This window comes from Neptuniibacter caesariensis (genome assembly GCF_000153345.1).
GTDB lineage: Bacteria > Pseudomonadota > Gammaproteobacteria > Pseudomonadales > Balneatricaceae > Neptuniibacter > Neptuniibacter caesariensis.
The window spans coordinates 17,854-73,694 of record NZ_CH724126.1 but is presented as its reverse complement, the minus strand read 5'-3'; the positions used below and the strand labels follow the sequence as shown (position 1 = coordinate 73,694).

At 47.9% G+C, this 55,841-nt stretch carries 57 protein-coding genes, 1 other RNA gene and 1 riboswitch (1 of these 59 running past the window's edge); of the genes, 37 read left to right on the top strand and 21 right to left on the bottom strand.

Annotation, left to right across the window (positions count from 1 at the left end):
- Both MED92_RS18545 and MED92_RS10100 read left to right on the top strand, forming a co-directional pair.
- Positions 1 to 771 carry the 3' portion of an EAL domain-containing protein gene (locus tag MED92_RS18545; RefSeq protein ID WP_083774928.1) on the top strand. Its footprint begins 2,349 nt before the window's first position, so the window shows 771 of its 3,120 coding nt (coding positions 2,350–3,120); its start codon lies off the left edge, out of view; it ends in the stop codon at positions 769 to 771.
- A gap of 83 nt (positions 772 to 854) precedes the next feature.
- Positions 855 to 929: riboswitch (cyclic di-GMP riboswitch) on the top strand.
- 63 nt (positions 930 to 992) lie between these two features.
- Positions 993 to 1,265, top strand: coding sequence for a hypothetical protein (locus tag MED92_RS10100; RefSeq protein ID WP_007021435.1), 273 nt, complete (start codon positions 993 to 995; stop codon positions 1,263 to 1,265).
- A gap of 46 nt (positions 1,266 to 1,311) precedes the next feature.
- On the opposite strand, the gene MED92_RS10095 is transcribed toward MED92_RS10100, so the two are convergent.
- A complete protein-coding gene (locus MED92_RS10095) occupies positions 1,312 to 3,771 on the bottom strand; it encodes an ABC transporter permease (protein WP_007021434.1) in 2,460 nt (819 codons plus the stop codon).
- On the bottom strand, positions 3,768 to 4,457 hold the full coding sequence (locus tag MED92_RS10090; protein ID WP_007021433.1) for an ABC transporter ATP-binding protein: 690 nt from the start codon (positions 4,455 to 4,457) through the stop codon (positions 3,768 to 3,770). Before MED92_RS10090 ends, MED92_RS10095 begins: the two co-directional genes overlap by 4 nt.
- A gap of 11 nt (positions 4,458 to 4,468) precedes the next feature.
- Here MED92_RS10090 and MED92_RS10085 point away from each other — a divergent pair, with 11 nt between their 5' ends.
- On the top strand, positions 4,469 to 5,071 hold the full coding sequence (locus tag MED92_RS10085; protein WP_007021432.1) for an arylesterase: 603 nt from the start codon (positions 4,469 to 4,471) through the stop codon (positions 5,069 to 5,071).
- Between the two features lie 48 nt (positions 5,072 to 5,119).
- Here the strand turns inward: MED92_RS10085 and MED92_RS10080 are convergent, their stop codons facing one another.
- Positions 5,120 to 5,701 carry a superoxide dismutase gene (locus MED92_RS10080; protein ID WP_007021431.1) on the bottom strand — a complete coding sequence of 194 codons (582 nt, stop codon included), beginning with the start codon at positions 5,699 to 5,701 and terminating at the stop codon, positions 5,120 to 5,122.
- Between the two features lie 292 nt (positions 5,702 to 5,993).
- On the opposite strand from MED92_RS10080, the gene MED92_RS10075 reads away from it, so the two are divergent.
- Complete coding sequence (locus tag MED92_RS10075; RefSeq protein WP_007021430.1) at positions 5,994 to 6,272, top strand: hypothetical protein; 279 nt, start codon at positions 5,994 to 5,996, stop codon at positions 6,270 to 6,272.
- A 38-nt stretch (positions 6,273 to 6,310) separates the two neighbouring features.
- Here the strand turns inward: MED92_RS10075 and cysQ are convergent, their stop codons facing one another.
- Complete coding sequence (gene cysQ / locus MED92_RS10070; protein WP_007021429.1) at positions 6,311 to 7,123, bottom strand: 3'(2'),5'-bisphosphate nucleotidase CysQ; 813 nt, start codon at positions 7,121 to 7,123, stop codon at positions 6,311 to 6,313.
- 59 nt (positions 7,124 to 7,182) lie between these two features.
- Entirely contained in the window at positions 7,183 to 7,725 is a 543-nt protein-coding gene (nudE, locus tag MED92_RS10065) for an ADP compounds hydrolase NudE (protein ID WP_007021428.1), read from the bottom strand.
- A gap of 32 nt (positions 7,726 to 7,757) precedes the next feature.
- On the opposite strand from nudE, the gene yrfG reads away from it, so the two are divergent.
- Together yrfG and hslR are read left to right on the top strand one after the other, a co-directional pair.
- Entirely contained in the window at positions 7,758 to 8,414 is a 657-nt protein-coding gene (yrfG, locus tag MED92_RS10060; RefSeq protein WP_007021427.1) for a GMP/IMP nucleotidase, read from the top strand.
- On the top strand, positions 8,414 to 8,833 hold the full coding sequence (gene hslR, locus MED92_RS10055; protein WP_007021426.1) for a ribosome-associated heat shock protein Hsp15: 420 nt from the start codon (positions 8,414 to 8,416) through the stop codon (positions 8,831 to 8,833). Before yrfG ends, hslR begins: the two co-directional genes overlap by 1 nt.
- A 19-nt stretch (positions 8,834 to 8,852) precedes the next feature.
- Here the strand turns inward: hslR and MED92_RS10050 are convergent, their stop codons facing one another.
- Positions 8,853 to 9,644 carry a phosphatase PAP2 family protein gene (locus MED92_RS10050; protein ID WP_007021425.1) on the bottom strand — a complete coding sequence of 264 codons (792 nt, stop codon included), beginning with the start codon at positions 9,642 to 9,644 and terminating at the stop codon, positions 8,853 to 8,855.
- 108 nt (positions 9,645 to 9,752) lie between these two features.
- Here MED92_RS10050 and hslO point away from each other — a divergent pair, with 108 nt between their 5' ends.
- Entirely contained in the window at positions 9,753 to 10,625 is an 873-nt protein-coding gene (gene hslO / locus MED92_RS10045) for an Hsp33 family molecular chaperone HslO (RefSeq protein WP_007021424.1), read from the top strand.
- A 165-nt stretch (positions 10,626 to 10,790) separates the two neighbouring features.
- Positions 10,791 to 12,338 (top strand): phosphoenolpyruvate carboxykinase, encoded by a 1,548-nt coding sequence (locus MED92_RS10040; RefSeq protein WP_007021423.1) that lies wholly within the window; start codon positions 10,791 to 10,793, stop codon positions 12,336 to 12,338.
- Positions 12,339 to 12,390: 52 nt separating this feature from the next.
- Here MED92_RS10040 and MED92_RS18540 read toward each other — a convergent pair whose 3' ends face one another.
- Positions 12,391 to 15,435 carry an EAL domain-containing protein gene (locus MED92_RS18540; RefSeq protein WP_007021422.1) on the bottom strand — a complete coding sequence of 1,015 codons (3,045 nt, stop codon included), beginning with the start codon at positions 15,433 to 15,435 and terminating at the stop codon, positions 12,391 to 12,393.
- A complete protein-coding gene (locus MED92_RS10030; protein WP_007021421.1) occupies positions 15,432 to 16,556 on the bottom strand; it encodes a substrate-binding domain-containing protein in 1,125 nt (374 codons plus the stop codon). The genes MED92_RS18540 and MED92_RS10030 overlap by 4 nt, the downstream gene beginning before the upstream one ends.
- 384 nt (positions 16,557 to 16,940) lie before the next feature.
- Here MED92_RS10030 and MED92_RS10025 point away from each other — a divergent pair, with 384 nt between their 5' ends.
- From MED92_RS10025 to MED92_RS10005, 5 genes are all read left to right on the top strand, one after another.
- Positions 16,941 to 17,516 (top strand): sigma-70 family RNA polymerase sigma factor, encoded by a 576-nt coding sequence (locus MED92_RS10025; protein WP_007021420.1) that lies wholly within the window; start codon positions 16,941 to 16,943, stop codon positions 17,514 to 17,516.
- Positions 17,498 to 18,175, top strand: a complete 678-nt coding sequence (locus tag MED92_RS10020; RefSeq protein ID WP_007021419.1) for an anti-sigma factor — start codon at positions 17,498 to 17,500, stop codon at positions 18,173 to 18,175. Before MED92_RS10025 ends, MED92_RS10020 begins: the two co-directional genes overlap by 19 nt.
- Before the next feature lie 203 nt (positions 18,176 to 18,378).
- On the top strand, positions 18,379 to 18,666 hold the full coding sequence (bufA2, locus tag MED92_RS10015) for a BufA2 family periplasmic bufferin-type metallophore (RefSeq protein ID WP_007021418.1): 288 nt from the start codon (positions 18,379 to 18,381) through the stop codon (positions 18,664 to 18,666).
- Positions 18,667 to 18,699: 33 nt separating this feature from the next.
- The gene (gene bufB, locus MED92_RS10010) at positions 18,700 to 19,527 is read left to right on the top strand and encodes an MNIO family bufferin maturase (protein WP_007021417.1); all 828 of its coding nucleotides are present in this window, start codon (positions 18,700 to 18,702) and stop codon (positions 19,525 to 19,527) included.
- Entirely contained in the window at positions 19,524 to 20,297 is a 774-nt protein-coding gene (locus tag MED92_RS10005) for an HvfC/BufC N-terminal domain-containing protein (protein ID WP_007021416.1), read from the top strand. Before bufB ends, MED92_RS10005 begins: the two co-directional genes overlap by 4 nt.
- A gap of 77 nt (positions 20,298 to 20,374) precedes the next feature.
- Here MED92_RS10005 and ppx read toward each other — a convergent pair whose 3' ends face one another.
- Positions 20,375 to 21,889, bottom strand: a complete 1,515-nt coding sequence (gene ppx, locus MED92_RS10000; RefSeq protein WP_007021415.1) for an exopolyphosphatase — start codon at positions 21,887 to 21,889, stop codon at positions 20,375 to 20,377.
- 266 nt (positions 21,890 to 22,155) lie between these two features.
- Between ppx and trxA the strand changes: the two genes are divergently transcribed.
- The 5 genes from trxA to MED92_RS09975 all read left to right on the top strand — a co-directional run bounded on the left by trxA (position 22,156) and on the right by MED92_RS09975 (position 27,891).
- On the top strand, positions 22,156 to 22,482 hold the full coding sequence (gene trxA, locus MED92_RS09995) for a thioredoxin TrxA (protein ID WP_007021414.1): 327 nt from the start codon (positions 22,156 to 22,158) through the stop codon (positions 22,480 to 22,482).
- A 233-nt stretch (positions 22,483 to 22,715) separates the two neighbouring features.
- A complete protein-coding gene (gene rho, locus MED92_RS09990) occupies positions 22,716 to 23,975 on the top strand; it encodes a transcription termination factor Rho (protein WP_007021413.1) in 1,260 nt (419 codons plus the stop codon).
- A 64-nt stretch (positions 23,976 to 24,039) separates the two neighbouring features.
- Positions 24,040 to 25,518, top strand: a complete 1,479-nt coding sequence (ubiD, locus tag MED92_RS09985) for a 4-hydroxy-3-polyprenylbenzoate decarboxylase (protein WP_007021412.1) — start codon at positions 24,040 to 24,042, stop codon at positions 25,516 to 25,518.
- Entirely contained in the window at positions 25,518 to 26,555 is a 1,038-nt protein-coding gene (locus tag MED92_RS09980) for a 2Fe-2S iron-sulfur cluster-binding protein (RefSeq protein ID WP_007021411.1), read from the top strand. The genes ubiD and MED92_RS09980 overlap by 1 nt, the downstream gene beginning before the upstream one ends.
- 112 nt (positions 26,556 to 26,667) lie before the next feature.
- The gene (locus tag MED92_RS09975; RefSeq protein WP_007021410.1) at positions 26,668 to 27,891 is read left to right on the top strand and encodes an EAL and HDOD domain-containing protein; all 1,224 of its coding nucleotides are present in this window, start codon (positions 26,668 to 26,670) and stop codon (positions 27,889 to 27,891) included.
- A 58-nt stretch (positions 27,892 to 27,949) separates the two neighbouring features.
- Here the strand turns inward: MED92_RS09975 and MED92_RS09970 are convergent, their stop codons facing one another.
- Genes MED92_RS09970 through hemC form a run of 4 tightly spaced genes read right to left on the bottom strand, consistent with a single transcriptional unit; the run spans position 27,950 to position 32,215 of the window.
- On the bottom strand, positions 27,950 to 29,203 hold the full coding sequence (locus tag MED92_RS09970) for a heme biosynthesis protein HemY (RefSeq protein WP_007021409.1): 1,254 nt from the start codon (positions 29,201 to 29,203) through the stop codon (positions 27,950 to 27,952).
- Positions 29,203 to 30,477 (bottom strand): uroporphyrinogen-III C-methyltransferase, encoded by a 1,275-nt coding sequence (locus MED92_RS09965; RefSeq protein WP_007021408.1) that lies wholly within the window; start codon positions 30,475 to 30,477, stop codon positions 29,203 to 29,205. The genes MED92_RS09970 and MED92_RS09965 overlap by 1 nt, the downstream gene beginning before the upstream one ends.
- 21 nt (positions 30,478 to 30,498) lie before the next feature.
- Positions 30,499 to 31,281 (bottom strand): uroporphyrinogen-III synthase, encoded by a 783-nt coding sequence (locus tag MED92_RS09960; protein WP_007021407.1) that lies wholly within the window; start codon positions 31,279 to 31,281, stop codon positions 30,499 to 30,501.
- The gene (gene hemC, locus MED92_RS09955; protein WP_007021406.1) at positions 31,274 to 32,215 is read right to left on the bottom strand and encodes a hydroxymethylbilane synthase; all 942 of its coding nucleotides are present in this window, start codon (positions 32,213 to 32,215) and stop codon (positions 31,274 to 31,276) included. Before hemC ends, MED92_RS09960 begins: the two co-directional genes overlap by 8 nt.
- 161 nt (positions 32,216 to 32,376) lie before the next feature.
- On the opposite strand from hemC, the gene argH reads away from it, so the two are divergent.
- On the top strand, positions 32,377 to 33,771 hold the full coding sequence (gene argH, locus MED92_RS09950) for an argininosuccinate lyase (RefSeq protein ID WP_007021405.1): 1,395 nt from the start codon (positions 32,377 to 32,379) through the stop codon (positions 33,769 to 33,771).
- A 73-nt stretch (positions 33,772 to 33,844) separates the two neighbouring features.
- Here argH and MED92_RS09945 read toward each other — a convergent pair whose 3' ends face one another.
- Positions 33,845 to 34,363, bottom strand: coding sequence for a glycine cleavage system transcriptional repressor (locus MED92_RS09945; RefSeq protein WP_007021404.1), 519 nt, complete (start codon positions 34,361 to 34,363; stop codon positions 33,845 to 33,847).
- A 149-nt stretch (positions 34,364 to 34,512) separates the two neighbouring features.
- On the opposite strand from MED92_RS09945, the gene MED92_RS09940 reads away from it, so the two are divergent.
- On the top strand, positions 34,513 to 35,442 hold the full coding sequence (locus MED92_RS09940) for an AEC family transporter (RefSeq protein ID WP_007021403.1): 930 nt from the start codon (positions 34,513 to 34,515) through the stop codon (positions 35,440 to 35,442).
- A 182-nt stretch (positions 35,443 to 35,624) separates the two neighbouring features.
- Positions 35,625 to 35,750, top strand: coding sequence for a hypothetical protein (locus MED92_RS19330; RefSeq protein WP_007021402.1), 126 nt, complete (start codon positions 35,625 to 35,627; stop codon positions 35,748 to 35,750).
- Positions 35,751 to 35,758: 8 nt separating this feature from the next.
- On the opposite strand, the gene MED92_RS09935 is transcribed toward MED92_RS19330, so the two are convergent.
- From MED92_RS09935 to MED92_RS09925, 4 genes are all read right to left on the bottom strand, one after another.
- The gene (locus MED92_RS09935) at positions 35,759 to 36,343 is read right to left on the bottom strand and encodes a 5-formyltetrahydrofolate cyclo-ligase (protein WP_007021401.1); all 585 of its coding nucleotides are present in this window, start codon (positions 36,341 to 36,343) and stop codon (positions 35,759 to 35,761) included.
- Positions 36,344 to 36,350: 7 nt separating this feature from the next.
- Positions 36,351 to 36,531: non-coding RNA, 6S RNA (ssrS, locus tag MED92_RS18835), on the bottom strand.
- Positions 36,532 to 36,661: 130 nt separating this feature from the next.
- Positions 36,662 to 36,964: a cell division protein ZapA gene (locus MED92_RS09930; protein ID WP_007021400.1), complete on the bottom strand. Its 303-nt coding sequence runs from the start codon at positions 36,962 to 36,964 to the stop codon at positions 36,662 to 36,664.
- Positions 36,961 to 37,170 carry a TIGR02449 family protein gene (locus MED92_RS09925; RefSeq protein WP_007021399.1) on the bottom strand — a complete coding sequence of 70 codons (210 nt, stop codon included), beginning with the start codon at positions 37,168 to 37,170 and terminating at the stop codon, positions 36,961 to 36,963. The genes MED92_RS09930 and MED92_RS09925 overlap by 4 nt, the downstream gene beginning before the upstream one ends.
- A 133-nt stretch (positions 37,171 to 37,303) precedes the next feature.
- On the opposite strand from MED92_RS09925, the gene MED92_RS09920 reads away from it, so the two are divergent.
- The 9 genes from MED92_RS09920 (at position 37,304) to MED92_RS09880 (ending at position 46,407) form a co-directional block, all read left to right on the top strand.
- Complete coding sequence (locus MED92_RS09920) at positions 37,304 to 37,915, top strand: UPF0149 family protein (protein ID WP_007021398.1); 612 nt, start codon at positions 37,304 to 37,306, stop codon at positions 37,913 to 37,915.
- A complete protein-coding gene (pepP, locus tag MED92_RS09915; protein ID WP_007021397.1) occupies positions 37,915 to 39,231 on the top strand; it encodes a Xaa-Pro aminopeptidase in 1,317 nt (438 codons plus the stop codon). The genes MED92_RS09920 and pepP overlap by 1 nt, the downstream gene beginning before the upstream one ends.
- Positions 39,228 to 40,472 (top strand): 2-octaprenyl-6-methoxyphenyl hydroxylase, encoded by a 1,245-nt coding sequence (gene ubiH / locus MED92_RS09910; protein ID WP_007021396.1) that lies wholly within the window; start codon positions 39,228 to 39,230, stop codon positions 40,470 to 40,472. The genes pepP and ubiH overlap by 4 nt, the downstream gene beginning before the upstream one ends.
- 8 nt (positions 40,473 to 40,480) lie before the next feature.
- Positions 40,481 to 41,749, top strand: coding sequence for an FAD-dependent monooxygenase (locus tag MED92_RS09905; protein ID WP_007021395.1), 1,269 nt, complete (start codon positions 40,481 to 40,483; stop codon positions 41,747 to 41,749).
- A 196-nt stretch (positions 41,750 to 41,945) separates the two neighbouring features.
- Positions 41,946 to 43,052, top strand: a complete 1,107-nt coding sequence (gene gcvT, locus MED92_RS09900; protein ID WP_007021394.1) for a glycine cleavage system aminomethyltransferase GcvT — start codon at positions 41,946 to 41,948, stop codon at positions 43,050 to 43,052.
- A 39-nt stretch (positions 43,053 to 43,091) separates the two neighbouring features.
- Entirely contained in the window at positions 43,092 to 43,484 is a 393-nt protein-coding gene (gene gcvH, locus MED92_RS09895) for a glycine cleavage system protein GcvH (protein WP_007021393.1), read from the top strand.
- Positions 43,485 to 43,563: 79 nt separating this feature from the next.
- Positions 43,564 to 44,760 (top strand): class I SAM-dependent rRNA methyltransferase, encoded by a 1,197-nt coding sequence (locus MED92_RS09890; protein ID WP_007021392.1) that lies wholly within the window; start codon positions 43,564 to 43,566, stop codon positions 44,758 to 44,760.
- A 24-nt stretch (positions 44,761 to 44,784) separates the two neighbouring features.
- The gene (locus MED92_RS09885) at positions 44,785 to 45,822 is read left to right on the top strand and encodes an NADP(H)-dependent aldo-keto reductase (RefSeq protein ID WP_007021391.1); all 1,038 of its coding nucleotides are present in this window, start codon (positions 44,785 to 44,787) and stop codon (positions 45,820 to 45,822) included.
- A gap of 177 nt (positions 45,823 to 45,999) precedes the next feature.
- Positions 46,000 to 46,407, top strand: coding sequence for a CBS domain-containing protein (locus tag MED92_RS09880; protein WP_007021390.1), 408 nt, complete (start codon positions 46,000 to 46,002; stop codon positions 46,405 to 46,407).
- 70 nt (positions 46,408 to 46,477) lie between these two features.
- Here MED92_RS09880 and MED92_RS09875 read toward each other — a convergent pair whose 3' ends face one another.
- Positions 46,478 to 47,131 carry a histidinol-phosphatase gene (locus MED92_RS09875; RefSeq protein ID WP_007021389.1) on the bottom strand — a complete coding sequence of 218 codons (654 nt, stop codon included), beginning with the start codon at positions 47,129 to 47,131 and terminating at the stop codon, positions 46,478 to 46,480.
- A gap of 133 nt (positions 47,132 to 47,264) precedes the next feature.
- Here MED92_RS09875 and MED92_RS09870 point away from each other — a divergent pair, with 133 nt between their 5' ends.
- A complete protein-coding gene (locus MED92_RS09870; RefSeq protein WP_007021388.1) occupies positions 47,265 to 47,756 on the top strand; it encodes an RNA pyrophosphohydrolase in 492 nt (163 codons plus the stop codon).
- Positions 47,757 to 47,769: 13 nt separating this feature from the next.
- Positions 47,770 to 50,043, top strand: a complete 2,274-nt coding sequence (ptsP, locus tag MED92_RS09865; RefSeq protein ID WP_007021387.1) for a phosphoenolpyruvate--protein phosphotransferase — start codon at positions 47,770 to 47,772, stop codon at positions 50,041 to 50,043.
- Here ptsP and MED92_RS09860 read toward each other — a convergent pair.
- On the bottom strand, positions 50,036 to 50,812 hold the full coding sequence (locus MED92_RS09860; protein WP_007021386.1) for an NRDE family protein: 777 nt from the start codon (positions 50,810 to 50,812) through the stop codon (positions 50,036 to 50,038). The two genes, ptsP and MED92_RS09860, sit on opposite strands and share 8 nt — an antisense overlap.
- A gap of 87 nt (positions 50,813 to 50,899) precedes the next feature.
- On the opposite strand from MED92_RS09860, the gene MED92_RS09855 reads away from it, so the two are divergent.
- Both MED92_RS09855 and lgt read left to right on the top strand, forming a co-directional pair.
- Positions 50,900 to 51,700 (top strand): sulfite exporter TauE/SafE family protein, encoded by an 801-nt coding sequence (locus MED92_RS09855; protein WP_007021385.1) that lies wholly within the window; start codon positions 50,900 to 50,902, stop codon positions 51,698 to 51,700.
- 24 nt (positions 51,701 to 51,724) lie between these two features.
- On the top strand, positions 51,725 to 52,516 hold the full coding sequence (gene lgt, locus MED92_RS09850; protein WP_007021384.1) for a prolipoprotein diacylglyceryl transferase: 792 nt from the start codon (positions 51,725 to 51,727) through the stop codon (positions 52,514 to 52,516).
- A gap of 49 nt (positions 52,517 to 52,565) precedes the next feature.
- Here the strand turns inward: lgt and MED92_RS09845 are convergent, their stop codons facing one another.
- Positions 52,566 to 53,417 carry a thymidylate synthase gene (locus MED92_RS09845; protein WP_007021383.1) on the bottom strand — a complete coding sequence of 284 codons (852 nt, stop codon included), beginning with the start codon at positions 53,415 to 53,417 and terminating at the stop codon, positions 52,566 to 52,568.
- 127 nt (positions 53,418 to 53,544) lie between these two features.
- On the opposite strand from MED92_RS09845, the gene folA reads away from it, so the two are divergent.
- The 3 genes from folA to MED92_RS09830 are packed head-to-tail and all read left to right on the top strand — an operon-like array spanning position 53,545 to position 55,738.
- Positions 53,545 to 54,048, top strand: a complete 504-nt coding sequence (gene folA / locus MED92_RS09840; protein WP_007021382.1) for a type 3 dihydrofolate reductase — start codon at positions 53,545 to 53,547, stop codon at positions 54,046 to 54,048.
- 14 nt (positions 54,049 to 54,062) lie between these two features.
- Positions 54,063 to 55,037, top strand: a complete 975-nt coding sequence (gene birA / locus MED92_RS09835; protein WP_007021381.1) for a bifunctional biotin--[acetyl-CoA-carboxylase] ligase/biotin operon repressor BirA — start codon at positions 54,063 to 54,065, stop codon at positions 55,035 to 55,037.
- Positions 55,034 to 55,738, top strand: coding sequence for a type III pantothenate kinase (locus MED92_RS09830; RefSeq protein ID WP_007021380.1), 705 nt, complete (start codon positions 55,034 to 55,036; stop codon positions 55,736 to 55,738). The genes birA and MED92_RS09830 overlap by 4 nt, the downstream gene beginning before the upstream one ends.
- Positions 55,739 to 55,841 lie beyond the last annotated feature (103 nt).

Genomic DNA, 55,841 nt, shown 5'->3' with positions numbered 1-55,841 from the left:
GGGGATCTTGAACTTGAAGTGCTTGAAACCAGCGCACTAAACGACATTAATCGAGTATCAACCATTATTAACGAGTGTAGAGATATCGGGATCAGCTTCGCCCTGGATGATTTTGGTACCGGTTACTCTTCGTTGACCTATCTGAAACAACTGCCCGCACATCTATTGAAGATCGACCGTAGCTTTGTCTGCGATATGCTCGATGATTTAGAAGACCTATCTATTCTGGAGGGAGTTTTAGGTTTAGCGAATGCGTTCCGTTGCCAAACGATTGCCGAGGGTGTGGAATCGGTAGCGCAAGGTGAAATGCTTCTCATGATGGGCTGTGAACTGGCCCAGGGTTATGTGATTGCGAAGCCGATGCAAGCACATTGTATCGCTGATTTTATTGCGTCCTGGAGGCCGGATCCTTCATGGGTAAATCGGGATGTCATTGGTCGGGATAACTTGCCATTTCTGTTTGCGATTGTAGAGCAACGAACCTGGTCTAGAGAGTTGCATAACTTTCTGAAAGCGGGTGGAACGGAGTTGCCCGAGGTAATCAAACAACGTTGCCAATTTGAAGAGTGGTTAAAAACGGCGGACGAAACTCGTTTTGAAGCTTGCTCGGAGCTCCAGCAGATCCGAAGTATGCATGAGGAGATTCACCAGCAGGCTGACCAATTTATAGCTGAATGTTTAGCAGGTGAGCAGGTCGATTCGCAAAAACTTAGCCATTTTGAAAAGAGAGGTAGTGACTTACTCAAGCGGTTAAGAGGCTTGCTGAATTGATCAGTATTGACTGGTTATTCTTTGTACAGGTATGTGCTATGCTGGTTAAACAAGCGTTTGTTTGGCTTGTTTAATGAGATCCTCTCTCGAAAAGGCAAAACCCGAGTAATCGGGTGACGCAAAGTCACGGGTCCCAATGGGACAGCCGGACCGCCACAGGAGAGTTACCCCAAGGAATTTCGTTTTTGAGGGTCTCGCACGTTTAGAGTGAGGAGGTCTTTATGAAAACGATTAACGTCCGTCTTAACGCTAGGCACATCCCTATAGTGCTGATGTTCTTTCTTGTGTCACCTGTAACAACGGCAAGTGATTTTTCCCTATCGACGTTTCAGGCGTCATCACAATTATTGGCTCAGGTATCTGTTGGCAAGGCTATCAATAAAGATCCAGATATCGAATTGGTATATCGAGAGAAAGCGGTTGAGTCACTCAGGATTAAAGAGAAGAAGAGTAAATTTTACCTGGCGCTATTAATGGCACTAAAAAATCGATAAGAAAATAGACCGGCTTTAGCACGGATATGCCAAAGCCGGTTAGCATTTATCTGCTGGTTAGTGTGTTGTAGCTTTGCGGCATGCTCTGCTGTCGATGACTAACAAGGCTGATCAGGAAAAATAGCCCGAAGCCGGTCAGTGGCAAAGTAATCCAAAGCTCCGGATGGAGCGAAGGTTCCAGGTTGATCAGCAATTTATGAATGGGCCATAAGCTCAGTTCGATAATGAGTACGGCAAGTAATCCGCTCAACCCGCCTACCAAAGCCATCTCCAGGCGATCAAGTTGCATACATTGGCGCTTACTTGCGCCGAGCGTTTGCAGAAGCGCATTTTCGTACTTCCTTTGTTCTAACTCCTGAGTCAGGGTGACGTAAAGCAAAATAACACCCGAAGCGGTCGTCAGAAGCATCAGTAAGCCTGATAATAGCGATAACTTACTGAGGAGTTGTTGAAGTTGGTCGAGGATCTGACGCACGTCGATCAGGGTAATGGTTGGGAATTGCTGAATAAGCTCTCGTCCGACTTCAGCACTGTTAGCTCCCAGATGAAAGCTGGTCATATAGCTTGCGGTAAGGTCCTTGACCGTATCGGGTGAGAAAATGAAGTAAAAGTTGGGTTGGAAAGTGTCCCATTTTACTGCCCGAATACTGGTGATCTTAGCGCTTACTTCCTGGCCACCTACATCAAAGCTGACTTTATCACCAAGCTCCAGGCCGAGTTCTTCCGCTTCCTCTTGTTCGATAGAGACTGAATTCTCAGTTGCCCAGTTGCCAGAGAGTAGCTTGTTATGGGAGGGCATACTGATGGAACTGGTCAGATTGAGTTCGCGGCGTAGCGAGGGTTGCGCCAGTTGCTCAGGGGTCATCGTATCGGCTAGCGGAAGATCGTTTACTTTTACCAAGCGGCCGCGATAGATAGGCCATAAATGATCATCTACTTGATGCTTTTCCAATAATGTTTCGACATCATCTTTCTCCCAATCCTGAATGTTGATCAGAAAATGGTCGGGGGTATCTGTTGGTAATTGGGCCTGCCACCGATTCAACAAGTCGTTGAGGGCGATCGTATTGATGCTCAGCAATGAAAAAAGCAGGCAGATAACCGGTATCTGTATACGATACCAGCGCTGCTGCTGATTAACCCGGCTCATCAATAGGTTACCTAACGGGTGTATGCTGGCAAAACGCTGACAAAGGAAGCGCGCGATGTGGGCTCCAAGCACCCCCAGAGTGCTGCCGATAATCAATAAAATCACACTCAGGCTTAGGGTTAATAGCAGGCTATTCAGATACCAACTGGTCAGTAACAGCAGGCATAGGAATGCCAGAATATAAGGTAGATTTCCTCCCCAGGTTAATTTAGCTGGGCGTGCCTGCAAAAGCTGCATAGGGTTGCTTCGTTGTAAGCGGAACAACGTAGGCAGGCCAAGGCAGACCAGTATAGCCAAGCCCAGCAAAGGCCCAGAGAAGTATGCTCCCAGGCTGGCTTCAGGCACAGGTTGAGGTATTAATCCACTGAGTAGCGCAAGCCCGCCTTGTTCTAACGCCAGAGCTAATAAAACACCTGACAGGGTGCAGAAGCACCAGGCATAGGCCAACTGCAGTAAATAGAGCCTAAGCAGTTGTTGGTTGTTCATACCTAAGGTTTTTAAAAGGGCCGCACGTTTGTTCTGGCTTTGGGTGAAACGGCGCAGGCTCAAAAAGATCGTCATGGCTGCTATGAATATGGAAAACAGAGCGCCTAGCCGCAGATATGATGATGCTTTGGTTAATGCGCTATTTTGCTGGCCCTCATCGCTTCTAAGCGTGGTAATGCGCTCGCCAGTTGCAGTATTAGTTTGAAGCTGTTGTTCTAACCGCTTGATAGCCTCTTCTGAGCCTGCATATAGCTGGCGATATTGCATACGCGCACCAGGACCAATTAACCCGGTGTTTTGTAGCTCGTTGGCATTAATGATGAGCTGGGGGTTAAAACTGATAAATCCACGCCCTCTGTCAGGTGCCGATTCAATTTTATGGCTTAACACAAAGGCTGTATTGCCTAGGGTCAGGCGGTCGCCTACCTGTAAGTTCATGCGCTCGAAAACACCCGCTTCAGCCCAGGCCTCACCGGGCTTAGGTAATGGGAGCGCGTAGGGTTGCTCCAGGGCGATATTGCCGCGAGGGTATGGTGCGCTTAGCGCACGAATAGTAACCAGTAGAAAATTTTCATCACTATTGGCCATGGTCGCCAATTGGGTGACTTCGTTTACCTTGAGATCAAAGCGTGTTGCTAACTCGGCAGCATTTACGGATAGGGGGCGGCTGTTACTCAGTACCAGATCGCCACCAAGAATTGCGCTGCCCTGACGCATCAGGGTGCGTTCAATTCGATCCCCTAATACCGCCATTAGGCTTGCCACCATAATCGCCAGCATGAGGGCGATAATTAAAGCACGCCATTCACTGAGCTTTAAGTTGCTTAGCCCCTGCTGGGCTGCCAGCTTGAAAATAGGGGAGTGAGTCATGCTTCAATCTCCGTCAGCTGACCGTTATGCAAACGCAGAGAGCGGTCGCAGCGTTTGGCCAGAGAGGGATCATGGGTAATCAGAATGAGGGTGGTGTTCTGATCCTTGTTGATATTAAACAGCTGCTCGATGATCTGGTTGCCGGTTTGCTCATCCAGATTACCTGTTGGCTCATCGGCAAAAAGCAGGGTTGGATTTGTTGCAAAGCTGCGAGCGATTGCTACCCGCTGTTGCTCTCCCCCTGAAAGCTCCGCCGGCTTATGGCCAATTCGTGGGCCCAGTCCTACACGCTCCAGCCACTCTTTGGCCTCTTGTCGAGCCTCGCTGTGATTGCGAATCTGCAACGGGAGCATGACATTTTCCAGCGCTGTCAGATCCGGCAGTAGGTGAAATGCCTGAAAAACAAAACTGATATGTTGGTTACGGAACTCTGCCTGATGTTTATCGTCCAATTCAGACAGATCAGTATTGTTCAGTAGAATCTTCCCTGAACTCGGGTGATCCAGACCTGCTAAAATTGAGAGTAGTGTGGATTTCCCTGTACCCGATGGGCCAATAATGGCGACACTTTCGCCACGTTGAATCTGTAAGTTGATGTTTTGAAAAAGCTCGACCTGGCCAGCTTGAGTACTGAAGCGTTTTGCGAGATCCTGAGCATTGATTACTGTATCCATATTAACTGTCATAAGGTTTTCCCGTGCGTACCGCTATTACCTTCCTATTATTCGTATTTCTGACACTTCCGGTTCAAGCGCGTTCCCTTATTGTTTTGGGTGACAGTCTGTCGGCCGCTTATCAGATGGCCCCTGAAGAGGGGTGGGTGGCCCTATTGGAAGAGAAAATGGCCACAGAAGGCTATGCCTACGATGTTATTAACGCGAGTGTCAGTGGTGATACTACTCAAAATGGCATAGCGCGTCTCAAAACTTTGTTGAAACAGGTTGATGCAGAAATCGTAATTATTGAACTGGGTGGTAATGATGGCTTACGGGGTACTCCGCCATTTGCGATCAAAAGAAACCTGAGCCGGTTGGTGAATATGGCAAAGGATAGCGGTGCGCAAGTGCTGCTGCTCGGCATTCAGCTCCCCTCTAATTATGGTGCGGCTTATAACAAACAGTTTAGTGAGATCTATCCTGTAATCGCCGAAGATGAGAATGTAGCGCTTGTGCCCTTTTTTATGGAGCAAGTGGCGTTGGTGCCAGAACGGATGCAGGATGATGGCATACATCCCAGCGCAGAAGGTCAGCCTTACTTGCTCAATACAGTGTGGCCGCATTTAGAGCCACTGATCAACTAGCATAAAAAAAGGCACCATAAGGTGCCTTTTTTATCGGGAGAACGAAACTTATGCGAAGTTTTCGTTAACAAAGTCCCAGTTTACCAGCGCCCAGAAACCTTTCAGGTAATCAGGACGAACGTTACGGTAATCGATGTAGTAAGCGTGTTCCCACAGGTCAACGGTTAGCAGTGGAGTCTGACCTTCAGTCAGTGGGCAGCCAGCGTTGCTAGTGTTAACGATCTCGATAGAACCGTCAGCGTTTTTAACCAACCATGTCCAGCTAGAACCAAAGTTGTTTACAGCTTTGTCGTTCAGTTCTTCCTGGAATGCAGCAAAAGAGCCCCATTTAGCATTGATAGCATCAGCGATCGCACCTGTTGGCTCACCGCCACCGTTTGGAGACAGGCAGTTCCAGTAGAAAGTGTGGTTCCAGATCTGAGCTGCGTTGTTGAAAACGCCGCCAGCTGGCGCAGAAGTGATGATCTCTTCCAGAGTTTTACCTTCGTACTCAGTACCAGGAACCAGACCGTTCAGCTTAACAACGTAAGTGTTGTGGTGTTTGCCGTGGTGGAAGTCCAGAGTTTCAGCGGAGATGTGTGGTTCCAGAGCGTCCTTTGCATAAGGTAGCGGCGGAAGTTCAAAGCTCATAAGTGTCACCTTATTCGTCAGTCATAAAGACAATTGTCAGATGTTATCTGCGTCTCTTGTGTGCTCACGAGTTGCAGACAACCATTAAAAACAAAAAGCCAGGAAATGATAGCACTCAAGTCTTATCTTTTCATGGTACAAAAAGTGTGCTTTTTGTTACGAACTGACAGTTATATTGGTTCATTTTTCTGTTTTTAAAGGGCTGCGACTAAAGTTTGCTGAAACTGTCATGCTTTAACCCTAGAATGAGTGACCTGATTCTATATAACTATAAATAAAGTGATTTCTAACGATGTATAAAGTTTTGCTTTGGATCTCTTTTGTAGCGATCGCTATTCTAGCGGTCAAAACCCAGTTTCTGACTTCCAGTACATTTGGCCCTTTTAAAGAGGGTTGTATGCAAGGCGAGGGTGCAACAGAAGAGCGTTGTGATTGCTTGGCTAAGTATGTTCACAAACACTTTAGCGATAATGAAGTGAAACTGATTATGGCTAATCAGGTTAATGACCCTGATTTTAAATATAAGGTTGAAGAAGTGGTCAGAGCGGGTTCGCTTTCCTGCTCCGAATAATCTCGATCTGCCTGCGAAGATCCCTTCGCAGGCTTCTCTCAATGCTTGACCCTTATCTCTTCCAGTGGAAACTGCGGATCTCCGCAGACAAAAAAGAAGGGATTGATCAGTGACTCTCGCTCGTTATACCGAAGCGGATGTAGGTCACTTGCGTTGACCAGCTTACCTCCCGCTGCTTCTACAATGGCTTGCGCTGCTGCGGTATCCCATTCGCTGGTCGGGAATAGGCGTGGATAGAAATCTGCGAGTCCTTCGGCGATCAGACACATTTTCAGTGAGCTACCCATGCCTTTGTTTGTTACATGCTGGAAGCGATGTTCGATGGGTTTAAGCAGATTGTGATGTTCGTCCTGGCCATGTCTGCGGCTTGCGGCGACGATAAGTTCTGGTCCCATTGGCTTACTGCGTATCTGAGCAGGTGGGTGATTAGGCTGTTTTTTCCAGGCATTAATCTGGCTGCCACCCCAATAGACAATATCGCTGACAGGGATGTAGATAATCCCGAGGACAGGCTTATTATCCTCTATCAGCGCGATGTTAATAGTGAATTCGCCATTTCGGTGAATAAATTCTTTAGTGCCATCTAGAGGGTCAATGCACCAGAATCGAGACCAGTTTTTTCTTTGCTGGTAACTAATCCCTTCTTCTTCACTGAGTTGAGGAATATCAGGTGTCAGTTCAAAAAGCCCTTTTTTGATGATCTCGTGAGCAGCAATATCTGCTTGAGTCACTGGCGAATTATCTTGCTTGGTTTCTACTGAAAAATGTTCACCTTGATAGATCTCAAGGATCGCCTTGCTGGCTCGTTCGCATATTTGAATCAACGGTGTAATCAAACGCTGCTGGTCCATGGAGCTTCCTATTTATTCTCTACTCTGATTAACAGATTTCAAGCAGGCCTTATTTCCTATTATTTTTGTAGAAATGAGCGAGTCATATATAGCGCTGCTATTGCTCGGGCTTCTGTGAAATCTTCATCTAATAATAGTTGATCAAGCTTCTCTAGTGGCCACTTAACCACTTCCATCTCTTCAGGCTCATCTCCCTGGAGCCGGCAAGGGTATAGCTCTCTTGCCACTACTGCGGTGATCTTATGGCCCATATAGTTCGGGGCTGATGTCATCACTTTTAAGGTGTCCAGTTTGTGACTACCAAATCCGGCTTCCTCTTTGAGTTCTCGATCAGCCGCCTGATGCTCATCTTCACCCGGGTCAATTAACCCCTTAGGCAAGGTTAAGGTATAGTCCTCGAGACCCACGGCGTACTCTCTGATAAGCAGGACTTCATTATCTTCTGTAACAGGGATGATCATCACAGCACCGCGGCCGCGATTAGCCAGCCTTTCATAGGTGCGCTCAACGCCGTTGGAAAACCTTAGTTCGATCTCTTCGACTTTAAATAATCGACTATTCGCAGTGTTGGTGACCTTCAAAATTTCAGGTTTAACCGGCATACTGAGACTTCCTCTTTGAATGGCCTTTAATAATGTTTGATTGGCAGAAAATTGATACTGTCCTTTTGGATATGGACGGTACTCTTCTTGATCTTCACTTTGATACCTTTTTTTGGCTTGAACATCTACCTTTGCGTTACGCAGAGATCCATAAAATGGATACAGAAGAAGCGCGCTCCTGGCTTCATGAAAGGATTATCGAGCAGCAGGGGACGTTAAATTGGTATTGTCTGGATTACTGGACGCGCGAACTGAATGTGCCGATCACCGAATTAAAGCATGAAGTCGCAGATAAAATTGCTTTCAGACCCCATGTTCAGGATTTTCTTGCAGCATTGAAAATGCATGAAATACGGACTGTGATTGTGACAAATGCACATCAGGATAGTTTATCACTGAAGATAGAGAAAACGGCTTTAGATTCGCTGGTGGATGATGTTATCTGTTCTCATGATTTTGGCTTACCAAAAGAAAACCCTCAGTTTTGGCATAAACTACAAGAGGTAGAGCCGTTTAATAAAGAAACGACATTGTTGGTCGATGACAGCTTATCGGTACTGAATAGTGCCAGAGAGTATGGCATTCAATACCTGTTATCTATCTATCAGCCTGATAGTCAGCAGCCAAAACGAGAAATTGAAGACTTCTCTGCAATTGAGCATTTTGATGAGATTACACCGAATAAATAATGACCCACAGTGAAGAGAAAGTCCGCCTTGATAAGTGGTTATGGGCGGCACGCTTTTATAAAACCCGGGCTATCGCTAAGCAGATGATCGAAGGCGGTAAGGTCCATTACAACGGTCAGCGTACCAAATGTAGTCGTCATGTAGAGGTTGGCGCTGTGTTGGAAATCCGCCAGGGCTTTGATGAGAAAGAGATCGTTGTGGTGATGCTTTCTGATCAGCGCAGAGGTGCGCCGGAAGCAATGAAGCTATATCAGGAGACCGAAGCCAGTATCAAAAAGCGCGAGGAGCATGCCGCTCAGCGCAAGGCGATGGGAAGTGGTCTTAACCCGCGTAACCGGCCTAACAAGAAAGAGCGTAGGCAAATCAAATCGTTCAAAGATGGTGAACGCAGTATCTTTGATAAAGGAGGAAGTTTCTGACTTCCTCCCTTCATTCAGGCTAATGCTTCTGTTGTAGGATAGGTAGTTTATTCAACAGCGGTATTTTTCCGAACAGGCCGATGAGTGGCCTCAAGCCGCGATGAGCTCCCCGGGTAAGGTAATGCATGATTGGTGTGTTGAATGCCCAGCTCAGGGTAACAATGGCTGAAAACGCACCGCCAACCAAATTATCACTGGCCCAGTGTGCACCGCCGACAATGCGTGGTGTCATAAACGCCAATGCCAAAATCAATGCATAGATGGAAAACCAGCTACGGGCATTGAGGATCATAAAGCCCGCCCAGGTAAGTACAACGGCAGCATGATCTCCTGGAAAGCTGTGCCCTGCTCTATCCTTTGCACCCTCGATATCGGGCACTATTTCGCTGAATCTATATGCAGGTTCGAGAAGAAGAGATGGGCTGTCGCTACTTAGTCCAATGGCACGTGCATATTCATAAACGGATTCTCTGATCGGAAACATCAAAACCAGCAACAGTACAAAACCGATAATCGCTTGTTGTAGGCGATCACGTTTGATGCCAAATCCCGGGAATGTCAGGCTGATTAACATAAACACCAGCGGGATAAGGTCGAAAATACGCACGTTGGCCCAGGCCCAGAAACGTGTCCAGCTGTCCGGTTCAGACAGGGTGCCGTTCAAGATGAAAAATACGTTATGGTCGATGCTGCGCCAGAAAGCAAAGCCAGTATCAGTCAGGAAAAAGCCCAGCCAGGCAAACGCGAAAAGGTGGCTGATAATTAAAGCTTTGATATTCCACTGGGTGCGAAAAACTGTAACGTCGCTCATTGCGTAAATACTATCCCGATTTGTGAAGCGGCTATGATAAAATACCTGAATCCACTTGGGTACTGACAAGGTATCCCTTTTTCCATATTTAAATCTTAGACGGCTGATATGAGTAATCCTGATCAGATCCAGCGAATTATGTTCGATAAGCTGGATATCCGTGGCGTCGTTTCCGGTTTAGAACAGACCTGTAGCGATTGTTTTAAAAACCATGACTATCCCCCTGCTATTAAACAGGTATTGGGTGAAATGTTGGCAGCTGTGAGTTTGCTTAGTTCTAACCTCAAGTTTGAAGGACGACTGATCCTTCAGGCTCAAGGGCAGGGGAATGTGCAGCTACTGATGGCCGAAACAACCCATAACCGTGAGCTTCGTGCAATTGCCCGATTTGATGGGGATATTCCCGAGCAGGCTTCATTTGTTGATCTGTTACCTCAAGGGCAGGTTGTTCTGACAGTCGATCCTGAAAAAGGACAGCGCTATCAGGGCATTGTCCCTCTGGATGGTGCTAACCTGGCTAAGTGTCTGGAAAACTACTTCGTGAGTTCTGAACAGTTGCCAACACAAGTCCACCTCGCATCTGATGGATTGGTTGCAGCCGGCATGTTGTTACAAGTACTACCGGCTGAAGGTACGGGTGAAGAAGACTGGGCGCGTATCAGCCATTTAGGTTCCACGCTTAAAAGTGCGGAACTTCTGCAACTGGATAATGAAACACTCTTGTATCGTTTATTCCATGAAGAAGAGTGCCGCTTATACGAGCCTGATCCGGTTGTCTTCAAATGCACTTGTTCGCGAGAAAGAAGTGCGGCTTCGCTGAAATTGGTTGGTAAAGAAGAACTGTTGGAAGTACTGGAAGAACAAGGGCAGATCGATGTGAACTGTCAGTTCTGTAATACCCATTACCCATTTGATCGAGCCGACGTTGAAGCGATTTTTGCTGAAGGAGGGGCCTCTGGAACCTCCGATCAACTGCACTAAGTACCTGATAGTGGTGAATTTTGCTCCAGGTCAAATGCGAATTGATTTCAACAATGGCGTATCGTGCGATTTTTGTGCATAATACGCGTCCTTATAATTATGATACACATAGCCTTACGCCTTAATAGGTAACGTTATTGGCGCCTATGCCAAGGGAACCCAGTAATGACCAAAGATTCTGTTAATATTACGAACCAAAACCTAAGCCCAGCTCAGCTGGTAGAGAAAGCCATTGCCAACGGTGAAGGAACACTTGCTGACACTGGCGCATTGGTTGTGACAACAGGTAAGCGTACTGGTCGTTCGCCGATGGATCGTTTCATCGTCGAAGAACCAAGTACTGCTGATTCTATCGATTGGGGTAGCATTAACCGCCCATTCGATTCAGACAAATTTGACGCGCTATGGACTCGTGTAGAAGAGTTCCTGGCGGATAAAGAACACTTCGTGGCGAATGTCCATGTTGGTTCTGATCCCAACCACTATCTTGCTGTACGTATGACGACACAGACGGCTTGGCAGAACCTGTTCGGCCAGAATCTGTTTATTCGTCCTGCAGAGTACAACCCAAAATCGAAAGAAGAGTGGCAGATCCTGAACGTTGCTGGTTTCGAATGTGAACCAGAGCGCGATGGCACTAACAGCGATGGCTGTGTAATCATCAACTTCGCTAAACGCAAAGTATTACTTGCGGGTATGCGTTATGCGGGTGAGATGAAGAAGGCGATGTTCTCTGTACAGAACTTCCTGCTTCCTGAAAAAGACGTGCTACCAATGCACTGTTCTGCAAACGTTGGTGATGACAACAGCACAACGTTGTTCTTCGGCCTGTCTGGTACAGGTAAAACGACCCTTTCTGCTGACCCTTCTCGTTACCTGATCGGTGATGATGAGCACGGTTGGGGCAAAGGTGTGGTATTTAACCTGGAAGGTGGTTGCTACGCGAAGACCATCAACCTGAGCCAGAAAAACGAACCCATCATTTGGGATGCGATCCGCTTTGGTGCGATCGTTGAGAACGTTGCTCTGAATGATGCGCGCACAGCTGATTACGATGACACTTCTCTGACTGAGAATGGTCGTTGTGCATACCCATTGCAGCACGTTGAGAAGCGTACTGTATCGAATATGGGCGAAGAGCCAAATGCGATTGTCTTCCTGACCTGTGACCTGACAGGTGTACTTCCTCCAGTTTCTGTATTGACTAAAGAAGCGGCTGCGTACCACTTCCTGTCAGGTTATACAGCGCTGGTAGGTTCTACAGAGATGGGCTCTGGTGGTGGTATCAAGTCGACTTTCTCTACTTGCTTTGGTGCGCCATTCTTCCCACGCCCAGCACGCGTATATGCTGAGCTGCTGATGAAGCGTATTGAAGAGTTTGGTTCTAAAGTTTATCTGGTTAACACCGGCTGGACAGGTGGTTCTTACGGTACGGGTGAGCGTTTCAGCATCCCAACTACGCGTGGCATCATCTCTGCTATCCAGAACGGTTCCCTGAACGGTGTTGAAACTCAGAAACTGGAAGGCCTGAACCTGGAAGTTCCAGTTGCAGTAGAAGGCGTTGAAACAGCTCTTCTTAACCCACGTGATACTTGGGCGGATAAGTCTGGTTACGATGCAACTGCAAACGATCTGATCGGTCAGTTCGTTGAAAACTTCAAGAAGTTTGACGGCGTATCTGAAGAGATCATTGCGGCTGGTCCTCAGCTGTAAGTTTATAGATCCCGAAAAAAGCCCGCTTGATAGCGGGCTTTTTTGTGCCTGTTTATTTCCTCATCAAACGTTGCAGAGTCTCTGCTGAATCAGGTTTGGCCAGTAGGTATCCCTGAATTTCATCACAATGATTTTCTGTGAGGAAGCTTAATTGAGCCTCGGTTTCCACACCTTCAGCGACTACATTCAGTGCAAGTGAATGGGACATGGATATAACCGCTTTGACCAGGTTTTCACTGCCACTAGAGCCAGGTACATCGTCGATAAACGATTTGTCGATTTTAACTGTACTCACCGGTAAGCGTTTTAGGTAGATCAAAGACGAATAGCCGGTACCGAAATCGTCTACAGAGAGTCTGACACCTATAGTCCGAATGGCTTCCAGGCGGGAGATTACCGTCTCCATATCCTGAATGACCATGGTTTCTGTAATCTCAAGTTCGAGCAGAGATGGGTCAAGCCCGGTTTGGTTAAGCGCATTCTCAATGTCTATTAACAGGCTGGAATCATGTAGCTGGCGAGCTGATAGGTTCACAGAGACAGGGGTGTTTTGGCCTGTGTTTTCATTCCATTCTTGAGCTGCCTGGCAGGCTTGCATAAGCACCCAGCGTCCCAGCTCCACAATCAAACCACAAGATTCAGCCAGAGGAATGAAGTCTCCCGGCGATATAAAGCCCTGTTCTGGATGTTTCCAGCGGATCAGTGCTTCAGCAGAGAGTATCTCTGTTCCCGATATATTGAAGCGGGGTTGATAAACCATAAACAGCTGCTGAGTGTTAATGGCGGTTTTCAGGTTGTCTTCCAGTTGCGCTCTGGCTTCTGCCTGCTCGTTAATTGCCTTGTCGAAGAACAGGATATCATTGCGGCCGCGCTCTTTTACATGGTACATAGCGACATCGGCGTGCTTGAGTAATGACTCTGCGTTACGTCCGTCGTCTGGATACATGGCAATGCCAATACTTGCAGAAGAGAAAATCTCTTTGTCATCAAGGCGGAAAGGATCACGAAGGGACTTTTGAATCCGTCGAGCGATATCCTGAACAGGATCCAGGCCATCAAGTTCGCTGAGAATAACGGTAAATTCATCGCCCCCCAGGCGGGCTACAGTATCACCCAGGCGTATATGGGCACTTATACGTCGCGCGGCTTCAACTAATAGCTGGTCACCTGTGTGGTGTCCATGGTTGTCGTTCACTTGTTTAAAGCGATCAATGTCGACGAAAAGTAATGCCGTTTTCTTGCCGTTCCTGGCTGCTCTGGCCAGGGAGGACTCAATACGGTCATAAAACAGGGTGCGATTTGGCAGGCTCGTGAGGTTGTCATAGTGTGCCAGCTTCTCAAGCTTTTGCTCAGCTTCTTTTAATTCTGATATGTCAGAGAACACAGCGACATAGCTTGATTGCTCTGTCTTTGTGCTACTTAGCGCGCTGATGGATAACCAGATAGGGAGTGGTTCACCGTTGGCTTTGCGGCGAATGCTCTCACCTTGCCAGCGCCCGGTTTTGCTCAGGGTTGCATCTATTTCAGGATGGTCTTTCAGGATCGATAGGGCAAATAAGCGGGCCTTTTTATCATCGTAGCCGGTAATTCTATTAAATGATGAGTTGGTAATCACTTTCCCATCAGGGTTATAGATCAAGATCGCTTCTGCTGCAGATTCAAAAACCTGTTGTGTTACCTCTGCTTCACGTTCGGCTTTTACCTTGTCGGATATATCGGTGGTGATTCCGCCAATGGCATAAAGTTCGCCACGCTCATTGATCATGGGGAACTTAGTGCTTAAGAAATATCGTGGTCCGTCTAAGGTGGTCAGGGAGAATTCTGTTTGTTGCGTTTGCCGGGTTTTAATCACCTGAATATCGGTCTCCCGAATAAGTTTGGCTTCCTCTTCTGGGAAAATATCGGCATCAGTTTTACCAATGATATCAATGCCTTCGCCGACAAATAGATCGCTAAAGCGTCTGTTGGCTGTCAGGTAAGTAAGGGCTGTCGACTTGAGAAACATTGCACTAGGGGTGTTATGAAAAATAGCATCCAGCTGGTTTTCCTGCTCCCTGATATCTCCGAGCATGCTCTCCATTTGTCGACCCAATTTATCGAATTCAATAAAATTGTCGCCTTCAAAAGCTGGAGTCATGGTTGTCGTTGCGGGTGCTTTCTCAGCATAAACAATCAAGCGCTTAAGCGATCGATTGGTCAGATATCGGACCAATAACATGGCGACAAGGGCGATGAAAATCGCAAGAATGATGCCGTTACGAAGGCTTTGGTTGTATGCCTGAGAGAGGGTTTCAAGGGACTTGCCGGGTTTTAGCAGACTGATAATAAATGGTTTATCCGCTATCCATATCTGGTGGGCCTGCACTGTACCTTTTGGGGTTGCTATGATTGGTGAAGAGAGATCAGCATTGCTTAATTCCTGCTGAGCGCTTTCCTGAGCGTCAATGGTACTGATGATCTGCTGGTCACTATACAGGGTGATCGCTTCTGCACCGGTGATATCCAGCGAATCGGAGAGGATCAGGAAGTTATCATTTAAAAGTAAAAATGCGTGAACCGCCCCAATTACTTCGCCAAGGTTAGGGCTGATAATGGGGGCTTGAATTCGGATCAAATGATAGTTGCTATTTTGATGTTTGATCTCAATCCACTCTTCCCCCTCCATCGCATCAACTGATGTTGGCAGATGCGCTTGCAGATTAATTCCCAGTCGTTGTATAGAAGAGTTATTGATGACCAGTGGTGGCAGATCTTCTCCACTAAGTGCCAGAGCATCCATCTGCATTTGCGGTGAGTTGTGGAGGTTTTCTGTCAGGACCATACTGGCTGTCATCTGGTCATTCGCGAGTAGGCTGGAGCGGATATCATTTCTCGAAGCCAGATCTTTGGTGACCAGACGAATATTTTTCAGGTACTCATCAACGACACGCTGAAGAAGCTTCTCATCATGATTATGAGTTAATCTAATCTCTTCTTGGAGCGCTTGCTGAGAGCCTTGGTAGGCCTGATATAGCATGGCGCCGGTGACACCAATAAGTGCGCTGAGCACGATGGTCAAGATCACAGAGGCGTAGGGAAGTTGTCTGAACATCTTCATTTCTCAGACTGCTTTACAGCAGCGTTGCTGTACCTGAATGCTCTGTTTTTATAGTTCTGTATCTCCTCTTTAGTCGTAGAGCGATCAAGCAGAACTATGTCTCCTGAATAGATTTGCGGTACCAGGTGAGAGCTTCCATTCAGGTCTAGTTTAATGGCTTCAGCCATCGCTACGCTGGCATCATCATTTAGACGCATTACGGTTAGATCCAATTTGCCGGCAAGTAGTGCCTCGAGTTCTGCATCACCGCCACCCCAGCCATTCACTAATATCTGGTCATGTAGCTTGAGCTCATCAAGTGCATCAGAAACGCCTAAGGCAATATCCGTTGAGCAGGCAAAAAACATATCAACATCAGGATTCTTACTCAGAGTTTTGAGCGTAGCCGCTCTGGCTTTGCCTCTATTGCCGCCGGTATAGAAGCTAGCCACCGGTGAAAGCCCTTTTTGTTGTTTGGCTTCTGATATGAAGGTCCCTCCTCGCATTTTTGATACATATCCGGGGGCAAAAAATAGCATGGCGTATTGAGAATGATCCGGGGTAATCATGCGCTCGGCGAGAAGTTGTGTACCAATCTCGTGGTCAAATCCGGTATACAGAAAGGGCGGGTGGCTGGCCCAAAGCTTTAGTGGCGTGGTGATATTCTGCAATATTAGTTTTGGCTTACCCTGAAGAAGTATTCGCTGAATGGTATTTTGATGATCAAGCGCGTCGGCACTAAAAATAAGATAATTGGGTTGCCAGGCTAAAGCTTCAGTTAATTGTTCTGCTTGTAAGTCTTTATCCACCCCGGGGCGGGATAAAAAGGTCTTTAATTCATGGCTTATACGTAGCTCGTTTAATCTGGTTTTGAATGTAATCAGGCTACGCCGCCAATAATCTGAGCTTTGGACTCCAGGATAGATAACGGCGATTTTAATGGTTTTTTGCTTCTGAACTGTCAGGGGAGAGGGCGGTTGGCGGACGAGTTCGCCAAAGTGCTCCATCAGAGAATGTTGTTCAGGGTGCTCTTTAATAAAACTGCTGACACGGATGTACTCTGTATCGGCGATACAGTTGATAGAAAAGATCAAGCCTATGATGAGGCCTGCCCATTGAGGAATAAAGCTTAGGCATTGCATAACTACTTCTCAAATATGCAGGCGTTTCCTTGCCTAAGTCGTGTCCATTACATTCTTATTTTAGTCGAGCTTGTAAACTGATATTACAGTCTAGATCTGTTTAATTAAACTGTTATTCCGTATTTATACTAAGGATTTATGGCGTATAAATGTTTAATTACCGTGCTCTATCGAACGTCTGAAACCCGGCTGGTTAGGCTATATCTTGTCGTTGATGGCTATCGGGCTAATAACTGCACCTAAATTGAGTAGACAAATTTATTGAACTAAACAGAGGAAAATAGCTCTGAAACGGTTCAGTGCTTAAGCTACCCAATGGTTTTCATAACGCACTTTAGGCAAGTTTTATTCTATAAACTGAGGTCTTATTGTGGGGCATCCAATTTGATTAGTTCATCCGAAAGTGATCATGAGATTCACGGCATCATCGAGGCCTGCTTAAAGGGATGCGCTGAAGGTAATCACAATGACCTGCAAAAGCTCTATAAGCTCACTTCGGCGAATCTATTGGGTATTTCGCTGCGTATCTTAAAAGACAGGGCATTGGCTGAAGATTGCCTACAGCAGGTTTTTATAAAAATATGGAACCATGCTGACAGCTATGATCCTGCCAAAGCCAGGGGGCGAACCTGGATGAATACCATTACACGCAATCAGGCGTTAGACCTGTTAAGAAGGAACAAGCACGCGGATAAGCATGTTTCTGATGAGGTTTTGCAAGATCTGGCATGTCCGACTGCGTCCCACGAGCAGCAGGTAAGCCACTGGCAGGATACTCAGCAACTTCATCGGTGTATGCAAGAGATTCCGGAAAAACAACGATTGTGCTTAGAGTTAGCCTATTTCGAAGGGTTAACGCATCAGTGTTTGTCAGAAAAGACTGATATCTCCTTAGGCACTGTTAAAACCTGGATTCGAAGAGGGTTGGCAAAGTTACAAACATGCATGAATTCGATCTAACTAATCCCGATGAGCGCAATCAAGCCGCTGCTGAATATGTTCTCGGTACGCTTAATCCTGCGGAAAAGGCTCGCTTTGAGGCTTTATTAGCATTTAGTGCGGAAGCGCAGCGAGAAGTTGAGCAATGGCGGGAGTATCTGGATGTACTGAATACCAGCCTTAAGCCAGTGCAGCCATCAAAGGATGTGTGGCGTCAGATTGAAGCGAAGACTAAGCCGCGAACGCTATTTTGGCAGCCCTGGAGGGCGTTGGCAGTGTTCTCTTTACTGCTTGTTATGTCCATTGGGTTATTTTTTAACGTCAATCAGCAGCAACCGAATGTTTTTATTTATCTTGTTTCAGATGAGCAGTCCAAACCTGGTTGGGTTATGCGAACTGCATTTGACGAGCAGGCGCTGGTTATGGAATCGCTTAGGCCGATGCCAATGCCTGATGGCAAGTATTGTGAAGTGTGGTTGATGCTAAAAGGCGTTGAACCGGTCTCGCTTGGATTCTTGCCGAAAGAGGGCAGTCGTAGAATTGCTATAGACCCATTCTGGGCTGAGGCGATGTTGGATTCAGAAATTGTGGTGACGATCGAGGGCGCAGAAGGCGCTCCTTCGGGCTGGGAAATGGGGCCCGTCTCCGATAGGGGCTATTGGCAAACGCAATCGCTATAAGATTATTTAAAAGGTCCTTCGGGGCCTTTTTTATTGGCGAACACAAAGCTTTTAAAAAAAAGTTATTTTTTTTGAAAATCTGAATCTATGCAAAAAGTCTCTGCGTAGTTTGAGTAAGAGCGCATGAAAATGCGTTTTTAAACAATAAGTAGATTACTGATCTGGGTTATAGGCCCTTACTAATTATCTAAGGAGATAATTCTATGAGCGCAATTAAAAAAACAACGACTTTTGCATCTGCCGCTTTGGCTGTAGCTTTTAGTGCATCTGCTATGGCAGCTGAAGCACCTGTAGGTAGCTCCGGTGCTTCCATCGGTGCAGGTGATAAAGTGCACTGTTACGGTGTCCACTCCTGTAAAGGTAACTCAGACTGTAAGACGGCAGAGCATAGCTGCAAAGGCCAGAATAAGTGTGGTGGTCATGGCTTCAAAGCACTGTCTGCAAAAGAATGTTTGAACAAAGACGGCGTGATCTCTGATATTAAATCTTAAGCAGTTATCATTCTAAGATAATAGGTAATCAAGATGACTTTTAGTTTCGGGCTTGGTTTGCGAAGCCAGCACTATCATGATTTTCTGGAAAAACCACAGCCGGTAGATTGGCTGGAGGTCATCTCTGATAACTACATGGTCGATGGCGGTAAACCTTTGGCCATGCTAGACAGAATTCGTGCTGACTATCCGATGGTTATGCACGGTGTATCTATGTCTATAGGTTCACTGAAAGGTGTTGATCCTGAATATCTGCGTAAGTTGAAACGTTTGGAGCAAAGAATCCAACCGATGTGGATCTCTGACCATTTATGTTGGACAGGTGTTCATGGCAGAAACCTGCATGACCTTCTGCCCTTACCCTTTTCAGAAGAAGCTTTACAGGTTGTGACACGCAATGTTGAGCAGGTGCAGGATTTTCTTCAGCGCCCCTTGGTACTCGAGAATGTGTCCAGCTATGTTGAATTTAAAGAATCGGAAATGACTGAGTGGGATTTTTTAGCAGAAATTACCAAGCGCACTGGATGTAAGTTACTACTGGATATTAATAATATTTATGTAAGTGCATTTAACCATGGTTTCTCTGCTACTGAATTTATCCGAGGCATCCCAAAGCAGAGCGTGATGCAATTCCATCTGGCCGGGCATCAGAATAATGGTGATCACATCATTGATACTCACGATCACCCGGTTTGCCAGGATGTATGGGGGCTATATCGAGAAGCTTTAGGTCATTTTGGTTTTATCCCAACGATGATTGAGCGTGATGATAATATCCCTGAGCTATCAGAACTGCTTGATGAGCTTAATTATGCAAGGGATATTGCCGATCAGGTATTGAGTCAGCAGGTTGCAGTATGAATTTGGCCGCGTTGCAGGATAGCTTTCAGGAGTTACTGCTAGACTCCGAGTGTAAAGGTGCAGAATGGGCTGAGCAGTCCAAACATGGGATAAGTTCAGCACGACGAATTGGTATTTATCACAATGCTTATCGTGTGCGGTTGGCCGATGTCTTATATGACACATTTGAGCATACCGCGTCTTACATTGGTGATGAGTGGTTTGAGCGACTGGCCTACCAATTTGTTCAGGCAAATACATCAGAGCATAGTAATATCGGGCTTTATGGGAAACGCTTTCCTCAGTACCTTGCTGATGCATTAGAACATGACCAGGAGGTTGCTGAGCTTGCGCAGATGGACTGGACTTTGAGGCGTGCGTTCGATGGCCCTGATGCACCGGTGATGACCCGTGAGAAGCTGGAATCGCTCGCGGCTGAAGGTATCGCCTTAGATAAGTTTTCTCCTGTTCCTACACTCAAACTTTGCCATCACGCCTTCAATACACTGGATATCTGGCATGCGATTAATCAAGACCAAGTGCCGCCAGCGGTAGTGCGTTTGGATCAGCCAATACCGTTTTTGACCTGGAGAAAGGGCCATTCACCTCACTTTCGAACACTCTCGATGATTGAATATTCGGCTTTAAATCATCTATGTAGAGGGAGTGAGCTGGAAAGTATGGGAGCTGCCTTGAGTGAGGAATTCCCTGATGCGGATGTCGTTAACGAGTTTGGTATTTTAATAGCGCGTTGGCTGGATGATGAGCTTTTAGCTGATGATCGGGTTTAGCGAACCGATCACTTGATAAAAAGCCCGCGTTTGCGGGCTTTTTAGTCGTCGTTTAGCAACAAAATGTGCGGAGTGTGTTATCTGAAACGCAGCTTGGTATCTGCGCTGGTTAAGTAGTCAGCTTCCTGCTCCAGGTCAGCGTGAGTGAGAGGGTGGTGTTCTAGCCAGCCTTCTGGAAACTCAATCATCAACTTCTTGCCATCGACATGAAAAGTGACTGCGGGCAGGCGATCTTTAGAGCGGCTTCGATGCAACACGACCGCTAATCTCAATAATACACAAAGATGACGATAGGACTCCTGTAGGCGTTTCGGCAGTGCTTTAAATTCATCTTTTGGGAATTTTCGGCGATGCCCACGAACCAGTGCAGCAAGTAACTGTTGTTCTCGTGTCGTAAAGCCAGGTAGATCCGAGTGACTGAGAAGGTAAGCACTGTGCTTATGAAACTGGCTATGAGCGATGGTAAGGCCGATCTCATGGGTGCGGGCAGCCCAGCTCAGCATGTCGTAATGTTTTCGTGAAAGTTGCCAGCCCTCTTTAACCTGAGCCCAGGCCAGAAGAGCCGTTTGTTCTACTCTATCAGCTTGTTCCTGATCGACATGGTAGCGCTGCATAATGGCGTTGATGGTTCGATCGCGTACATCTTCATGGCGAAGGCGGCCCGCCATATCATATAAAACCCCCTCTCTGAGGGCGCCCTCAGAGAAAGTCATCTCTTCGATTTCTAACGCTTCAAATGCCGCGCAAAGTACTGCCAGTCCAGCAGGAAGTACCTTTTTACGTTCAGGTTTTAATCCCTCGATATCAATCTCTTCGTAATGTTTGAAGCTGAGGACTTTCTCAGTCAGTTGTTGTAAGGCTTCGCGGGTAATTCTGTCTTTACTAAACCCACAACTGACACAGGCATTTCGAACCGCTTTAATCGTACCGGAAGAGCCGACTGCACTGTGCCAGCCATTCTCTTTGTAGTAGTTAGTAATGGCCTGGAGTTCTTGTAAGGCGGCGGTTTTAGCGCGGTAAAAGTTCTTAGCAGAGATACAGTCGTCGCTAAAGAATCGTTTTGTATAGCTGACGCAGCCCATATGCAGGCTTTCCATAATGCGTGGCTCAAAGCGTTCGCCAATAATAAATTCGGTGCTTCCGCCTCCGATATCGATTACAAGGCGAGCACCCTGATCATCTGCGAGGGTATGGGCTACGCCAAGGTAGATAAGACGTGCTTCCTCACGGCCAGCAATGATTTCCAGCGGGGTGCCAAGAATGCTTTCGGCCTCTTCAATAAACGCTTTGCTGTTTTTCGCTTCCCGAAGAGCATTAGTACCCACCACGCGTACGGCATCTCGTGGCAGGTCTTTGACTCGTTGGGCGAAACGGCTCAGGCAATCCAAACCACGTTGTTTCGCTTCATCTGTCAGGTATCTGTTTTTGTCTATGCCTGCTGCAAGTTGGACCTTATCAGATAGAACATCCACGGTTCTCAGCTCACCTTGATCAAGCTGAGCGACGACGATATGAAAACTGTTAGAGCCTAAATCGATGGCTGCGAGCAGTTGTTCTTCATTGTTTTCTGTAACAACAGACTTATCTGTCATACTGAAATAATCCTGTTACCAATAGAGACATGACAGGGTTGACCTGACTTTAAAGGATGCCAAGGTTACCAAAAGAACAGCTTGGCTGCAGTTGCTTTTAAATGACAGTCGACAAACGTTTGATCTCCCTATTGATTTAAGCATATAGCCAATTGATTGACTAAATTAGTCGGAAATTACTAGGTCTCTTATTACACAATATGTGTTCAGAGTGTTATTATCGGCGGTCTGATCAATTTTAATGGGCGCAGCGGAGAAGAGTTCCCATGAGTGAAAACATTGTAAATGTTACAGATGCTTCCTTTGAGGAAGATGTTCTCAAAGCGGAAGGTGCGGTTCTGGTTGATTACTGGGCTGAATGGTGTGGTCCTTGTAAAATGATCGCTCCGGTACTGGAAGAGATTGCGAAAGAGTACGGTGACCAGCTGAAAATCTGTAAGCTGAATATCGACGAGAACAGCGAAACACCACCTAAGTTTGGTATTCGCGGTATTCCTACACTGATGTTGTTTAAAGGCGGTAACGTTGAAGCAACTAAAGTAGGTGCACTGTCAAAATCACAGTTAGCGGCATTCATCGAAGCTAATCTGTAATTAAAGTGTAAAGAAAGTGCGGTGTGTCATAAAACATTGCACTTTCTTACCTTCGACCTATAGACAGACCCTTTTCTTCCTTCTATAGTGTTCCTTGTTTGGTCCTCCCGCTAATCGCAATATCCTTCTTTATTTATGTAATTTAGCGCGTGAGCTTTAGGCCAACGTTCAAATTTCTCTCAAGAATCCATCCAAAAAATTTAAATAAGCCCTGTGCTTTTTTCCTTCAAACTATGAATCTTACCGAACTTAAAACAAAAAGCGTTCCCGAGCTACTCGAAATTGCCAAAGGCATGGGAATGGATAATCTGGCGCGTTCCCGTAAACAAGATGTTATTTTCGCAATCCTTAAGCGTCATGCTAAAGGCGGTGAAGACATCTATGGCAATGGCGTATTAGAAATACTTCAGGACGGCTTTGGTTTCCTTCGCTCTGCCGATTCTTCATACCTGGCGGGCCCGGATGATATCTACGTATCCCCTAGCCAGATTCGCCGCTTTAACCTGCGCACAGGTGACACTATTGCAGGTAAGATTCGACCACCTAAGGATGGTGAGCGTTATTTCGCGCTGCTGAAAGTTAACGAGATTAACTACGATAAGCCGGATAATGCGAAGAATAAGATTCTATTTGAAAACCTGACACCACTATTTGCCCAGGATCGCCTGAGAATGGAGATCGGTAATGGTAGTACTGAAGATCTGACGGCACGTGTCATCGATCTGGTCTGCCCGATGGGTAAAGGTCAGCGTGCATTGGTTGTATCTCCGCCAAAAGCGGGTAAGACACTGATGCTACAGAATATTGCGAACAGCATTACCCGTAATAACCCGGAAACTCATCTGATCGTATTGCTTATCGACGAGCGTCCAGAGGAAGTAACGGAGATGCAGCGTACCGTTCGCGGTGAAGTTGTAGCGTCTACCTTCGATGAGCCTCCATCACGCCACGTTCAGGTGGCCGAGATGGTTATCGAGAAAGCTAAGCGACTCACAGAACATAAAAAAGATGTGGTTATCCTTCTGGATTCCATCACACGACTGGCGCGTGCTTACAATACGGTCATCCCATCATCCGGTAAGGTATTGACCGGTGGTGTTGATGCGCATGCGCTGGAGCGTCCAAAACGTTTCTTCGGTGCTGCACGTAACATTGAAGAAGGTGGCAGCCTGACAATTATCGCGACAGCGCTGGTTGATACAGGTTCTAAGATGGACGAAGTTATCTTTGAGGAATTCAAAGGTACAGGCAACTCGGAAGTTCATCTGGATCGTAAAGTCGCTGAGAAACGTGTATTCCCGGCGATTAATATCCGTCGCTCCGGTACCCGTCGTGAAGATCTGCTGACGTCGGAAGAAGAGCTGCAGCGTATGTGGATTCTGCGTAAGCTGCTGGATCCAATGGAAGACACAGCAGCGACAGAGTTTGTGATCGATAAACTGAAAGACTTTAAAACCAACGACGAATTCTTCCTGTCCATGAAACGGAAGTAAGTTGGTTTGCGTATGAAAGGGGTGAGCATCTGCTTGCCCTTTTTTGTATCTACCAGGTTTGATTATGGCGACACCAAAATATAAAGATTTACGCGATTTTATCCACATGCTGGAACAGCGTGGTGAGTTAAAGCGTATCAAGCAGGAGATCGATCCAAATCTTGAGATGACCGAGATTAGTGATCGAACCCTAAGAGCAGGCGGTCCAGCACTGCTCTTTGAAAACCCCAAAGGTTATGACTACCCGGTTTTAGCGAACCTGTTTGGCACCCCTGAGCGGGTTGCTATGGGGATGGGGGAAGAGACTGTTGAGGCGCTGCGTGATGTGGGCAAGTTACTTTCCCAGCTCAAGGAGCCTGAACCCCCTAAAGGGATGAAGGATGCCTGGGAAAAACTACCGATCTTTAAACAGGTTCTGAACATGGGGCCTAAGGTGGTCAAAGGCGCTGCTTGTCAGAAACATGTGCTGGAAGGCGATCGGGTTGATCTCTACAAGCTACCAATCCAAACCTGCTGGCCTGGTGATGCGGGGCCATTGGTGACCTGGCCTTTGGTGATCACCCGAGGGCCTAACAAAGAACGTCAAAATCTGGGGATCTATCGCCAGCAATTGATCGGCCGTAATAAGTTGATCATGCGTTGGTTGGCTCACCGTGGTGGTGCTTTGGATTTCCGTGAGTGGAAACAGCAGCGCCCAGGTGAGAAGTTCCCTGTTGCTGTTGCCTTAGGGGCTGATCCGGCAACGATTCTCGGTGCGGTAACTCCGGTACCCGATACATTATCAGAGTACGCGTTCGCAGGTTTGTTGCGTGGCGGTAAAACCGAAGTCACTCAGTGTATCGGGAGTGACCTGCAAGTACCGGCCAGCGCTGAGTTTATTCTGGAAGGCTACATCGATCCCGATGAAATGGCTGACGAAGGTCCGTTCGGTGACCATACCGGTTATTACAATGAAGTTGATAGCTTCCCAGTGTTCACGGTTGAGCGTATTACTCATCGTAGTAATCCTATCTATCACAGTACTTACACGGGGCGGCCGCCTGATGAGCCGGCCATTCTGGGTGTAGCGCTGAACGAAGTCTTTGTACCGATTTTGCAGAAGCAGTTTCCGGAAATTGTCGATTTTTATCTGCCACCGGAAGGTTGCTCTTACCGCATGGCGGTTGTAACAATGAAGAAACAGTATCCGGGGCACGCTAAGCGAATCATGCTTGGGGTCTGGTCATTCTTGCGTCAGTTTATGTATACCAAGTTTGTTATCGTCTGTGATGATGATATCAATGCGCGTGACTGGAATGATGTGATCTGGGCGATAACTACCCGTATGGACCCGCAGAGGGATACGGTGATGATCGACAATACACCGATCGATTATCTTGATTTTGCCTCGCCGGTTTCTGGGTTGGGCTCAAAAATGGGCATGGACGCGACCAATAAGTGGGAAGGCGAGACAGACCGCGAATGGGGTGAGCCGATCGTTATGGATGAAGAGGTAAAAGCGAAGGTCGATTCAATCTGGGGTGAGTTAGGTATTCTGGATTAATGGTTCAGCGCATCTGGATTGAGAATGCAGGTATAGCGATTGACTGCTTAACCGATGAAACCATCTATGATGCGCTAAAACGCCAGGGCTACCACCTGAGAGTGAGTTGCCGTAATGGCGTCTGTGAAATATGTGAAGTTCAGTTGCTGCAGGGAGAGATAAGGCAGCGCTATCCGGAAAAACATCTGAAACTAGAAAAGCAAAAAAATCAGAAGCCGGAAGCCGTTTTTGCCTGTACTTGCATGCCGCTGAGTGATGTCAGGGTGAATATTGAGGGGTTGAAATGCCCCGGAGAATTATCAGTGAAGAAACTGCTTTGTGATATTACTGCCAATGAAAAGCTAAACCACGATGTTTATCGTATCCGTCTGAGAATGCCTGCAACAGCTTCTATGTCGGCGGAGTATTTTGCCGGCCAATATCTGGATATGTACCTGCCTGATGGGCAAAAAGCGTCTTTTTCTATTGGGTCGGCGCCGGATGCTGGGCGTGATTTGGAACTGCATATCCGACATGTACCAGACAGTGAGTTATCCACAGCGATTCTCGATCATTTGCTCAATGAGAAGACGGTTGAGATCGAATTACCTAAAGGCGATTGTTATTTGCAGGCGCACAGTATTGGTGCTGATACGCGTCTTATTATGGCGGCTGCCAGCACTGGCTTTGCGCAAATCAAAAGTGTGGTTGAGCACCTATTGGCAAACCAGTTTAGCAACCAGATCCACATATACTGGGGGGCTAGGGTAGAAGAGGATATGTATCTGGAAAAACTTCCAGAGCAATGGGCTGCTGAGCATCCCAATGTGCACTTTGAGCCGATCGTGAGCGAGCCAGAGAAATCACCAGGCTGGAATGGCAGAACCGGCTTGCTGCCGGAAGCTATTCTTGAAGATTTCAGTGACTTTGACGACGTGGAAATCTTCACCAGTGGATCTCCAGCGATGGTATATGCGCTACTGGATGCTTGTGAAGCGCGAGGCTTTAAAGAAGAGAATATGCACTCCGATGTTTTTGCTTACGCACCGCGTAAGTAATTAATAAAAGGAAAAAGAAAGAGGCTACGGCCTCTTTTTTATTGAAAACGGTATGGTAGAAATTATAAACAGATTATAAGCTGAATTAACCAAGAGCTTCAGGGTCGCTTAGATGGTGCAAAATAACAGCGAAATGCTGATGGTCAGGCAGCCAATTTTTGATAGGGATCTGAAAATTATCGCCTATCAGCTTCGCTACCAGTTTTCTGAGCTGATGGATGATTCGCTGTTTGATCATGAGACTGAAGGCTCAATGCTGGTTATGCATACCTTTACCAGTGTTTTTCAGGATGGCAAAGTTCGCAAAGTTCCGCTATTTCTTCCCTTTCCAGAGTCTATGCTTGAAGGTAACGAAGTACTTTTGTTACCTAAAAAAGAGATTGTTGTTGAGGTTCATCCCGATACCCAAGTCACCGAATCTTTGATTGAACATCTGACGTTGCTTCGTGAGCACGGTTTCAGGTTAGCGCTGGATGGCTTCTCAATGCAGCCACACTTAGTGCCCCTGGTGAAGCTGGCCAATATTGTCAAAATTGACTTCAGTCTGATGCATCGGCAAAAAATAACGAAGCTGGTGGCGTTGCTAAATCGCTCTAAGGTGACCCCGCTTGCACAAAATGTAGATGACTTTGAAACACTGATTTTCTGTAAAAAAACGGGCTTTAAGCTGTTTCAGGGGCGATTTATCAGCCGTCCAACCAAAGTGCTGGGGAAAGAGGTTCCCGGCAACAGTGCTGCGTTACTCCAGTTGCTCCAGCATCTACAGCGCCCTGACATTACGCCTGCTGAGATCGAAGAGTTGATTATCATGGACCCTAAACTCAGCTTTAAGATTCTTAGAGTTGTAAATTCCGCAGCATATCAACTCAATCGGCCGATTGATTCAATGCAGCAAGCGGTGGTTTATCTGGGACATAATCAACTCAAGAAGTGGGCGACGCTTATAACGCTTGCAGGCAACAGCGACAAGCCAGAAGCCCTGGCCATGAACCTGTTGGTCAGAGGCAGGATGTGTGAGTTACTGGCTGAGTATCTGGATTCGGATCTGCAAGAAAGTGCCTTTATGGTCGGCATGATCTCCCAACTGGATCTTCTGCTGGATGTTGAGATGGAAGAGATCCTGCGCCAGGTACCTTTAGATGAAGCGATTAAACAAGCGATCTCTGAGCAGTCGGGTGAGTTGGGCAGGTTGCTTCAGGAGGTGATCGCTTTTGAAGAGGCGGATTGGCAGCGGATTAATCAATCACAGTTAGAGCAATCGTTTTTTGAAGTAGCGTATCGGCATAGCTTACAGTGGGCCGAACATGCGATGCAGGCACTGTCGGAAGCTGAATAAAAATGAGTGTAGGTATTTAGGAAAGAGCAGAGAAGGGCAAAGCCCTTCTCTGTAAGCGTTAAACGGTCGCTTTTTCCTGGCTTGGCATGGGCAGCTCAGGAAGACCGCTGGCAACCAGATTGAGATTCTGCTGAAGCAGTGTCTGAGCGCGCTCCCCATCACCAAGATGGCGAAGCAGGCGAGCTAATTCCGCCAGTGTTTCTGAATTGGGTTCAATATCCAGACTTTGCTCAAAGTATTTAACCGCTTGCCCCCAATGCTCATTACGCAGGGATAGACGCCCTAAGGTAAGCAGCAGAGCAGGGCTCTCAGCATGAGACTTGAGCCAGCCACGGGCATTATCCAGCTGTTTTTTCGCATTCTCGCCGTTAACCCGACCATATAGCGTAACCAGTTTTTCGTCCCAGTTACGTTTAATCAGATCACGTAGATTTTGTTCCGCACGGCTTTCAGCGCCCAGAGAAACCAGTAGTTCAGTGTAGCGCTGAACCAGATCGCCATCCCGGGTTTGCTCTGCAGGCAGGTCGTGCCAGGTGCGACCCAGCGTTTTCAATCGCTCTTCATCGCTGGTCTCTACAGGCAGGTTTTGTAAACTCTCGTCAAGCAGCTTGCTGTAACACTGGCGGCTTAGTTCAGACAACTCATCGTCTTTCAGCGCTTGGTGTTTACGCAAAATCGGGATCAGCTTTGAGAGTTGCTGCCAGTCGTTCAGGCGTAGGTAGATATCCTTTAGCAGCTTCATCACATAAGTGTTTTTTGGCGCCAGAGTACGAAGTCGCAACAGCGTGGCCAGGCAGGGTTCCAGTTGACCACGGGATAGTTGTATCTCTGCCTGAGAGATGGCGACGGTGACTTCTGCTTCTGGTGTTGTGCTGCGAGCTTTTTGCAGCAGGTCGTCAGTCGCTTGCTCGTTGTTCTGCTCGTGAGCAGCGCGTGCTGCTGCCAGATAGTTAATTAGTGGCAGGTCTGAGCGCTCGGCTGCTTGTGCCAGTTGCTTCTGAGCTTGAGCCCAGTTGCCTTCAGACAATGAAGTTAAGCCTTTAAGCGTTTTACGGCGACTAATCTGTTGATTGCGGCCATCTTTCCAGGCCTTAAGGCGAGCTGTAGGCAATTTTGTGTGAGTAAACAGGTTCACCACAATATGGAAAGCGACAAAGGCTAACACGAGTGCAATCAGCAGCACCCAAAGGCTGGTTTCAACAGTGGTGTTGTTGTAGGCGATCAGGACATAGCCCGGATCTTTTACCATGAGTTGGCCGACGTAGGTACCTGCCACCAGAACGATGACAAGTAACAGGAACAGTTTCTTCATTATGAGGCTCCTTGTTCCTTAAGCTTAGTCATATACGCAAAATAGCCTTTCAGAGCGCGTAGGGAGCCTGAAATATCTGGCATTTCAGCGGTTACTTTTACTTCTTTCAGCTCGCCGATACCGCGTAACAGGCTCTGGGTGGTGCCATCTTTTTCTTCGAAATAGGTGCCAACCCAGTCAGCCGCTTTATTCAGGCTGGCATCGTAAGATGCCTGCTTGTTTTGCAGCAGTGCCAGCTGTGCCTGTTCTAGCATCAGGTGAAGGTTCTGCTGAAGGTAATATGTCTGCTGTGGCGATAGCAGAGGCTCGATTGGCTCATCACGGTGTTGGATAACAACCAGTTTGTCCAACTTGTTCATCGCATTGCCCCAGGACTCCTGCAGGCCTGCCGCCCAGGATTCCTCAATCGCTTCAGGCGTAACTTCCTCCAACAGCTCTGGTAGTTTGCGCTGTTCAGAGATTGGGATCAGGCGTAGGTTAGGCACTTGCTTATTCAGCGCGCCCAATTTCAGGAAAACACCTTCTGTATCTAGCTTAGGTACTGCTTCAAGAGAGGCGATATCGTCGGCCAGCGCTTTACGCACATCGTAAATTCCAGTGTCATCGATCTCTTTAATAATCTTATCAGCTGATTTCAGAAGCTGTAGTGCGCCGTCAGCCGTTCGCTCCATTAGTACGCGCTGATTAGCCAGGCGAAGCAGATACTCCACTTCAGCAAGCTGCCAGTCTGCACGGCTGGTCTGCTGGGTCGCTTTGACCTGCTGAATGCTTTTAGTCAGACGATCATTGAGTTTTTGGGTTTCTGCTTTGTCCGACTGTGACTGCGACTGTAATTGCCCCAGCTTTTGGTTAACGTCAGACATCACTTTATCCAGGGAGCTGCGAGCGTCGCTCAAGGAGGTGCTTACCTGGGCTTCTATCGCTGCATTATTTTGCGCAGTTGTAGAACTTTGTTGTAGTGAAAGCCAATACAGGTAGCCAGAAGCGCCTAGAGCGATAATAGAGATAGGTAATGCAAGTTTACCCGGCCAGGTCGCAGGCTGTTTCTCTTTCTTAGGCTCAGCTTGAGGTTCCGCTGTACTTTCTTCTGTTTTATCAGCGACTGCACTCTCAGCGGAAGAGTCTGTGTTATCGGTTGTCTCTTCAGCGTCGGCTGTGGATGATTCTGGATTTTTGTCTGTGTCAGGCTCCTGAGCAACCTCCGTTGCTTCAACTTCTTTTGCCTCGACTTCGACGGCTTGCTCTTCCTGTGGCTGCTTTTTCTTATCGCTCATCTGTATTTCCACAAATGTCAGTTATTGCGTCAGGGCGGCGATCATTGATCTGTCGTCCGGGCCTGATGCTGTCGTTATTCGGTTAAAACCTACACCCTGTGCTTCTTGCTTAATTCTGTCGCTCGGCACAATAAGATGGCAGTTTAATAGTGAATCGGTGCTTAACTCTTTGCCTGTACTACTCAACAGGGTTATTAAATTTTTTAGGCCAGCCCCGCTACTGATCAAGATCGCGTCAAGGTGTTTGCTCAGTAGTGCGTCTGAGATCTCTTTGGCGCTATAGCATGGGGATTCCCTGCGGTAGAGTTCAGCATAGCTAACCTCGGCGCCGCGTGCACGTAGTTCTTCAGCGAGGGTCTCTCTGCCCCCTTCACCGCGCATAATCAGTACTTTATCCCCTGCGATTTTTTGTAGCGCAGGGGAGTTAAGTAGTGCTTCTGAATCGTACCCCAGTGGGCTGTGATAGGCATCTATACCATAGTTGTTTAGCCTGGCCGCACTTTGCTTGCCTATCGCCAGCCACTGCACGCCCAGTGGCAGCTGGGGCCAGTATTGGTCGATCCATTCATAACCCAGTTCAACGGCGTTAGGACTGATGAAAATGATGTGCTGGAACAGATCAAGATCTATTATCTGTTGTTTAAGCAGATGAAAACCAGAATCAGCACTGGTTACGGGTGTGATCTGTAGTAAAGGAAAGCGCACGGGGTCTGCACCCTGCTGAAGTAATAATTCATACAGGGTGTCCGCCTGATGTGCCGGTCGGGTGACTAGCACGCGTAAGCCGTTTAGCTTATCAGCCATCAGCTTTGTTATAGACTTCGTCAAGGATGCTTTTAGCGCCTGCGGCAAGCAAACGATCGGCTAGCGTAATGCCGAGTTGTTCAGCTTGTTCTGGTGTACCGCGCTCTTCATCTCGCAAAATCAATGTGCCGTCAGGCTTTGCAACCAGACCACGAAGGTAGAGTTCAGAATTATCATCGTTCAAGGTCGCATAACATGCGATAGGCACCTGGCAACCCCCTTCCAGGCGACGGTTCATTGCGCGCTCTGCGCTAACCCGCCAGGCTGTTTCCTGATCATGCAGAGGTTTAAGCAATTCAAGTAGTTCATGGTCATCCGTGCGGCATTCGATACCCACGGCACCCTGGCCGCCAGCAGGAAGGCTGAATTCTACTGAGATCTCTGAACGAATACGCTCGGGCATCTCTAAACGGATCAGGCCGGCAGAGGCAAGGATAATCGCGTCGTATTCGCCATCGTCCAGCTTGCGAAGACGGGTGTTTACATTACCGCGTAACCATTTGATTTGCAGATCTGGGCGTTTTTCACGAATCTGCGCTTCACGGCGTAGTGAAGAGGTGCCGACGACAGCTCCTTCGGGTAGTTCTTCAATGCTGTTATAAGTATTAGAAACAAATGCATCAGTTGGCTGCTCGCGCGGGCAGATAACTGCCAGCCCCAGGCCTTCAGGGAACTCCATGGGGACATCTTTCATCGAGTGCACTGCGATGTCGGCTTCACCGGCAAGCATCGCTTCTTCCAGCTCTTTTACAAACAGGCCTTTACCGCCAACTTTAGCCAGCGGTGCATCCAGTATTTTGTCACCTTTAGATGTCATGCCCAGAAGCTCGACATTTATACCTGGGTGGTGGCGTTCCAGCTCAGCTTTTACATATTCAGCCTGCCACAGGGCCAGAGGGCTTTTGCGGGTTGCAATACGGATGGTTCGGCTCATAAAACGGGTTCCAATACGGCATATACAATAATTGTTGCCGATTGTAGCAGATTGCAGGCGACTATATAGACACCTCAAGTCAAAGGGCGTGATATAATAGCGCGCAAATTTATTCATCTGCACGGATTTGCCGGGCTGTTATTGAGTTATAGAGGTTTCCCATGAGTGATAAAACCAACCAGCAATGGGGTGGTCGTTTTAACGAACCAACTGATGCTTTCGTTGCACGCTTTACAGCGTCTGTGGAATTTGACCAGCGTATGTATCTGCAGGATATTCGCGGTTCTATTGCTCATGCAAAAATGCTGACTAAGGCGGGTGTTCTGACCGAAGCTGAGCGTGACGACATTATCCGTGGTCTGGGTGAAATTCGCGTTGAGATCGAGCGTGGTGAGTTTGAATGGTCTGTTGCATTGGAAGATGTTCATATGAACATCGAAGCTGCACTCACTAAGAAAATTGGTATTACAGGCAAAAAACTACATACCGGTCGATCCCGTAACGACCAGGTAGCGACAGATATTCGCCTGTATCTCCGTGATGAAATTGATCTGATTCTATCTGAAATTACTCGTCTGCAGCAGGGCATGTTGTCAGTGGCAGAGCGTGAAGCCGATACGATTATGCCGGGCTTTACTCACCTGCAAACTGCACAGCCAGTAACTTTTGGCCACCACTTGATGGCTTGGTTTGAAATGCTAAGCCGTGATTTCAGCCGCTTTGAAGATTGCCGTGAGCGCGCCAACATCATGCCGCTGGGCGCTGCCGCTCTGGCGGGTACGACTTATCCTATTCAGCGTGATTTTACATGTGAGTTGTTGGAGTTTAATGCCCCTGCTGAAAACTCGCTGGATGCGGTTTCTGATCGTGATTTTGCGATCGAGTTTTGCTCCGCTTCCAGTATTCTGTTGATGCATTTGACCCGTATGTCTGAAGAGTTGGTTCTATGGACCTCTGCACAGTTTGATTTCATCAATCTGCCAGACCGTTTCTGCACCGGCTCATCGATCATGCCGCAAAAGAAAAACCCAGATGTGCCAGAACTGGTTCGTGGTAAATCAGGTCGAGTATTTGGCCACCTGATGAGCTTGCTGACGCTGATGAAATCTCAGCCGCTGGCTTATAACAAGGACAATCAGGAAGATAAAGAGCCGCTGTTTGATGCCATCGATACCGTGAAAGGTTGTCTGCGTGCTTTCGCTGATATGGTGCCTGCGCTGGAAGCTAAAGAAGAGAATATGCGTGAAGCTGCGCTGCGTGGTTTCTCGACAGCAACTGACCTGGCTGATTATCTGGTGCGCAAGGGTATGCCTTTCCGTGATGCTCACGAAGTTGTTGGTAAATCAGTTGCTTATGGTATTGAGCAGAGTAAAGATCTGGGTGAAATGAGCCTTGAAGAGCTGGTTCAGTTCTCTGATATTATCGAGCAGGACGTATTTGATGTGTTGACGCTGGAGGGCTCTGTAGCAGCTCGTGACCATATTGGTGGTACTGCGCCTAATCAGGTCCGTGCCGCGGTTAAGCGCGCCCAGCAGAAACTTGATCAGCGCGGTTAGTGGTTACTGATCAATAGATACAAAAAAAGCGCTTACCTGGTAAGCGCTTTTTTATTGCCTGCTTAACGATCAGTTACTTGTTCAGGCTGATATCAACCATCAGGTCACTCGCGATCCCTTCAAGTGCTTCCTGTAGTTCGTCCAGATCCAGATCAGCGGAACCTAAGAGTTCAGCTTCTGCTTTAAACAGCAGTTCTGCAGACATTGAACCAGAGACCAGCTCAGTAGTGAGGCGCTCTACATTGACATGGCGCTTAGCCAGTGCGCTGGAAATATCGCGAACAATGCCGGGTTTATCGTGACCAACCAACTCAAGTGTAAAGCTTTGGCTCTGATCGCAGGCTTCATGCGTATCAGAACGCTCAGCGGTTACTTTAAGGCCTTGAGCTTCCAAACCCTCAAGCGCAGTGGTAAGTGTAGCGATCTGTGACTCTTCAACTTCACAGATCAGAATCCCCGCAAATTTCCCTGCCAGGCGGGACATGCCTGATTCCAGCCAGTTACCACCGTTATCGCTGATGGTTTGCGCCAGCATTTCTACAAGTCCAGGTTTATCCGGACCGATGACTGTAAGTACAAGAGATGTCATCATGTGTAAGCTCCATATTGCTTCATTGGAAGAAGGTAACTGTAACTTGGCGTCTGACCGGCCTGCGCGCTGGAACAAAAGCCTTGTCCTGATACACCGATCCAAGGTATACAGCTGCCTTTATTTTTATATTACTGCTTCACTATAACACTATGATAGAAATAGTCAGCGCTCTCTGGCCGGTATTTGCCTTAATTTTATTAGGTTATCTGGCACGTAGAACCCGCTTCCCAGGGGAGGACTTCTGGGCGCAAGCGGAAAAAGCGACCTATTTTATTCTTTTCCCGGTACTACTGGTCTCTCGATTAGCAACCACGGACATGTCCTCCGTGGAACTGGATGCCATGGGGCTGGCAATACTATTGCTGGTGCTCGCAGGTAGCGTAGCTGCTTTCATTGTCAGGCCGTTTACATTGGCTGATGCTGCGGGTTTTACCTCAATCTATCAGGGGGCGGTACGATTTAATGTCTACGTCGGGCTGGCGGCTTCAGCAACGTTGTATGGTGAGGTGGGTGTCGTGATAGGCGCGGTGATCATGGCGCTAATGATTCCGCTGCTTAACCTTTTGTGTGTTCTGGTCTTCTCTGTATTTACCCACAAAGCCGGCAGTTTGAGCTCAGTTTTGCTGGCCATTGTTAAGAATCCATTGATTGTGGGTAGCTTACTTGGGTTGGTTCTCAATCAAACAGGCATAGGTTTCCCTTCTCTACTGACCCCTATAGCGGAGCTGCTGGCGGGTATGGCGTTGCCTCTGGGATTGTTGTCAGTTGGTGCAGGGCTTAGCTTTAAGGTGTTGTTTAAAAGCCAGCGGGAGTTGGCCTGGGCTTCTTTCATCAAGTTGGTTCTGATGCCGCTGTTCGCTTTTCTGATCTGTGCTCTGTTTGCTTTGGAAGAGGGAGTCGCTGAGGTTGTGTTGCTTTACGCGGCGCTACCCACTGCTACCTCATCTTATATTCTGGCCAGGCAGCTTGGCGGCGACGCGCCGATGATGGCTGCGATTGTTACCGGGCAGACCCTTTTATCGATGATTTCGATACCAATCATGCTAATTTTGATCAATTTTTTGCGAAATCTTTTATAAATCAGGCAGTAATTCGCGTTTTTTACACTTTTTTGTTAAAATAACTATGTAACTGGCCGATAGTTTCACTGAAACGGTTATTGCAAATATGTTGCAAAAATTCTGAAATGTGGAAAACTACGCGCCAGGCATTATGCAAACGAGCGTTTGTTTAATGTGTGGTGAACCTTATAGGCAGAACAATGAAAAAAGGTCCTGATCTGGTATTAGTGTTGGTTGTGGTATTTGTACTCGGTTCCGTAATGACCGGGGTATCTCACGCTGATTTCCAGTTTGCATCGTTATTTGAGCAAGTCTTCAACAGCTAAAAGCTAACCTACGGGTAGCTTTTAGCGTCGGTAACTATTGTTGTCAGAGGGATATCCCAACCCTCGACAGGTAACTCTTCTACTCTCTGTATTTCGTGAGCAAGGCCAATTAGGTCAGGCCCTCTCATGCCCTTCTTAAGCCCTTTGAACGCAAAAGTACGGTCATAGTAACCACCGCCCATGCCCATGCGATTTCCTTTAGGATCAAAAGCGACCAAAGGTAAAAGCACCAGATCTAATGCCCATGCCGCTTTACGTCGGCCTGGTTCCAGCTTTGGTTCGCGAATTGAATAGATATTCCGAACCATCGGGGTCTTCTGCGTATAAGGTACAAACCAGAGTCGGTTATGCAGAATAGGGTGAAGCACAGGTAGATAGACCTCTTTACCCAGCTTCCAGCAGAGCTTTATCAATGGGGTAGGATCGATTTCGCCATCGTTAGGCAGGTACATCGCAATTGACTTGGCTCGGCGAAAATCCTGACGGGTTCGCATATTGCGAAGAAGCGCTTGTGCGGCGGTATTCTGTTGGCTGGGCGTTAAGGAGCGTCGCAGGGAACGGATCTGTTTGCGGAGTTGCTTACGTTTATCCATAGTAAAGAAGATCCCCAGAGTGCCGGTGTCGGTAATGGCCCTGAACCCGAAGGTTCAAGGAGGGGGTTGCTGAGAATCATTAGGCTTTCCGTTAAATCGGACATGCACACCAGAAACTACGAGCAACCTCCAGAAGTGTGATTATCGGCTCGAGGGACGTAACCAACTGTCGAACACTCCAGGGCATATGTTCATTATACCCTTATTGGTTTTAGTGTCAGGTCTTGAAATAAAATTATTCTATGCTAGAAGCGGTATAACTGGTTGTTTAGTAATCAGTTTTTCGATTATGAAAAGAATTCAATCGTGAAAAGCTGGTTATTCTTGTGTTTTTTTCTGCAGCGCCAGATCAATTTTGCTACCGAGGTGGCGCAGCCGTGTTTCAACATCAGAATTTAAAGACTGTTTGGACTGTAAAAGCTCGTGGGCAAGATTTAGCGCAGCCATGACCGCGATACGTTCCAGGCCTAGCACTTTGCCTGATTTTCGAATTTCCAGCATCTTTTCGTTGAGGAAATCCGCGGAAGCGAGTAGTTCAGCTTCGGCGTCTGCAGGGCAATTGAAACTAAAATCTTTATCTAGAATTTTGATTGAAACCGGCTGAGAGTCCGAAGTGCTCATTTGTTTTGCTCCAGAGCTTTAAGGCGCATGATCATGGTCTTTATTTTACTTTGGGTTTGTTCATTTAGCTGGACTAGCTGCGCGCGCTCTTCTTTGAGTGACTGTTCTCGTTCACGAAGTTGATCATTCTCCCGCTCCAGCTGTTCACAGTGTTGCAGCAGTTGATCGATTTTCTGTTCAAGCGCGTTAAAGTAGTGCTCGGTCATGCGAAAAATAAGCTCCACAGGCTTAAGGTTATCAGGGGACTATAATAAGCCACTGTCTTAGGGTCAATGACGCTGCATGAGAAGAAGGGAAATGCTAGGATTAACAACAATATAATATTGATGAGTTCTATCCATGTCTGAAGATAATATTCCAGTAGATCTGCCCGATTTTGAAGTAATTGCAAACCTGTTCGTTGAAGAGGGTGTTGGGCTGGTTTCTCCTGCTGAATTGCATGGCTTGATTGCAGGCCATCTGGCGGCAGGCGCACGCTTACAACCTGCGATGCTGATTCAGGCGGCCTGCGAGTTGATGGATACAGAAGCACTGAAGCAGGAGAGTAGTAAAGTGACGCTATTGAACCTGTATGGTGCGACCACCGATGCACTTGAGAGTATGGATCTGGAGTTTGAGCTTTTACTACCTGATGATGAGAATGAGATATCCCTTAGGGCTGAGGCTCTGGGGCGCTGGTGTCAGAGTTTCCTGTCCGGTTTTGGCTTGTATGGCAAACATACGGATGCGTCTCTTTCTCCAGAAGCTAAAGAAACACTGAATGACTTAGGGCAGATCGCTCAGATATCTGCGGACCTTGAAGAACTGGATGAAAATGAATCCGATCTGATGGAAGTTCAGGAGTATGTGCGCATGGCTGTACTTATGCTGTTTACTGAGTGTAACAAAGCCCTGGCAGATAAAGAGCAAGAGTTTGCAAAAGCTCAGCCGGATAGTAACAGGTTGCATTGATGAACATTGAAATGGATCAGTTTGTTGGTCGTCGTAAGGCGCTGATGGAGAAAATGCTCCCGGGTAGCATTGCCATTATCCCTTCAGCAACGATGAAGCAGCGCAATAATGATGTGGAATATCCGTTCCGTCAGGATAGTAGTTTTTTCTATCTGACCGGTTTTAACGAACCTGAGGCGGTTTTGCTGCTGATCCCGGGCCGCAAACAGGGTGAAACGGTTATGTTTTGCCGAGATCGGGATCGCCTGATGGAGATCTGGAATGGATACCGTGCGGGCCCTGAGGGTATTGTCGCAGATTATGCAATCGATGAGGCGCATGCTATCCATGAAATCGATGATGTGTTGCCTGCGCTTTTAAATGGCATGGAGCGAATCTATTACGCTATCGGTCAGGACGAAGCGCTGGATCAGCAGGTCACCCACTGGCTGAATCTGATCCGCAGTAAAGTCCGTCAAGGGGCTGTGGCGCCAAGTGAATTAGTCATGCTGGATCATCTGCTGCACGAAATGCGCCTGATTAAGAGTGATGCGGAAGCTGACCTAATGCGCCGTGCGGGGGAGATATCAGCACAGGGCCACATCAAAGCGATGCAGCTATGCCGACCTGGCTTAATGGAGTACCAGTTAGAAGCAGAAATTTTGCATCACTTTGCCATGAATGGCGCTCGCCAGCCTGCCTATTCAACGATCGTAGGTGGGGGCGAAAATGCGTGCATTCTTCATTACATTGAGAATGATGCAGAGCTGAATGGCGGCGATCTGGTACTGATTGATGCCGGTTGTGAGTATCAGCACTATGCGGGCGATATTACACGTACTTTTCCGGTGAACGGAACTTTCAGTGAAGCGCAGCGTGCTATCTATGCGTTGGTATTAAAAGCTCAGAAGGCCTGTATTGAATTGGCGCGCCCGGGGGTACTTTGGGAAGCGGTCCATGAAAAGTCTATTGAAGTGCTAACCGAAGGTTTGATTGAGTTAGGGCTGTTAAAAGGTAGTCTTGAATCTGAGATTCAATCAGGCGGCTATCGCGAATTCTATATGCATAGGATCGGGCACTGGCTGGGTATGGATGTGCACGATGTTGGTGACTATAAAGTCGATGGTGACTGGCGTCCGCTAGAACCTGGCATGGTGATGACCGTCGAGCCGGGCATCTATATTGCGCCCGATAATGACAAAGTCGATCCTTGCTGGCGAGGCATCGGCGTGCGTATTGAAGATGATGTATTAATCACATCCAAAGGATGCGAAGTTTTAACCGCATCGGTCCCTAAAGAGATCGATGAAATTGAGGCGTTAATGGCCGGACTATGAAACAGCACTACGACATCGTAATTGTAGGTGGGGGCATGGTGGGCGCGAGCCTGGCTTGTGCTCTTTTGCAGGTTGCAGAACAGTTAGACCTGAAGATCGCTATTGTAGAAGCGTTCCCGGTTGCAGAATCTGCACTTGAATATCAGCCTAGTTACGATGCTCGTGCAACTGCTTTGGCATACGGTAGCCGGACTATCTACGAAACCATGGGTCTCTGGGAGACGCTAAGAGAGCACTTGGAGCCGATCCAGCAGATTCATGTTTCGGACAAAGGTCACTTTGGTGCCACGCGACTGAATGCCGAAGATGAGTCGGTTCCAGCGCTGGGCTACGTAGTTGAAAATCATTGGTTGGGACGCGTGCTTTGGGATCGCTTGCAACAATCAGACGCAGCCCATGTCGAGTTTATTGCCCCCGCTGAAGTGACCGATATGAGTACCGGTGCGGACAGCATGGAGGTGACTCTATCCACAGAAGGCCAGGAACACACCCTTAGCTGTGAATTGGTGGTCATGGCTGACGGGGGGCGTTCAGAACTTCGGGAAAAATTGGGTATAGGTTATACCCAGACAACTTATGCACAGCATGCAGTGGTTGCGAATGTGAGTCCGGATCGACAGCACAACAATGTGGCTTATGAACGTTTCACAGATACGGGGCCAATGGCGCTTTTACCACTCGAAACCCAGAAAGGCCGATATCGCTGTGGTTTAGTCTGGACCGTGCCGGATGAGCAGATAGATGAGGTGATGGCGCTTAGCGATCATGCGTTCCTCGAGAAGCTGCAAGAACGTTTTGGTTATCGGGCCGGCAATTTTATTGCCGTGGGTGAACGCGCTTCATATCCCCTAAAGCTGGTGCTTGCGGATGAGCAGGTACGTAAGGGTATCGTGGTGTTAGGGAACGCAGCGCATGCGTTGCATCCTATTGCCGGGCAAGGATATAACCTGGCGCTAAGGGGAGTTGTTGCGCTTGCTGACAAGCTGATACAGGCGCGAAAAGAACAGGTTAATCTGGGTGACTTAGGCCTTTTACAAAGCTTTTACGAGCAACAGCGCGCGGATCAGCAAAAAACGATCGGATTCAGCGATCAAACCATGAAGCTTTTCTCAAACAGTAGCCCGTTATTAGCTTTAGGCAGAAATATTGGCTTGCAGGTGATGGATGTCTGCCCCCCCGCCAGAACCTTGTTTGCTCGTGCCGCAATGGGGTTGGATGCACCTGCCCCTAAATTGAAATAGGTTTTTTCATGTCAAATCAGATGCATGCGGATGTTGTAATCGTCGGTGCCGGAATGGTTGGGTTAACCCTGGCCGCAGCGATGGCCCCTTCTGGGATGAAAATTATCGTTCTGGAGCAGAGAAAGGGGGATCCCCAGGGATTTTCTGATTGGGTTCGCGCGCAGCAGTCTGAGAACTTTGATCCTCGTGTCAGTGCGCTGACTTGTGCATCACAGCAGATCCTTACGGCGGTCGGGGCTTGGGAAAAAATGGCATCCTTCCGATTGAGCCCGTACACCGATATGGATGTCTGGGATGGCGAAGGCACCGGGAAAATCCATTTTTCCGCGCAAGATCTGCACGAACAGGCTCTGGGGCATATAGTTGAAAACCGAGTTACCTTGGCAGGGCTGCTGGCAACGGTGGCTGAGCTGGATAATGTGCAACTGGTAACGGGCGTTGAGCTGGTTAAGGCAGATTTGAGCGCTAGTTCTTTAAAAACGTTGGAACTTAGTGATCAGCGCTGTATCGAAACGTCGCTGTTGGTCGCCGCTGATGGTGCATTGTCTAAAACCCGGCAGATGGCAGGTTTACCAATGCTGGAGTGGGACTATGGTCATCATGCGATCGTGACGACAGTGAAAACCAGCGTGGATCATCAACAAACGGCCTGGCAGCGATTTACTGATGATGGCCCTTTAGCGTTGTTGCCTCTTTCCAGTGATGATGGCAACCATTACTGCTCGATTGTCTGGTCGACCTCGCCTGGCCATGCGAAAGCGTTGATGACTTTGTCTGATGAGGATTTTTGTCAGGCACTAGGGGCCGCGTTTGAGCATGTTCTGGGCGATATCCTGGAAACTGATCAGCGTAGTGTTTTTCCGCTGCGTCAGCGTCATGCTCAACACTATGTTAAATCGGGTTTTGTAGTTATTGGTGATGCGGCGCATACCATACACCCTCTGGCAGGTCAGGGGGTGAACCTTGGTCTGTTGGATGCGGCGCAGCTGGCAGAAACCTTAATGGCGGCCTATGCACGTGGTGAGGCACTGGGATCATTATCAGTACTGCGCCGTTATCAACGTGAAAGGCATTCGGAAAATATTCAGATGGCGGCCACGATGGAGGGCTTCAAACGACTCTTCGCCAGCCGAAACCCGGTTGCTGTACTGGCTAGAAATATGGGAATGAACTGGTTAGATGGGCTGGGTGCGATTAAAAACCACCTGGTTCAGGAGGCGATGGGGCTTTCCGGAAAAGGTCCTGCGTTGGCGCAGAGATCATTTAAAGATTCATAAGTAAATACCATAGTCGCAGTTGAGAGTTGCGGGCAAAGATTGAACTACAGGGAAAATCCCTATAAATTGTCTTCCCTTTTTTATTTTTTCGGGCCTTTTATCGCTATTAGCCCGTATATAAAGCAAAAATTATGGTATTTAGCGCTGGAAGTGGGGCAAGCGTTTCACTTCAGACCCTTAATAAGAGTTAATAACTATGGGTAATAAAACCGCACTGTACGATAAGCACCAGGAAATGGGTGCGAAGCTGGTTGATTTTGGCGGCTGGGATATGCCGATCCATTACGGTTCACAAGTTGATGAGCACCATAAGGTCCGCCAGGAAGCGGGCATGTTTGACGTCTCCCATATGACGGTTGTAGACGTAACCGGTACTGATGCAAAAGAATATTTAAGATACTTGCTGGCCAACGATGTTGCTAAACTGCAGCAGAAAGGTAAAGCAATGTATAGCGGCATGCTCAATGAAGATGCCGGGGTCATTGATGACCTCATCGTTTATCTGATGACTGAGCCAGGTGTTGCTGGTGAATGGTTCCGAGTAGTGGTGAACTGTGCAACACGAGAGAAAGATCTGCGCTGGATGTCAGATCAAACAGCGAGCTTTGATGACGTTGCGCTGACTGAGCAGCCTGATCTGGCGATGGTAGCGGTTCAGGGCCCTAAAGCACTTGAACTGGCTAAGCAGTCTGTATCTGAATCCCGTGCAACGCTCATTGATCAGTTAAGCGTATTTCAGGGCTTAGAATCCGAAGGCTGGTTTATTGCCAGAACTGGCTATACTGGTGAGGATGGCCTTGAGATCATGCTGCCGGAAGATGAGGTTGCTGATTTTTGGCAAGCACTCGCTGATGCGGGTGTAAGCCCGTGCGGCCTGGGGGCGCGAGACACGCTTCGTTTGGAAGCCGGTATGAACCTCTACGGTGCTGATATGGATGAAACGGTATCCCCGTTAGCCGCTAACATGGGGTGGACCATTGCCTGGGAACCGCAGGAGCGTATTTTTATCGGCCGCGAAGCGTTACAGGCGAAAAAAGAGGCTGGGATATCTGAGAAATTAGTTGGCCTGGTCATGGAATCCCGTGGTGTGCTTCGAGCGCATCAAAAGGTCGTTGTGAGTGGTGTTGGCGAAGGTGAGATTACCAGTGGTACTTTTTCGCCTACACTAGGATGTGCAATTGCGATGGCAAGAGTGCCATCTGCGACTGCAGATCAAGCCGAAGTGGATATCAGAGGAAAATTAGTCCCTGTGCGGGTTATTCGTCCCTCTTTTGTTCGTAATGGCAAAAAAGTTTTTGACTGAATTTAGATTTTAACCGGTCCTATAGGGTAGGAATTAACAATGAGTAACATCCCATCTGAACTGAAATACGTTGCTAGTCATGAATGGATTCGCGTTGAGGGTGACGGCACAGTTACAATCGGTGTCACTGATCACGCACAGGATCTGTTGGGTGATGTAGTTTTTGTTGAACTGCCAGAAGTTGGTGCTGAAGTTGCTATGGGCGACGAGTCAGGTGTTGTTGAGTCTGTTAAGGCGGCATCGGATATTTATGCTCCACTTAGCGGTGAAGTTGTGGAAGTTAACGAAGAATTGGAAGATTCGCCTGAACTGGTTAATTCTGACCCTTACGCTGATGGCTGGTTCTTCAAACTGAAACTGTCTGATCAGGATGAGCTGAATGAACTGCTGGATGCAGAAGCTTACAATGATCTGTGCGAGTCAGAAGCTTAAACAAAGCTGAGGCATATGCCTTATAGTATTTTCTGTCCCGGCTATATGCCGGGACTGTTGTCTGTAAAACAGGAAAAAAATGTCACTGCCAATACTGAAACTAAACAGTGGAGCTGAACGCCGCTTACGCGGAGGTCATCTTTGGATCTATAGCAACGAAGTGGATAACAGTGCGACACCACTGAAGGGCTTTGAACCAGGCCAGCAGGTCGTTGTGGAAACAGATAAGGGCAAACCACTGGGTATTGCCTATGTGAATCCGAATACGCTGATTTGTGGGCGTATGGTAAGCCGTGATCTCAAGTATAAGCTGGATCGTTCGCTGCTGATTCATCGTATTAAAGTGGCGTTGTCACTGCGTGAGGCTTGCTTCAGTGATGATTGTTACCGCCTGGTATTCGGTGATAGTGATGCGCTCCCTGGGTTGGTGATCGATCGCTTTTATGATGTATTCGTTGTTCAGGTTTCAACGGCGGGTATGGAAGCGGTGCTTGATGAGGTCGTTGACGCGCTGAACAAGGTATTTACACCTAAGGCGATCCTGTTACGAAATGACGGCAAAATGCGTGACATGGAAGGGTTAGAAACCTACACAGAGATTGTTCAGGGCGATATCCCTGAGCTTTGCCCGCTGATGGAGAATACTGTTCCGCTGTTGGCGCCGCTTCAGAAAGGTCAGAAAACCGGATGGTTCTATGATCACCGTAATAACCGTGCTCAGATGCAGAAACATGTTGAAGGCAAGCGTGTTCTTGATCTGTTCAGCTATGTCGGCGGCTGGGGAGCACAAGCATTAGCTGCGGGTGCTTCTCAGGCGATCTGTGTTGATGCTTCTCACTTTGCTTTGGAAGTGGCGGCGGAAAATGCGCGTATCAACAACGCAGAAGATCGTTTTGAAGGCTTCCATGGTGATGCGTTTGATATCTGTAAATCACTGATTGCTGATAAAGAGAAGTTCGATGTGGTAGTGCTGGATCCGCCTGCATTTATCCAGAAGAAGAAAGATGTCCGCAATGGTGAGCGCGCTTACTCGCGTATGAATAATTTCGCCATGCGTCTGTTAAAGAAAGATGGGATTTTGGTCTCCGCATCTTGCTCAATGCACCTACAGCGAGAAAGGCTGGTGGATATTATCCGCAGTAACAGTCGCGAGCTAGACCGTAATGCGCAGATCTTTGATCAGGGGCATCAGGGCGCGGATCATCCGGTTCATCCAGCGATTCCTGAAACGGATTATCTGAAATCATTCTTTGTTCGAGTGCTGCCTTCGGCATAAGCGTAGCTGAGTTAAGGAGTCGCCATGCAGTACAACAAGTTAGGCAATACCGATATTGCTGTCAGCCAGATCTGTCTGGGAACGATGACTTATGGCAGCGATCACTCCCAGGAAGAAGCCTTTGCCCAGATGGATTTTGCTGTCGATCAGGGGATTAATTTTCTGGACGGCGCGGAGATGTATCCAATCCCAACTTCCGCTGAGTATCAGGGGCGCAATGAGGAGATTATCGGACACTGGTTGAAGACCAGAGGCAATCGTGATCAGGTCGTTGTGGCCACCAAGGTGACAGGTCCAGGTGAGATGGTGAGCTATATCCGTGAGGATATGGGGCTGGATCGCAGAAATATCCGCGAAGCGATTACCAATAGCCTGAAGCGACTTCACACTGACTATATCGATCTTTACCAGCTACATTGGCCTGATCGGGCAACAAACTTCTTTGGTCAGTTGAACTACACACACCAGCCGGAGAAGGATGGTGCATCGATTCAGGAAACGCTGGAAGTACTGAAAGAGTTGGTCGATGAAGGATTGGTGCGTCACTTTGGTTTATCCAACGAAACGGCATGGGGGACCATGAAGTGTCTGCAGCTAGCAGATAAGTTTGATCTGCCGCGTTGTGTGTCAGTACAGAACCCGTTTAGCTTGTTGAACCGTACCGCGGAAATTGCGTTAACTGAGGTACTGCAGCGGGAAGAGGTTTCGCTTCTGCCTTATTCGCCTCTGGGCTTTGGTGTCCTGAGTGGTAAATACTTGAATGATGCCCGTCCTGAAGGGGCGCGTATTACTCGTCATCCAACTTATGCTCGCTACTTTACTGAGCAGGGGATTAAGGCAACTCAAGCTTACGTTGAGCTGGCTAAAGCGCACGGTCTAAATCCGGCGGTTATGGCGCTGGCCTGGGTCAATAGCCGAAGCTATGTGGATGCCAATATTATTGGGGCGAGTAATATGGCCCAGTTGAAGGACAATATTGAGTCAGCGAACTTAGTGCTCAGTGAAGAATTACTGGCTCAAATAGAAGCGATCCACACACAATATCCAAATCCATGCCCATAACAGGGGTATATGAGTTTGATTAAAGGGAGCAAAGGCTCCCTTTTTTATTGGCTAAATCGAATTGTTATTTTCGAGTTCTTTGCCAGACTTTAGTTAGGAACCTGCGAATAAGTTTCATGTTTTCTCTTGGACTTGTTCGTAGATTCCTTAGCTAATAACAACGGAATGGTGAGTGTTATGTTGCAAGTTAGAGAAGCGATGTATCCCGTCAATATGCCGCTGCGTGGTGATATGTCTATGGTTGAGGCAGTGACGCATATTCTGGACTCTGGCTATTTAGGCTTGCCGGTTGTCGATGCCCAGCAAAATGTAGTGGGCTTTCTGTCCGAATTTGATTGCCTGCCTTATCTGATTACCGATAGCTATCATTGTGACAGCCATGAAACGGTTGCTGATATCATGCGAGGAGATCCTCTGACAGTATCGCCCAGCATGAGTATTGTCGATCTGGCTCAGCAGATGGGCTTGGATAAACCTAAGGTGTATGCGGTTGTCGAAGGGCATAAGCTGGTGGGTATTATTACTCGCAGTATGCTGATGAAAGAGCTTAATGATGCTCTGAAGCACTGTAAGGTTGTGGCTTAGTGGGTAATTGCGCGGTCATTGGATCCAGGCTGAGCAGATACTCGCCCGGATCTTTTACTTGGCAGTGGATCTAGCGAAGATCCAGAACGGGCCAAAGCTTTTCATTGGCATGAGCTTCCAGTGTTTCATCTGGATTGACTGCGACCGGATAGGTTACTAGTTCCAGTAGTGGCAGGTCATTATGTGAATCGCTGTAAAAATAGCTCTCTTCTAGCGAGTGTTCGTTTGATTCAAGCCAGGTATTGAGGCGAGTCACTTTGCCGTCCTGGAAGCACGGTATTCCAGCCACTTTCCCCGTGTACTGCCCATCAACCTCTTCAGGATCCGTAGCAATAATCTCATCGACGCCTAATGCGTCAGCGATGGGGCCGGTTACAAAACGGTTAGTCGCAGTAATGATAAGCAGGTAGTCACCTTGTTTGCGATGGTTTTCCAGTAACTCTTTGGCTTTAGGCAGCATGATTGGAGCGATCTTTTCCTGCATAAACTGGTTGTGCAGTTCATTGAGCTGTTCGCGATCCAGTTGAGCCAGCGGTTTTAAGGCGAATTCAAGAAATTCAAAGATATCCAGCCCGCCGTTTTTATACTGCTCGTAAAAGTAGTCATTTGCGCGGCTGTATTCATCGCTGTCCACGATCCCTTTTTCACACAGAAATTCTCCCCACGCATGATCACTATCGCCACCAAGCAGGGTATTGTCCAGATCAAAAATTGCTAAGCTCAAAGGGTGTTCCTCAATGAAAAATGTGTGAAGCAAGGATAGGGATCTAGCGGATTGATTGCAATTGTCTCAAAAGGAATTGCTGAGAGAGAAAGAATTATGGAACAATAGCTGAAAAAGGTTTAGGAATTACAAAGTGATTGATTCAGATGGGTTCAGGCCGAATGTCGGTATCATTCTGGCTAACTCGCTGGGTCAGGTCCTTTGGGCAAGACGTATAGGTCAGGACGCCTGGCAGTTCCCGCAAGGGGGGATAAATGAAGATGAAACCCCCGAGCAGGCGATGTATAGAGAACTGCGAGAAGAGATCGGTCTTTCGGATAAAGACGTAGAAATTGTCGCGGTGACCCGAGGCTGGTTAAGATATCGATTGCCCAAACGAATGATCCGGCGCAATTCGCATCCCGTATGCGTCGGCCAAAAGCAAAAATGGTTTTTGCTAAGGATGCTTAGTGAGGACAGTGCTGTAACTATCGATCATACAGAATCACCTGAGTTTGATGGTTGGCGCTGGGTAAGCTACTGGTATCCACTTGGCCAGGTAGTGTCATTTAAACGAGAGGTTTATCGCAAAGCGATGCGCGAACTGTCGCCTAAGCTGTCGCGCTTTCATATAGTCGACTCCTGAGGGAGGGAAACGAATGCTGGATGTCTTACGAAAGATAGTACAAGAGGTAAGTGTCGCTCCAAATCTGGAGTCGGTGCTGAACCTTATTGTGACTAGTGTCCAGCGTTCGATGAAAACCGAGGTTTGCTCGGTTTATCTTTTTGATCCAAGCGATCAGCGTTATGTGTTGATGGCTTCTGAAGGCTTAAACCCAGAGGCGGTGGGTAGTGTTCGTTTATCTGCTGCTGAAGGTTTGGTCGGCCTTGTGGTTGATCGAGCTGAACCGATCAACCTGGAAAATGCTTCTGAACACCGCGCATTCAAATACGTTGAATCAACCGGTGAGGAGCGTTTTAACTCTTTCCTGGGCGTGCCCATTATTCATCACCGTGACGTATTAGGTGTTCTGGTTGTACAGCAGAGGGACCTTCGCCGTTTTGATGAAAGTGAAGAGGCATTTCTTGTCACCTTGTCAGCTCAGCTTGCTGGTGTGATTGCCCATGCTGAAGCAACAGGTTCTCTGGGCACGATTGGTGAGCAGGAGAAAGCGGTTGTTGATCTTCGCTTTGAAGGTGTCGCCGGTTCATCTGGTGTGGCGATCGGCTCTGCTACTGTTATTGCTCCGCCTGCTGATCTGTCATCGGTTCCGGATAAGCCAGCCAAAGATGTAGCGAAAGAGATTGCTAGCTTTGAAGAAGCGCTTAAGCTGGTACGTCGAGATATCAAAGTTGTCGGGCGTAGCCTGGCCCAGCGTTTACGTACTGAGGAGCAAGCGCTTTTCGATGTGTACCTGCGTATGCTGGATGATAATGCGCTGGCAGGTGAGGTGGTTGCCCGGATTGAGAAGGGTAACTGGGCGCAAGGTGCGCTTCGTGAAGTCGTCACTGAGCATGTTCGTCAGTTCTCTATGATGGATGATCCCTACTTAAGGGAGAGAGCGACTGATATCAAAGATCTTGGTCGAAGAGTGTTAGCTTATCTTCAGGAGGCTGCGCCAGCATCACTTGAATTTACCGATGAGACAATTCTGGTTGCCGATGAGCTAACGCCTGCTATGCTGGGTGAAGTGCCCAGTGAGAAGCTGGTAGGTCTTGTTTCTGTGCATGGATCAAGTAACTCGCACGCTGCAATACTCGCGCGTTCTATGGGTATTCCGACCATTATGGGTGCGGTTGATCTTCCATTAACGCGCATCGATGGGCGGCAATTAATTCTGGATGGTTATTCCGGACGTATCTATGTCCAGCCAGGCGAAGATCTGCTGACCGCCTATCAGGATATTGTTAAAGGTGAGAAAGAGCAGGCAGAAGAGTTAGCTGCGCTCAAAGATCTGCCGGCAGAAACGACCGATGGTTTCCGGATGCCATTATGGGTAAATACCGGCTTGATCGCCGATGTAGCACGCTCTCTGGAGCGTGGCGCTGAAGGTATCGGTCTGTATCGTACCGAAGTCCCTTTCATGATTCGTGACTTCTTCCCCAGTGAGCAGGAGCAAGCGCAGACGTACCGTAAACAGCTGGAAGCGTTTCATCCGCGTCCGGTCACGATGCGTACCCTGGATATTGGCGGTGACAAAGCACTGCCGTACTTCCCGATTGAAGAAGAGAACCCATTCCTGGGCTGGCGTGGTATTCGTGTCACTCTGGATCACCCGGAAATATTCCTGGTGCAGGTGAGAGCGATGCTCAAAGCCGGCGAGGGGTATGAGAATCTACGCATAATGCTGCCGATGGTAACCAGTGTTCGTGAGGTTGAAGAGGCTAATCGCCAGATCGATCGGGCAGTGCGTGAGCTTCAGGAAGAGGGGCATAACATTAAGCGCCCTCTTGTCGGTGTGATGGTGGAGGTACCTGCTGCAGTGTATCAGGTGCGTCGTTTTGCCCGTCGCGTTGATTTTATCTCGGTAGGTTCCAATGACCTGACTCAGTATTTGTTGGCGGTGGATCGAAACAACCCAAGGGTGGCTGATCTGTATGTGAGTTACCACCCGGCGGTGCTTAAAGCGCTCGAATACATTGCCCGTGAAGCACATAAAGAGAACGCTTCCGTATCCATCTGTGGTGAGGTGGCTTCTGAGCCTGGTGGCGCTCTGCTGCTCATGGCGATGGGTTATGACGTGCTTTCTATGAACGCAACTAATTTGCCGAAAGTGAAGGCGGCTATTCGCAAAATTACTAAGACTGATGCGGATCGATTGCTAAAAGATGTCATGTCGATGGATGATGCGGACCGGATTCAGGCCCTGATTAACGAGCGCTTAGATGAGCTGGGCATTGCACTACCTGCACAGCCCAATATCCCTAACTAACGCCAATAGCTGGCAGTGGTAGTTTGTACTCACTTCTGGCTAATGGTCCGCCAACATCAAAACCTTGTTCAATAACAGTGGTGTCGCCATTAGGTTTTTGCATCACTAAAGTGGTCGCTCGGGTGCCGTAGTTATCAGCCTGAATGAAGCTTGAAGAGAGTAGTCTTTCCCAATTCAGGCTAATGCCCGTATCGGGTAGGTCCTTGTCTGGTGCGGTTTCCCTGTTACCCATAATTCCCATCAGGTGTTCGGCTGTCAGTGCAGAGCTGTTAATAGCATTCGTCAGATCCTGCTTGACCCGCTGAAGCTTAGGCCAGGGCGTGTCGAGCAGTGCGTTACTCATGCCGTAAATGCCTGGCTTCAGTTCATGGGTTTCTGCGCCCCGGTTAGAGCAGTAATAGAGCCCAGTCTGATCAGCTACAAGCAAGTTAAAATCACCAAATTCCTGCTTATTTTGTTCAAGTTGAAGAAGGTATTCGTCTGCGCTTTGTTGGCACTTCAGAAAATTGGCTGTCAGTTCGCCCCGGGATCTTCTGTTTTTTGCGGGGTTTCGTCCATCCCGGTAATTGGTAACCGCGGTAAACTTTCCTGCAGTGTTGAAGCCTAACCATGTGCCGAGCTGTTCCAGGTCCCGGCCTGCCAGAATTTCATTGTGATCATCCCAGAAATGCATGGGCTGACTGGGGCGCTGATAAAATTCGTCGCGATTAGCAATAAGAATAAGTGAGTATTCTGGATGGGATTTATACGCGAATGTTATCAAGCACATAGGTAAAGATCGGTTTATTCGTTAATATGTCGTTTCTTGAATACTAAGGCTTTTTATCCTGAATGACACATCTCTAAGGATTGATTCATGTTATTTACCATTTTGACCTATCTGATTCTGGGTGCAGCGGCTGGTGTAGTTGCAGGGCTATTCGGCATTGGTGGTGGTTTGCTTATTGTGCCCGTACTGGTCTTTAGCTTTGAGTTACAAGGCATGTCCCCTGACGTGTTGACGCATGCCGCGGTGGCGACATCGCTGGCGACAATTGTAGCAACATCAATCAGTTCGACGCTGGCACATAATAAAAAGGGGGCTGTGCGTTGGGATATTTTTAAGCCGGTTACTCTGGGTATTCTGCTCGGTGCATTCCTTGGGGTTAAAACCGCGGGTTTGATGACCGGTGAGTGGCTGCAAATCACCTTAGGCTGCTTCGTGATCCTGGTGGCGATTCAAATGGCTTTAAACCTCAAACCCGATGCGGGTGAAACAGCGGTTAACAATAAGGATCTGGCAATCGCTGGCGGGTTTATTGGTTGGCTATCGAGTATTTTCGGTATTGGTGGGGGCACGTTATCGGTGCCCTACTTTACCTGGCGCCGAGTTCAGATGCAGCAGGCTGTGGCCACCTCTGCGGCGTGCGGGCTGCCTATTGCGTTGATGGGAGCCTTAACCAATATCTGGGAGGGGTGGCAGAACCCGGCAATGCCAGAATGGAGCGCCGGGTTCATCTATCTGCCGGCGTTATTGGGCATTGTGCTGACCAGCTCAATATTTGCTAAATATGGAGCCAAGCTTGCGCATCGCTTGCCTGCACCTGTTCTAAAACGCATTTTTGCAGTCTTTTTACTGTGCGTAGGGCTGCGTTTTTTGGTTACAAATTTATTGTAGTAAGTTCCGGTTGGGGGAAATATTGTGTGGGTTCATGAAATAAACCCGATTGCTTTAGAGTTAGGTCCGCTGAAAGTGCATTGGTACGGACTTATGTATCTGGTGGGTTTTGCGGCTGCCTGGTGGCTGGGTGTTAAGCGGGCGAGGAAGCCCGGTTCTGGCTGGAGTGAAGAGCAGGTCTCAGATTTTATTTTCTGGGGTGCGATGGGTGTCGTCCTAGGTGGGCGAATGGGTTACGTGCTCTTTTACAACTTTGATAAGTTTCTCTCGGATCCGCTTTGGTTATTTGCGGTCTGGGAAGGTGGTATGTCATTCCATGGTGGTCTGCTTGGGGTGATTGCTGTTATGTACTGGTTTGGTCGCCAGCATGGCAAAAGTCTCATGGAGATGGCGGACTTTGTTGCGCCGCTGATACCGGTGGGCTTAGGAGCCGGACGGCTTGGTAACTTTATTGGTGGTGAGCTTTGGGGGCGAGTTACGGATGGTACCTGGGGCGTAGTGTTTCGCCATGCGGGTGATTTACCAAGACATCCTTCTCAACTTTATCAGTTTGCTCTCGAAGGTGTTGTTCTGTTTGTTGCGCTATGGTGGTTCTCATCTAAACCAAGACCGCGTATGGCTGTATCGGGGCTGTTCTTGCTGCTCTATGGGGTATTCCGATCGGTCGTTGAGTTTTATCGTGAACCGGATGGGCATATTGGCTTTGTCGCGATGGACTGGCTGACGATGGGGCAATTACTATCCTTACCGATGATCTTGTTGGGGGCGCTGATGCTCGGCTTTGCCTATCAACGCTCAGACCTGAAAAGGGTGTAATATTCATAAAAAAAGGCGGTTAACACCGCCTTTTTTGTTTGTTGCGAAGTTACACCGAGAAAGGATATTGAATCGCTTCGTGGTGTTCGTATCCTTCTACCTCAAAGTCATCAACAGTGACCCAGGTTTCAAGGTCTTCCAGCGTCTTAATGTCTGGGTTGATTTTAAAGGTAGGCAGCGGAAGCGGTTCACGGGTTAGCTGTACGTCGCGCATCAATTCCACTTGATCTTCATAGATGTGTGCGTTAACGATTCTGTGGTAAGCCTTGCCTGGTTTCTTTCCGGTGATTTGCGCCATGATGGCCAGTAAGAAATAAACCTGAATCATATTAAATGTAAGGCCAAGTGGTACGTCACAGCTCCGCTGGGTGCTGTTCAGATAAAGAGTGTCACCTAAGAGCGAGAAGTGATGGCTATACATACATGGGCGTAAGCAACCCATGTGAAAAGCGCCCGGGTGATAAAAAGTATAAATTTCGCCGCGATCATCGATTCCTTGAGAGAGATCATCAACGATCTTGCGTAACAGGTCTATGCTGCCGCCATCTGGTTTTGGGAAATTACGTCCCACTTTGCCGTAAATAAAGCCGCAGTCATCTTCACCCTTGCGATAAGGGTTATTTAACCAGGCGGCATTGTCATTGGCGTTGGCGTCCCAGGTTTTGGTACCTATTTTGCGAAAGTCGGCTGCATTATCATAACCGCGAAGGTAGCCGAGCATCTCTGCTATTGCTGATTTGTAGAATGTTTTGCGGGTCGTAACCATGGGAAACTCACCCTTGGCTACATCATAAGTGAGATCAGCATTAATAACTGTAAGGCAGCGCTTTCCGGTTCGCTCATTTTCGACCCAGACGCCTTCGTCAATAATTCTCTGACAGAGATCGAGGTATTGTCTCATTGGTTTGTGCTTAACCCTGTGGTTAAATTTGATGTAGTCATGTTAACCAAAGCACGTTGCTGAGGTAAAGAATCTAACAGTGGGTTTTGCTTTCAATGCAGTCCCGGCTGTTTAGTAAGGAGTTTTCATGAACCTGGCTATTATAGTGGCTCAGGCAAAAAATCGTGTAATCGGTATTAATAATAAGCTGCCATGGCATCTTCCTGAGGATCTGCGCTATTTCAAGCAGGTGACGATGGGTAAGCCTATTATCATGGGGCGTAATACTTATGAATCTATAGGTCGTCCTCTGCCAGGGCGAACTAATATCGTTATCACACGTCAAAATGATTATGCCCCTGAAGGGGTGCGGGTGGTAAATAGTCTTGAGGAGGCTGTTGAGCTTGCAGAAAGCATCGCACTTATCAATGGTATTGATGAGGCGATGGTGATCGGTGGAGCGCAAATCTATGAACAGGCTTTAGCGTCTGCTCAACGATTGTATCTGACCGAAGTTGATGCTGAGATTGATGGGGATGCTTGGTTCCCTGAGTTTGAGCGTCAGGAGTGGAGTGAAGTGGGCAGAGAAGATTTCTCTGCAGAGGGACCTAATCCATATAACTATAGTTTTATCGTTTTAGATAGAAAATAAGAAGGCAAAGCAGTATGACGATCCGTTCGTTGTTGTCTATTTTGGCAGATGGCAAATTTCACTCTGGCAGTGAGTTGGGAGAGAAGATTGGTATCAGCCGTAGTGCGATCTGGAAGCATATACGCCGTTTAGAAGAAGGTGGTCTGGAAATCTACAGCGTCAAAGGGCGTGGCTATCGTGTTCCTGGAGGGTTAAACCTTCTGGACGTTGGTCAGATAGAGCAGGCTTTAAAAAGTGATGTAAGGCATCAGTTACAGGAGATTGATCTGCAACTGACAATACCCTCGACAAACGCTTTGGCGATGAAAGAGTCTCAGCGCGGCGATTGTCATGGGCGCATCTATCTCGCTGAGCAGCAAACGGAAGGCCGAGGGCGTCGAGGTCGTACCTGGGTAAGCCCGTTTGCGCGGAATTTATATTTTTCCCTGGTCTGGCGTTTTGAGCAGGGGGCTGCGGCGATAGAAGGTTTGAGCCTATTGGTTGGTCTTGCCATGGTTAAGGCTATGGAAAAGCTCAAGATCGATGCCGTGCAGTTAAAATGGCCGAATGATTTGTTAAGTCAGGGGCGAAAGCTGGCGGGTATTCTGCTAGAGGTTCATGGTGAAGCATCTGGACAGTGCCAGGTTGTGATCGGTGTAGGTGTTAATGTGGAGATGCCTCGCGATCTGGGGGAGCAGATTGATCAGCCGTGGATTGATCTGAAAACAGTGTCTGGGCGTCCTGTAGACAGGAACTTGTTATTGGCAGAAATACTCAATGAGCTGGTGCTGAGGCTTAATCAGTTTGAAAGAAATGGTTTTGCTGAATTCGTGGATGAGTGGCATGGGTATCATGCGATGCAATCACAGCCAATTACATTGCAGGTGGGGAGCAAGGCAATTGAAGGGGTGTGTCAGGGCATTGATACTTCAGGTGCGTTGTTATTGGAATCGGAAGACGGACTCCGTGCATATCATGGCGGTGAAGTGAGTATTCAGCGAGCAACATGATACTTGAGATTGATATCGGTAATACGTTTACCAAATGGCGCCATAGTGGTGGGCAAAGAGGAAAGTTGTTCACCGCCGATTTTACGTCTGCTGGATTTTCAGAGTGGCAGGGGCTTGATGTTACTGAGGTGAAAGTAGCCTCAGTGGGTGGCGAAGAGGTAAACGGAAGGATTAGAGCCTGTTGTGCTCAGCTTGGTTTTCCTGAGCCACGGTTTGCAGCTACTACTGACAGTACTGCTGGGGTGGTTAATAGCTATGGGGACCCTTCAAGGATGGGGGTTGATCGATGGCTGGCAATGCTGGCTGCATATGGTTATGAGTCAGGTGCTTGTTGTGTCGTTGATTGTGGAAGTGCGATTACTGTCGACTATCTAGCTGCCAATGGTGAACATATTGGTGGATATATTATTCCTGGGCTAAACCTTATGCAGCGAGGGTTGCTAGCGAACACGGCAGAAATTTTGGTTGATCAGGAAATAGATGACTTTGATCTGTCGCCGGGCAGGCATACAAGCGCGGCAGTCACTCATGGTATTAACTTTGCGTTTGCTGCTCTGGTTGAAAAAATAGTGGCTGAACTGAATGGAGCTTCTCTCTATATAACCGGTGGCGATGGTGCGTTGTTCCATAGGCTTGCCGGTACCGGGTCCTATAAACCTGATCTGGTACTTGATGGTTTGGCCTGGGGATTAGACAGCTGATGTTACTGCGTTGGCTTTTTTTGTTTGCCCTGTTGGCGAATGCCATTCTTTTTTTCTGGTATTCGCTGCAAATCCCTCCAGAAGAGCGTCAGCAAAATACTCA

Excerpts from the sequence above, each read along its gene's own strand:
- MED92_RS10095 (WP_007021434.1), bottom strand. The coding sequence starts at position 3,771 with ATGACTCACTCCCCTATTTTCAAGCTGGCAGCCCAGCAGGGGCTAAGC.
- bufB (WP_007021417.1), top strand. The coding sequence starts at position 18,700 with ATGACTTTTAGTTTCGGGCTTGGTTTGCGAAGCCAGCACTATCATGAT.
- MED92_RS10020 (WP_007021419.1), top strand. The coding sequence starts at position 17,498 with ATGCATGAATTCGATCTAACTAATCCCGATGAGCGCAATCAAGCCGCT.
- MED92_RS09925 (WP_007021399.1), bottom strand. The coding sequence starts at position 37,170 with ATGACCGAGCACTACTTTAACGCGCTTGAACAGAAAATCGATCAACTG.
- MED92_RS10040 (WP_007021423.1), top strand. The coding sequence starts at position 10,791 with ATGACCAAAGATTCTGTTAATATTACGAACCAAAACCTAAGCCCAGCT.
- pepP (WP_007021397.1), top strand. The coding sequence starts at position 37,915 with ATGAACATTGAAATGGATCAGTTTGTTGGTCGTCGTAAGGCGCTGATG.
- MED92_RS09860 (WP_007021386.1), bottom strand. The coding sequence starts at position 50,812 with ATGTGCTTGATAACATTCGCGTATAAATCCCATCCAGAATACTCACTT.
- MED92_RS10005 (WP_007021416.1), top strand. The coding sequence starts at position 19,524 with ATGAATTTGGCCGCGTTGCAGGATAGCTTTCAGGAGTTACTGCTAGAC.
- hslO (WP_007021424.1), top strand. The coding sequence starts at position 9,753 with ATGAGTAATCCTGATCAGATCCAGCGAATTATGTTCGATAAGCTGGAT.
- nudE (WP_007021428.1), bottom strand. The coding sequence starts at position 7,725 with ATGCCGGTTAAACCTGAAATTTTGAAGGTCACCAACACTGCGAATAGT.
- MED92_RS09830 (WP_007021380.1), top strand. The coding sequence starts at position 55,034 with ATGATACTTGAGATTGATATCGGTAATACGTTTACCAAATGGCGCCAT.
- hslR (WP_007021426.1), top strand. The coding sequence starts at position 8,414 with ATGACCCACAGTGAAGAGAAAGTCCGCCTTGATAAGTGGTTATGGGCG.
- MED92_RS09930 (WP_007021400.1), bottom strand. The coding sequence starts at position 36,964 with ATGAGCACTTCGGACTCTCAGCCGGTTTCAATCAAAATTCTAGATAAA.
- cysQ (WP_007021429.1), bottom strand. The coding sequence starts at position 7,123 with ATGGACCAGCAGCGTTTGATTACACCGTTGATTCAAATATGCGAACGA.
- MED92_RS10050 (WP_007021425.1), bottom strand. The coding sequence starts at position 9,644 with ATGAGCGACGTTACAGTTTTTCGCACCCAGTGGAATATCAAAGCTTTA.
- birA (WP_007021381.1), top strand. The coding sequence starts at position 54,063 with ATGACGATCCGTTCGTTGTTGTCTATTTTGGCAGATGGCAAATTTCAC.
- MED92_RS09885 (WP_007021391.1), top strand. The coding sequence starts at position 44,785 with ATGCAGTACAACAAGTTAGGCAATACCGATATTGCTGTCAGCCAGATC.
- MED92_RS09980 (WP_007021411.1), top strand. The coding sequence starts at position 25,518 with ATGGTTCAGCGCATCTGGATTGAGAATGCAGGTATAGCGATTGACTGC.
- MED92_RS09880 (WP_007021390.1), top strand. The coding sequence starts at position 46,000 with ATGTTGCAAGTTAGAGAAGCGATGTATCCCGTCAATATGCCGCTGCGT.
- MED92_RS09855 (WP_007021385.1), top strand. The coding sequence starts at position 50,900 with ATGTTATTTACCATTTTGACCTATCTGATTCTGGGTGCAGCGGCTGGT.
- rho (WP_007021413.1), top strand. The coding sequence starts at position 22,716 with ATGAATCTTACCGAACTTAAAACAAAAAGCGTTCCCGAGCTACTCGAA.
- MED92_RS10090 (WP_007021433.1), bottom strand. The coding sequence starts at position 4,457 with ATGACAGTTAATATGGATACAGTAATCAATGCTCAGGATCTCGCAAAA.
- trxA (WP_007021414.1), top strand. The coding sequence starts at position 22,156 with ATGAGTGAAAACATTGTAAATGTTACAGATGCTTCCTTTGAGGAAGAT.
- MED92_RS10075 (WP_007021430.1), top strand. The coding sequence starts at position 5,994 with ATGTATAAAGTTTTGCTTTGGATCTCTTTTGTAGCGATCGCTATTCTA.
- MED92_RS19330 (WP_007021402.1), top strand. The coding sequence starts at position 35,625 with ATGAAAAAAGGTCCTGATCTGGTATTAGTGTTGGTTGTGGTATTTGTA.
- ubiD (WP_007021412.1), top strand. The coding sequence starts at position 24,040 with ATGGCGACACCAAAATATAAAGATTTACGCGATTTTATCCACATGCTG.
- MED92_RS09935 (WP_007021401.1), bottom strand. The coding sequence starts at position 36,343 with ATGGATAAACGTAAGCAACTCCGCAAACAGATCCGTTCCCTGCGACGC.
- folA (WP_007021382.1), top strand. The coding sequence starts at position 53,545 with ATGAACCTGGCTATTATAGTGGCTCAGGCAAAAAATCGTGTAATCGGT.
- argH (WP_007021405.1), top strand. The coding sequence starts at position 32,377 with ATGAGTGATAAAACCAACCAGCAATGGGGTGGTCGTTTTAACGAACCA.
- hemC (WP_007021406.1), bottom strand. The coding sequence starts at position 32,215 with ATGAGCCGAACCATCCGTATTGCAACCCGCAAAAGCCCTCTGGCCCTG.
- MED92_RS09920 (WP_007021398.1), top strand. The coding sequence starts at position 37,304 with ATGTCTGAAGATAATATTCCAGTAGATCTGCCCGATTTTGAAGTAATT.
- gcvT (WP_007021394.1), top strand. The coding sequence starts at position 41,946 with ATGGGTAATAAAACCGCACTGTACGATAAGCACCAGGAAATGGGTGCG.
- MED92_RS09890 (WP_007021392.1), top strand. The coding sequence starts at position 43,564 with ATGTCACTGCCAATACTGAAACTAAACAGTGGAGCTGAACGCCGCTTA.
- MED92_RS09905 (WP_007021395.1), top strand. The coding sequence starts at position 40,481 with ATGTCAAATCAGATGCATGCGGATGTTGTAATCGTCGGTGCCGGAATG.
- MED92_RS09970 (WP_007021409.1), bottom strand. The coding sequence starts at position 29,203 with ATGAAGAAACTGTTCCTGTTACTTGTCATCGTTCTGGTGGCAGGTACC.
- MED92_RS10030 (WP_007021421.1), bottom strand. The coding sequence starts at position 16,556 with ATGCAATGCCTAAGCTTTATTCCTCAATGGGCAGGCCTCATCATAGGC.
- gcvH (WP_007021393.1), top strand. The coding sequence starts at position 43,092 with ATGAGTAACATCCCATCTGAACTGAAATACGTTGCTAGTCATGAATGG.
- ppx (WP_007021415.1), bottom strand. The coding sequence starts at position 21,889 with ATGACAGATAAGTCTGTTGTTACAGAAAACAATGAAGAACAACTGCTC.
- MED92_RS09975 (WP_007021410.1), top strand. The coding sequence starts at position 26,668 with ATGGTGCAAAATAACAGCGAAATGCTGATGGTCAGGCAGCCAATTTTT.
- MED92_RS09945 (WP_007021404.1), bottom strand. The coding sequence starts at position 34,363 with ATGATGACATCTCTTGTACTTACAGTCATCGGTCCGGATAAACCTGGA.
- ubiH (WP_007021396.1), top strand. The coding sequence starts at position 39,228 with ATGAAACAGCACTACGACATCGTAATTGTAGGTGGGGGCATGGTGGGC.
- MED92_RS18540 (WP_007021422.1), bottom strand. The coding sequence starts at position 15,435 with ATGAAGATGTTCAGACAACTTCCCTACGCCTCTGTGATCTTGACCATC.
- MED92_RS10100 (WP_007021435.1), top strand. The coding sequence starts at position 993 with ATGAAAACGATTAACGTCCGTCTTAACGCTAGGCACATCCCTATAGTG.
- yrfG (WP_007021427.1), top strand. The coding sequence starts at position 7,758 with ATGTTTGATTGGCAGAAAATTGATACTGTCCTTTTGGATATGGACGGT.
- MED92_RS10080 (WP_007021431.1), bottom strand. The coding sequence starts at position 5,701 with ATGAGCTTTGAACTTCCGCCGCTACCTTATGCAAAGGACGCTCTGGAA.
- ptsP (WP_007021387.1), top strand. The coding sequence starts at position 47,770 with ATGCTGGATGTCTTACGAAAGATAGTACAAGAGGTAAGTGTCGCTCCA.
- MED92_RS09965 (WP_007021408.1), bottom strand. The coding sequence starts at position 30,477 with ATGAGCGATAAGAAAAAGCAGCCACAGGAAGAGCAAGCCGTCGAAGTC.
- MED92_RS09940 (WP_007021403.1), top strand. The coding sequence starts at position 34,513 with ATGATAGAAATAGTCAGCGCTCTCTGGCCGGTATTTGCCTTAATTTTA.
- MED92_RS09960 (WP_007021407.1), bottom strand. The coding sequence starts at position 31,281 with ATGGCTGATAAGCTAAACGGCTTACGCGTGCTAGTCACCCGACCGGCA.
- bufA2 (WP_007021418.1), top strand. The coding sequence starts at position 18,379 with ATGAGCGCAATTAAAAAAACAACGACTTTTGCATCTGCCGCTTTGGCT.
- MED92_RS09845 (WP_007021383.1), bottom strand. The coding sequence starts at position 53,417 with ATGAGACAATACCTCGATCTCTGTCAGAGAATTATTGACGAAGGCGTC.